Annotated in this window: 42 protein-coding genes and 1 rRNA gene (1 of these 43 only partly in view); 32 read left to right on the forward strand and 11 right to left on the reverse strand. The window is 49.8% G+C overall.

Annotated features, from left to right (window positions below; all coding sequences use genetic code 11):
- On the reverse strand, nucleotides 1-992 hold the 5' portion of the coding sequence (locus B1728_RS30920) for a VanW family protein (RefSeq protein WP_256865588.1). The gene continues 565 nt to the left of window position 1, outside the view; 992 of the gene's 1,557 nt are visible here — the first part of the coding sequence; its start codon is at nucleotides 990-992; the stop codon falls past the left edge of the window.
- A 222-nt stretch (nucleotides 993-1,214) separates the two neighbouring features.
- Between B1728_RS30920 and ftsE the strand changes: the two genes are divergently transcribed.
- The 5 genes from ftsE to B1728_RS30945 all read left to right on the forward strand — a co-directional run bounded on the left by ftsE (nucleotide 1,215) and on the right by B1728_RS30945 (nucleotide 7,143).
- Complete coding sequence (ftsE, locus tag B1728_RS30925; protein WP_079914328.1) at nucleotides 1,215-1,901, forward strand: cell division ATP-binding protein FtsE; 687 nt, start codon at nucleotides 1,215-1,217, stop codon at nucleotides 1,899-1,901.
- On the forward strand, nucleotides 1,891-2,808 hold the full coding sequence (gene ftsX / locus B1728_RS30930; RefSeq protein ID WP_079914278.1) for a permease-like cell division protein FtsX: 918 nt from the start codon (nucleotides 1,891-1,893) through the stop codon (nucleotides 2,806-2,808). The genes ftsE and ftsX overlap by 11 nt, the downstream gene beginning before the upstream one ends.
- Before the next feature lie 70 nt (nucleotides 2,809-2,878).
- Entirely contained in the window at nucleotides 2,879-4,159 is a 1,281-nt protein-coding gene (locus B1728_RS30935; protein WP_256865589.1) for a murein hydrolase activator EnvC family protein, read from the forward strand.
- Between the two features lie 86 nt (nucleotides 4,160-4,245).
- A complete protein-coding gene (locus B1728_RS30940) occupies nucleotides 4,246-5,694 on the forward strand; it encodes a S41 family peptidase (RefSeq protein WP_079914279.1) in 1,449 nt (482 codons plus the stop codon).
- A 159-nt stretch (nucleotides 5,695-5,853) separates the two neighbouring features.
- Nucleotides 5,854-7,143, forward strand: a complete 1,290-nt coding sequence (locus tag B1728_RS30945; RefSeq protein ID WP_079914280.1) for a PDZ domain-containing protein — start codon at nucleotides 5,854-5,856, stop codon at nucleotides 7,141-7,143.
- Between the two features lie 100 nt (nucleotides 7,144-7,243).
- Here B1728_RS30945 and B1728_RS30950 read toward each other — a convergent pair whose 3' ends face one another.
- Both B1728_RS30950 and B1728_RS30955 read right to left on the reverse strand, forming a co-directional pair.
- A complete protein-coding gene (locus B1728_RS30950) occupies nucleotides 7,244-8,011 on the reverse strand; it encodes an OmpA/MotB family protein (RefSeq protein WP_079914281.1) in 768 nt (255 codons plus the stop codon).
- Nucleotides 7,995-8,786, reverse strand: a complete 792-nt coding sequence (locus B1728_RS30955; RefSeq protein WP_079914282.1) for a flagellar motor protein — start codon at nucleotides 8,784-8,786, stop codon at nucleotides 7,995-7,997. Before B1728_RS30955 ends, B1728_RS30950 begins: the two co-directional genes overlap by 17 nt.
- Before the next feature lie 263 nt (nucleotides 8,787-9,049).
- On the opposite strand from B1728_RS30955, the gene uvrB reads away from it, so the two are divergent.
- Nucleotides 9,050-11,047 (forward strand): excinuclease ABC subunit UvrB, encoded by a 1,998-nt coding sequence (gene uvrB, locus B1728_RS30960; RefSeq protein ID WP_079914283.1) that lies wholly within the window; start codon nucleotides 9,050-9,052, stop codon nucleotides 11,045-11,047.
- A gap of 146 nt (nucleotides 11,048-11,193) precedes the next feature.
- On the forward strand, nucleotides 11,194-14,076 hold the full coding sequence (gene uvrA, locus B1728_RS30965; protein WP_079914330.1) for an excinuclease ABC subunit UvrA: 2,883 nt from the start codon (nucleotides 11,194-11,196) through the stop codon (nucleotides 14,074-14,076).
- 112 nt (nucleotides 14,077-14,188) lie between these two features.
- Here uvrA and B1728_RS30970 read toward each other — a convergent pair whose 3' ends face one another.
- A complete protein-coding gene (locus B1728_RS30970; RefSeq protein ID WP_079914284.1) occupies nucleotides 14,189-15,799 on the reverse strand; it encodes a nitrite/sulfite reductase in 1,611 nt (536 codons plus the stop codon).
- A gap of 309 nt (nucleotides 15,800-16,108) precedes the next feature.
- Between B1728_RS30970 and B1728_RS30975 the strand changes: the two genes are divergently transcribed.
- Nucleotides 16,109-16,324, forward strand: coding sequence for a hypothetical protein (locus tag B1728_RS30975; RefSeq protein WP_079914285.1), 216 nt, complete (start codon nucleotides 16,109-16,111; stop codon nucleotides 16,322-16,324).
- Between the two features lie 163 nt (nucleotides 16,325-16,487).
- Here B1728_RS30975 and B1728_RS30980 read toward each other — a convergent pair whose 3' ends face one another.
- Complete coding sequence (locus B1728_RS30980) at nucleotides 16,488-17,456, reverse strand: sugar phosphate isomerase/epimerase family protein (protein WP_079914286.1); 969 nt, start codon at nucleotides 17,454-17,456, stop codon at nucleotides 16,488-16,490.
- A 299-nt stretch (nucleotides 17,457-17,755) separates the two neighbouring features.
- Here B1728_RS30980 and B1728_RS30985 point away from each other — a divergent pair, with 299 nt between their 5' ends.
- Both B1728_RS30985 and B1728_RS30990 read left to right on the forward strand, forming a co-directional pair.
- Nucleotides 17,756-18,094, forward strand: coding sequence for a hypothetical protein (locus tag B1728_RS30985; RefSeq protein WP_079914287.1), 339 nt, complete (start codon nucleotides 17,756-17,758; stop codon nucleotides 18,092-18,094).
- Nucleotides 18,091-18,309, forward strand: coding sequence for a hypothetical protein (locus tag B1728_RS30990; RefSeq protein ID WP_079914288.1), 219 nt, complete (start codon nucleotides 18,091-18,093; stop codon nucleotides 18,307-18,309). Before B1728_RS30985 ends, B1728_RS30990 begins: the two co-directional genes overlap by 4 nt.
- 71 nt (nucleotides 18,310-18,380) lie before the next feature.
- On the opposite strand, the gene B1728_RS30995 is transcribed toward B1728_RS30990, so the two are convergent.
- The 6 genes from B1728_RS30995 to B1728_RS31020 form a co-directional block, all read right to left on the reverse strand.
- Nucleotides 18,381-19,532: an MBOAT family O-acyltransferase gene (locus B1728_RS30995; RefSeq protein WP_079914289.1), complete on the reverse strand. Its 1,152-nt coding sequence runs from the start codon at nucleotides 19,530-19,532 to the stop codon at nucleotides 18,381-18,383.
- A 132-nt stretch (nucleotides 19,533-19,664) separates the two neighbouring features.
- The gene (locus B1728_RS31000) at nucleotides 19,665-20,633 is read right to left on the reverse strand and encodes an SGNH/GDSL hydrolase family protein (RefSeq protein ID WP_079914331.1); all 969 of its coding nucleotides are present in this window, start codon (nucleotides 20,631-20,633) and stop codon (nucleotides 19,665-19,667) included.
- Between the two features lie 21 nt (nucleotides 20,634-20,654).
- Nucleotides 20,655-21,851, reverse strand: coding sequence for a class-II aminoacyl-tRNA synthetase family protein (locus B1728_RS31005; RefSeq protein ID WP_079914290.1), 1,197 nt, complete (start codon nucleotides 21,849-21,851; stop codon nucleotides 20,655-20,657).
- A 6-nt stretch (nucleotides 21,852-21,857) separates the two neighbouring features.
- The gene (locus tag B1728_RS31010) at nucleotides 21,858-22,109 is read right to left on the reverse strand and encodes an acyl carrier protein (protein WP_079914291.1); all 252 of its coding nucleotides are present in this window, start codon (nucleotides 22,107-22,109) and stop codon (nucleotides 21,858-21,860) included.
- A 142-nt stretch (nucleotides 22,110-22,251) separates the two neighbouring features.
- On the reverse strand, nucleotides 22,252-25,503 hold the full coding sequence (locus B1728_RS31015) for an FG-GAP repeat domain-containing protein (protein ID WP_079914292.1): 3,252 nt from the start codon (nucleotides 25,501-25,503) through the stop codon (nucleotides 22,252-22,254).
- A 12-nt stretch (nucleotides 25,504-25,515) separates the two neighbouring features.
- Nucleotides 25,516-25,728, reverse strand: coding sequence for a hypothetical protein (locus tag B1728_RS31020; RefSeq protein ID WP_079914293.1), 213 nt, complete (start codon nucleotides 25,726-25,728; stop codon nucleotides 25,516-25,518).
- 188 nt (nucleotides 25,729-25,916) lie between these two features.
- On the opposite strand from B1728_RS31020, the gene B1728_RS31025 reads away from it, so the two are divergent.
- From B1728_RS31025 to B1728_RS31130, 22 genes are all read left to right on the forward strand, one after another.
- Nucleotides 25,917-28,412: a U32 family peptidase gene (locus B1728_RS31025; protein WP_079914294.1), complete on the forward strand. Its 2,496-nt coding sequence runs from the start codon at nucleotides 25,917-25,919 to the stop codon at nucleotides 28,410-28,412.
- Between the two features lie 170 nt (nucleotides 28,413-28,582).
- Nucleotides 28,583-28,915, forward strand: a complete 333-nt coding sequence (locus tag B1728_RS31030) for a PadR family transcriptional regulator (RefSeq protein ID WP_079914295.1) — start codon at nucleotides 28,583-28,585, stop codon at nucleotides 28,913-28,915.
- On the forward strand, nucleotides 28,912-30,225 hold the full coding sequence (locus B1728_RS31035; RefSeq protein ID WP_179136272.1) for an FtsW/RodA/SpoVE family cell cycle protein: 1,314 nt from the start codon (nucleotides 28,912-28,914) through the stop codon (nucleotides 30,223-30,225). The genes B1728_RS31030 and B1728_RS31035 overlap by 4 nt, the downstream gene beginning before the upstream one ends.
- 253 nt (nucleotides 30,226-30,478) lie before the next feature.
- Nucleotides 30,479-33,685, forward strand: a complete 3,207-nt coding sequence (locus B1728_RS31040) for an S-layer homology domain-containing protein (protein ID WP_079914297.1) — start codon at nucleotides 30,479-30,481, stop codon at nucleotides 33,683-33,685.
- A 95-nt stretch (nucleotides 33,686-33,780) separates the two neighbouring features.
- A complete protein-coding gene (locus tag B1728_RS31045; protein WP_079914298.1) occupies nucleotides 33,781-34,443 on the forward strand; it encodes a tetratricopeptide repeat protein in 663 nt (220 codons plus the stop codon).
- A gap of 197 nt (nucleotides 34,444-34,640) precedes the next feature.
- Nucleotides 34,641-36,392 carry an AfsR/SARP family transcriptional regulator gene (locus B1728_RS31050; protein WP_079914299.1) on the forward strand — a complete coding sequence of 584 codons (1,752 nt, stop codon included), beginning with the start codon at nucleotides 34,641-34,643 and terminating at the stop codon, nucleotides 36,390-36,392.
- Nucleotides 36,393-36,428: 36 nt separating this feature from the next.
- Entirely contained in the window at nucleotides 36,429-36,788 is a 360-nt protein-coding gene (locus B1728_RS31055; RefSeq protein WP_079914300.1) for an STAS domain-containing protein, read from the forward strand.
- Between the two features lie 339 nt (nucleotides 36,789-37,127).
- Nucleotides 37,128-38,234 (forward strand): ABC transporter ATP-binding protein, encoded by a 1,107-nt coding sequence (locus B1728_RS31060; protein ID WP_079914301.1) that lies wholly within the window; start codon nucleotides 37,128-37,130, stop codon nucleotides 38,232-38,234.
- Nucleotides 38,227-38,940, forward strand: a complete 714-nt coding sequence (locus B1728_RS31065; RefSeq protein ID WP_079914302.1) for an ABC transporter permease subunit — start codon at nucleotides 38,227-38,229, stop codon at nucleotides 38,938-38,940. Before B1728_RS31060 ends, B1728_RS31065 begins: the two co-directional genes overlap by 8 nt.
- A gap of 43 nt (nucleotides 38,941-38,983) precedes the next feature.
- Nucleotides 38,984-40,375: a GldG family protein gene (locus B1728_RS31070; protein ID WP_079914303.1), complete on the forward strand. Its 1,392-nt coding sequence runs from the start codon at nucleotides 38,984-38,986 to the stop codon at nucleotides 40,373-40,375.
- The gene (locus B1728_RS31075) at nucleotides 40,372-41,358 is read left to right on the forward strand and encodes a DUF4340 domain-containing protein (RefSeq protein ID WP_079914304.1); all 987 of its coding nucleotides are present in this window, start codon (nucleotides 40,372-40,374) and stop codon (nucleotides 41,356-41,358) included. The genes B1728_RS31070 and B1728_RS31075 overlap by 4 nt, the downstream gene beginning before the upstream one ends.
- A 138-nt stretch (nucleotides 41,359-41,496) precedes the next feature.
- A complete protein-coding gene (locus B1728_RS31080) occupies nucleotides 41,497-41,739 on the forward strand; it encodes a hypothetical protein (RefSeq protein ID WP_079914305.1) in 243 nt (80 codons plus the stop codon).
- A gap of 23 nt (nucleotides 41,740-41,762) precedes the next feature.
- Entirely contained in the window at nucleotides 41,763-42,734 is a 972-nt protein-coding gene (locus B1728_RS31085; RefSeq protein ID WP_079914306.1) for a spore coat protein, read from the forward strand.
- Nucleotides 42,735-42,972: 238 nt separating this feature from the next.
- Nucleotides 42,973-43,680, forward strand: a complete 708-nt coding sequence (locus tag B1728_RS31090; protein WP_079914307.1) for a response regulator transcription factor — start codon at nucleotides 42,973-42,975, stop codon at nucleotides 43,678-43,680.
- The gene (locus B1728_RS31095; RefSeq protein WP_079914308.1) at nucleotides 43,677-44,750 is read left to right on the forward strand and encodes a sensor histidine kinase; all 1,074 of its coding nucleotides are present in this window, start codon (nucleotides 43,677-43,679) and stop codon (nucleotides 44,748-44,750) included. The genes B1728_RS31090 and B1728_RS31095 overlap by 4 nt, the downstream gene beginning before the upstream one ends.
- Before the next feature lie 123 nt (nucleotides 44,751-44,873).
- Nucleotides 44,874-45,653: an ABC transporter ATP-binding protein gene (locus B1728_RS31100; protein WP_079914309.1), complete on the forward strand. Its 780-nt coding sequence runs from the start codon at nucleotides 44,874-44,876 to the stop codon at nucleotides 45,651-45,653.
- On the forward strand, nucleotides 45,628-47,568 hold the full coding sequence (locus B1728_RS31105) for an ABC transporter permease (RefSeq protein ID WP_079914310.1): 1,941 nt from the start codon (nucleotides 45,628-45,630) through the stop codon (nucleotides 47,566-47,568). The genes B1728_RS31100 and B1728_RS31105 overlap by 26 nt, the downstream gene beginning before the upstream one ends.
- A gap of 174 nt (nucleotides 47,569-47,742) precedes the next feature.
- Nucleotides 47,743-48,456 carry a heptaprenylglyceryl phosphate synthase gene (gene pcrB / locus B1728_RS31110; RefSeq protein ID WP_079914311.1) on the forward strand — a complete coding sequence of 238 codons (714 nt, stop codon included), beginning with the start codon at nucleotides 47,743-47,745 and terminating at the stop codon, nucleotides 48,454-48,456.
- A 16-nt stretch (nucleotides 48,457-48,472) separates the two neighbouring features.
- Entirely contained in the window at nucleotides 48,473-50,815 is a 2,343-nt protein-coding gene (gene pcrA, locus B1728_RS31115) for a DNA helicase PcrA (protein ID WP_079914312.1), read from the forward strand.
- 51 nt (nucleotides 50,816-50,866) lie between these two features.
- Entirely contained in the window at nucleotides 50,867-52,885 is a 2,019-nt protein-coding gene (ligA, locus tag B1728_RS31120) for an NAD-dependent DNA ligase LigA (RefSeq protein ID WP_079914313.1), read from the forward strand.
- Between the two features lie 67 nt (nucleotides 52,886-52,952).
- On the forward strand, nucleotides 52,953-53,957 hold the full coding sequence (locus B1728_RS31125; RefSeq protein ID WP_079914314.1) for a DUF1835 domain-containing protein: 1,005 nt from the start codon (nucleotides 52,953-52,955) through the stop codon (nucleotides 53,955-53,957).
- A gap of 269 nt (nucleotides 53,958-54,226) precedes the next feature.
- Nucleotides 54,227-54,298: ribosomal RNA gene (locus B1728_RS31130) — 16S ribosomal RNA — on the forward strand; the annotation flags it as partial.

A 54,298-nucleotide genomic window follows, 5' to 3' on the forward strand; every position in this document is an offset into this window, starting at 1 on the left:
ACCAGCTTGCCGTTGAGAATGACGGGTGCTTCCTTGAAGCCGAATTTGGCTTCGGTTTGGGCGATATAGGTTGCGTAATCGAAGGTTTCCCCGGGCTTTAATAACACATCTTGGATAGATTGGGCTGTAGAGCGTATATTGTGAATCCGCCCTTCGCCGTTTTGCGGGTATGTTGTTGTAAACTCGCTGATTTTACGCTCAATTCCTTGCGCTTGGAGCATGCTGATGGTGACGGCAGGCTCCTGATTTACCAAAGGGAGTACGACAAGAAACGGCGTTTTCCCCGCAGGCACTACCACAGGCGCTGCCTCCTCCTGAACCCGCTGGACCGCTCCTTCTCCGGAGTGATTTTCCCCCGGGTAGTCCGCAAAGCGCCGCCCATCCTTTCCCACTGTCCAACCGATGGTTCCCATGGAAGGAAGAATTCGCTGCAGCTGCTGAAGCAGCTCCGGTTCATGGATACGCATGACGGCTGTTTCGGGCACATAGCTGATCATGTCGTTCGGACCTACAATTCTTTGAGCATCGACAGGCTGTTTATTGTACAGCTCCGGAAATCCGCGCATAAGTGTGGCATGAAGCTTGGCAGCATCAAAGGTAGGGGCCAGGGGCCACTCTTCATTGCGGATATGCCAGCGATAGGCGGCTCTGTGAAACAAGGAGCCTGTTTTGAGCGGTTGAAGCCGGTCGATCACGTCCTGCAGGGAGAGATCCAATCCGAGCTGATCCAGCATCCAGTCTGCAGGCTGGAGCGGAACACCGGGCTGCTTGCTGACCATCCGGACTGTTTGCTGCAGAAGCAGCTTTTTTTTGCCCTCCAGCTGGCGCTCGAATTCAAGAATCGGTAAACCGCCGACGTCCCAGTTATCTACGGTTAAGCCTGCGGGAAGCGTTCGCTGCGATCCGTACCAGGCCATGGCTGCACAAGCGGCACAGGCAAACAGCAGCAAGCCTACAATCGCCTGCCATATCAACATGCGCTGACGCGTCATCGATTTCGTCTCCTTTGGTTTCATGGTTCCATGACAAGCTCTGCTCGTACATATTGATATATATGCTGTCATTTCGGAAATTTGCCTGTGGGAATATTCGTGTTTTCTACAAAAAATGCCGGGGTAAATGTGAAAATGTGTTGAAAATCTTTTACGCGTAAAGGAATTTACCTGTTTATGTCGAAAGGATATAAGCTAGCTAAAAATTCAGGATGTGATACCGTGATTGAAATGCATGACGTTTGGAAGACGTATCCCGATGGAAGTCAGGCGTTGCGAGGCATCAATGTCAAGGTGGACCGCAATGAGTTCTTGTATGTGGTAGGTCCGTCGGGTGCAGGAAAATCGACATTTATGAAATTGATTTATAGAGAAGAACGGCCTACGAAGGGAAGTATTTTTGTAAACGGATTTAATTTGGAAAAGCTGAAGCAGCGCAAGATTCCGTATGTGCGCCGCAATATCGGTGTTATCTTTCAGGATTTCCGCCTGCTTCCCAAGCTGACTGTGTATGAGAACATTTCCTTTGCAATGGAGGTTATTGAAGCACCCAAAAAGCTGATCCGCCGGCGTGTGCAGGAGGTTCTTGAGCTCGTCAGGCTGAAGGATAAAGCCGGCTCTTTGCCGACGCAATTATCTGGCGGAGAGCAGCAGCGGGTAGCGATCGCCAGGGCTATCGTGAACAACCCTTCGGTCATCATTGCCGATGAGCCTACGGGTAACCTCGACCCCGATACATCCTGGGACATTATGAAGCTGATGGAAGAGATCAATTTTCGTGGTACGACGATCATCATGGCTACACACAACAAAGAAATCGTAAACACGATGCGCAAACGTGTTCTGGCTATTGAACAGGGACAAATTGCCCGTGACGAAGTTAGGGGTGAATACGGCTATGAGGATTAGCACAGTCTTCCGCCACTTACGGGAAGGCGGTAAAAATGTGATCCGCAATGGCTGGATGACGTTCGCTTCGATAAGCTCAATTGCCATTTCGTTATTGATATTAGGTGTATTTTTACTGCTGACGCTGAATGTGAATTATCTCGCCCAGCAAATCGAGCAGCAGGTAGAGATTCGCGTTTACCTGGATGTGAACATTACCAAGGAGCAGACGGCATCCCTGCAAACGGAGATTGCCTCTATAGCCAATGTTGCCAACGTTACCTTCATATCGAAGGATGAAGGGCTTAATTACTTGCGGGACAAGCTCGGCGATAGCGGAAAGTCTTTGCTGGAAGGATTTGACGGAGACAATAACCCTCTGAATGATTCTTTTACTGTCGAAGTAGTTGAGCCCCGCCAAGTAGGAACGGTTGCCCAGCAAATCAGCGATCTGAACAACGGAAAAGCCTCCAAACCGATTTATCGTGTCAGCTACGGACAGGGAACGGTAGAAACGATGTTTAAGGTTACCCAAATCGTTCGTAACATCGGACTTGTGCTGGTAGCAGGGCTTGCATTGACGGCGATGTTCCTTATCGCCAATACGATTAAGATTACTATTGTAGCGCGTCGCCGCGAGATTGGCATCATGAAGCTGGTCGGGGCGACGAACTCCTTTATTCGCTGGCCGTTTTTTATCGAGGGAGCTTTACTGGGCATTGTAGGATCCATTATTCCTACCGCCATTTTGTTATATGGTTACTGGGAATTGATGAGCTCGACACAGCTTGATTTGAACTTGCTGATGATTAAGCTGTTGCCTTTTAATCAGATATACTATTCGATGTCGGGTCTGCTGCTTGGAATCGGCGTGTTAATCGGGATCTTTGGCAGCACCTTGTCCGTACGAAAGTTTTTGCGAGTGTAGCATAGATGGTGTAAACAAGCTTAAGCCATATCCGGCTAAGGAATGAATCTAGTTGGGGAGGAAACGAAAGTTGAAGAAGTCCGTTCTATCACTGGTCGTTACCGCGGGGATGGCAAGTACGCTGCTTGTGCCGCAGCTGTCCTTTGCTTTGTCCGAATCGCAAAAGATTCAGCAGCAGCTGGATCAACTGAAGAAGCAGCAAAATTCCACCCAGCAAAAGGCTACCGAAACCCAGCAGGAAATAAGCAAGGTACAGCAGGATAAACAGCAGGTGGAAGCTGAGGTCAAAAGCATCATTAAGCAGATCGAAGATGAGAATTTGAAGCTGAACAAATTGAATGAGCAAATAGCGGATACGAAGGATAAGCTGACAGAGAACAGCAAGCTGCTGGACGAGCTGAAGGCCCAAATCGAGGCCCGCGATGTGCTGCTAAAATCTCGTCTGCGTCTTATGTACATGAACGGTGTCGTATCGTATGCGGACGTTCTGTTTAGCTCTACGAGCTTTGGGGATTTCCTGGACCGCATGAACGCGCTAAGGGCTATTGTGAATCAGGATAAGGAAATATTGCAGGCGAACCAGCGGGACAGGGAAGCCAAAGAAGTGAAGCAAAATCAGATTGAGCAGGAGTTCAAGCAGGTAAGTGATCTATATAGCCAGTCTGCTGCAATCAAAGCTAGCCTGGTGGCTAAGGAGAAAGATAAGGAAGTCAAAATTGCCAGTCTATCCAAAAAGGAAAAAGAGCTTGAAGACATCAGCGAGGATCAGGAGCAGCAGCTTCTTCAATATGCCCGTAAGTCGGCTGCTTTAGCGGAGCAAAAGCGTAAAGCGGCTGCGGCAGAGGCTGCGAAAGCTGCAGCAGATGCGGCGGCCAAGGCGAAGGCAAGTGGAAATAGCGGCAGCAGCGGTGGAGGCGGTTCTACAGCCTCGGCGGCACCAACATCCACCTCCGGGGGCAAATTCGGCTATCCGTTAGCTAAAGTAGCTCCGATGACTTCGGATTTCGGATACCGTTCCGATCCGTTCACCGGCGCCAAGAAATTGCATAAAGGCATTGACTTGGGTGCCCCTAACGGAACGGACATCCTGGCGGCGGCAGAGGGTGAAGTTATTGTCGCTTCTTGGTGGAGCGGTTACGGCAACACGGTAATCATTGACCATGGGAATGGTTACTGGACGCTATATGGACACATTCGTAATGGAGGTACGGTAGTAGAAAAAGGAGACCATGTGAAGCGCGGCCAAAAAATCGCGGAAGTGGGCTCTACAGGAGAATCCACAGGCAACCATCTGCATTTTGAGGTGCGCATTAACGAAGATCCGGTTGATCCGAAACCGTATTTAAAATAAAAACCGCTGTTAATAATTTCTAATAGCTTGTCATATAATACAGAGACGAGTTCACCAAGGTAGGAACAAAGGCGGTGTAAAGGGCAATGACGTTTAAAGGACGTACGGTTTTAGCATTTATTTTGTTGGCTATGTTCGCCAGCAGCATTATGACGCTTACGATTGTAAATCCGTCCATGTTTGCCGGTGCCGGGAAGGAAGGCTCCACGGCTGCGGTGAAATCAGGGTTAACTTCCAAGGACATGAACAAAATAGCAACGACGTATCAGCTGATACAGAACAAATTCCTATCTGAGGTCGATCATGAAAAGGTCGTCAACGGAGCCATTAACGGAATGCTTGCCACATTGGACGATCCCTTTACCGTGTATATGGACCAGAAGGAAGCGAAGCAGTTTGACGAAAGCATCACATCCTCGTTCCAAGGGATTGGCGCTGAGGTATCTACGGAAGACGGCAAAGTAACGATCGTGGCTCCAATCAAGGGCTCTCCGGCGGAAAAGGCGGGCCTGCATGCCAAGGATGTCATTCTGTCGGTGAACGGAGAGAAATTGGACGGGCTGACGCTGAACCAGGCCGTGATGAAAATCCGCGGTCCGAAAGGAACCCAGGCGAAGCTTGAAATCCTGCGTCCGGGTACTCAGGAGCCGATCCAAATGATCGTGGTTCGTGATGACATTGACGTAGAGACGGTCTACGCCGAGATGCTTCAAGGCAATATCGGGAAAATCGAAATTCGCCAGTTCTCCACGAATACAGCCAAACGCTTCAAGGAAGAGCTGCAAAACCTGGAATCCAAAGGAATGAAGGGGCTTGTCATCGACGTTCGTAACGATCCGGGCGGCTTACTGCAGGCTGTAGTGGAGATTGCAGAGCCGTTTATTGCCAAAGGCAAACCGATTGTCAAGATCGAGGATCGTAATGGCAAGCAGGAGGACACACCGTCCCAGGGGGCGGGAAAAAGTTATCCGGTCACCGTTCTGATGAACAAAGGAAGCGCAAGTGCTTCTGAAATATTAGCAGGTGCTCTTCGTGACTCCGCTGGTAGCAAGCTGGTCGGGGAAACCTCCTTCGGAAAAGGGACGGTACAGGTGCCGTTCGAGAAGGAAATGGGCGATGGAAGCAATATTAAGATGACCGTATACAAATGGCTGACGCCGAACGGAACATGGATTCACAAAAAAGGGATTACTCCCGACATTGCTGTTGAACAGCCGGCTTATTTTAAAGTAGCTCCATTGACGAAAAAGGCGACCCTTAAGCCTGATTCGATTGGCGATGACGTGAAGAACCTGCAAATCATGCTGACCGGACTCGGAATGAATCCGGATCGGACCGACGGCTACTTTAGTGAGAAGACCGCTGCAGCTGTAAAAGCATTCCAACGTCTTCATAACTTGCCGGTCACCGGTGAAGTTGACGTAGAAACAGCCAATCAGCTGGAAAAAGCGATCTTGAATGAAATCAAAGATCCGAAGAACGACCTGCAGCTGAAAGCGGCGGTTCAGGAAATCCAATCGGCTATAACCAAATAAGGTCTGTTGGAAAAATGGAATCGTAGAAGGAAAAGCCCCTATAGGCGTCGAATGGTAAAGAAGGTTGGACTCGTCCAGCTTTCTTTCTTTTTTTGAACCCATGAATGATGTACGATAGGCGGTCATGCCTTTATCCTTGTGTAACAAAGGAGCAGCCTAATGAACTTATTAGCGGATTTGGCTTACCAAGGGCTTCACGCCTTGCTGCAATTGCTGTTGCATCCGTTTTATTATGTAGGGATTTTATTTATAGTGCTTCAGTATCGAAGACAGATTCAATTCGAACGCAAGCTGTTTCATACCAAGCTGCATTCATTACTATCGGAAACATGGCGGGCGCTGCTATGGGGATGGATTGGCGGCCTGCTCGCGTCCGTTCTTATGGCCGTTGTTGGAGCAACCATTCAGCCGGAGGCCGTTGTCCTGCTATGGATTATTTCTATGCTGCTGATCTTGTTCCGTGTCCGGTTTCTATGTTGGGCTTATGCGGTCGGGGCTATAGGAATCATTCAAGTGCTGGTCAGCACAATAGGCACTGTATCGGACATAATGCCAGCTTGGCTGCTGGAGCCTTTACGAAGCCTTAACGTGCCGACGCTGCTTGCTCTTGTGGCTGTGCTTCACTTAATTGAAGCTATTCTGGTTCGGTTGCAGGGGGCGAGAACGGCCACGCCGATGTTTTACGAAAGCAAGCGCGGGAAAATTGTCGGCGGTTATCACATGCAGGGATTTTGGCCTGTCGCTTTGTTTTTGCTGGTGCCGCTTCAGGGAGGGAACGTTCATCCATTGCCCTGGACTCCGCTGTTAGGCGGTGAATTATGGAGCGGTGGCTGGACGATTGTCGGTTTCCCCGTCATGATCGGCTTTGCAGAATTAACGATGTCCCGGCTGCCGCAAATGAAGGCCAGGCTGACGTCCAGATTGTTGGCATTGTATGCCTGCCTCGTCCTGCTCCTTGCGATTGCCGTTCATGAATGGCCTGTAGTGACCTTGGCCGCTTCCCTCTTATGCATTGCGCTGCATGAAGGGCTGCTCTTGTTCAGCCGTTGGGACGAAGCCAAGCGCAGTCCGATATTTGTACACGATCAGCGGGGCTTGAAGGTGCTGGCCATACTGCCCGGGAGTCCTGCGGACGAGCTTGGCATTGTGCCAGGCGAAATTCTTCATAAAGTCAATGGAATGCCAATACGAACCAAAAGTGAGCTTCACCAAGCTATGCAAGTGAATTCGGCCTTCTGCAAGCTGGAAGTATTGAACTTGGCGGGGGAGAGCAAATTTTTGAAGCGGGCCATGTTCTCGGGAGAGCATCATCAATTAGGTATTTTATTGGCCCCGGATCAAGATGCAATGTACTATGCCGTAGAGAAGCAGACCCCTATTTTCGCTTATATGAGAAGAAAGCTGGTCGGATTGCTCAGCAAGCCTTCCGATACGACGAAGCCGATGTAACGTATAGAGAATAGTAAATTGAAAAGCTGCCGGGGATATCCCCGACAGCTTTTTTTCGAACCGATATTAATCATTTTACCGATAACCTAGTGGTGTATGATCAGCTTTTACCTCTGAGAACGACAATTTCGACACGGCGGTTTTTGGCGCGGTTCTCGACGGTATCATTGTCGGCGACAGGCCGGGTATCGGCGTAGCCGGTCGAGATGAAGAGCTTCGGATCCAAGCCGTCATTATATACAAAGTAGCGAAGCACCGATAGGGAACGTTCGTTCGACAACCCCCAGTTATCCTTATAGAGCGAACCCGTCGCTAGCGGAAGGTTATCCGTATGCCCCTCAATGCTGATCGTCGTATCCTTCAGAGTAGGGAACAAGCTGGCCAATTGGTTCAATATCGGGTAGGCATCCTTTTTCAAATCGGCCTTTCCAAGATCGAACAGGAACAGATCGTTCAGTGTCACCGCAACTCCTCTTGGGGTATTGGCGGCGGACACTTGGGCCTGCAGATTGTTTTGCTGAATATACTGCTGAACTTGTTCCAGCAAGTTTTGCAGCTGCTTTTCGCGCTGCTCCAGTTCTTCACGTTCTTTCTTATCCTTCTCGTTGTTCTCGGTTTTCTCGCCTTCCTGTGACTTGGCGGTGCTCACGCGGCCGAGAACCCCTTCGCCCTGCGGCAGCACCGTATCCGACTTCTTAAATTCAAAGCTGAGCGCTGAGGCCAGGACCGAATACTTTTCATTATCGATTTTACTCATGGCGTACATGATGATAAAGAAAACCAGAAGAAGCGTGATCAAGTCGGAATAAGTAATTAACCATCGTTCATGGTTCTCGTGGGCTGCGTGCTTTTTATTTCTCCTCGCCACCGGTATCACCTTCGCTTTCCGGTTTCTTCTGCTCTTGGTGTAGGAACGATTTCAATTTTTTCTTGATCAGCTGCGGATTTTCACCGGCTTGCAGCGCCAAAATCCCTTCCAGCATAAGCTCCATTTCGGAAATTTGCTCCTTGCTGCGGACTTTGATCTTTTGGGCAAGCGGCATGTAAATAACGTTAGCGGATGCAACCCCGTACAAGGTAGCGGCAAAAGCGACCGCGATCGCAGGTCCTAATGTGCTTGGCTCGGAAAGGTTGCCCAGAACGTGGATCAGACCCATTACCGTACCGATGATCCCCATCGTTGGCGCAAAACCGCCGGCGGATTCAAAAATTTTGGCCCAGCCTTCGTGATGATGCTCCAAAGCATCCATTTCGAGCTCCAAAATTTGTCTTGTCAATTCAGGATCGGTGCCGTCAACGACCATCATCAAGCCATCGCGCAAAAAGTCGTTGCTGTGCTCCTGCGCACGCTGCTCCAAGGCAAGTACGCCTTCCCGTCTGGCAACTGTAGCCATGTCGACCAGCTCGTCGATGATAGCGCCTGGATCGCGCTTGGTTTCTTTAAATGCCATTTTCAACGCTTTTGGCGTTTCCTTCAACGTTGACATTGGAAAGCTTACTACAACCGCTCCAATGGTTCCGCCGAATACGATCAGCATGGCACTTGGGACTATCAGTGCAGAAATATGTCCTCCATCCCACATGTAACCGCCGATTAGGGCGCCCAAGCCGAATACAATACCTAGAATTGTTGTCAAATCCATTTTTCGTACCACCCCTAGTTCGAGTAAATGAGAATGCTTCTTGTTTTTTAAATCCGTTCTTCGGCTGTGGCTGCAGCATAGAAGTGGAAGACTTATGCGTTTGCAACATAACCTGAAAAAAGGTATAATATATGGGAACAAATATTCCTATAGAGGAAAAAGTCGAACGGAGTCAACCTGCGTCGATGTGACGCATAGTATTTATCGGAAACATCCCGGCAAAAGTTTATAGAGAATGATCTTTTTCAATAGGCGGTGAAGAAATGAACGATGTAGTGATGAGTGACAAGCGCTTTGAGCTGGTATCCGAGTTTTCCCCTCAAGGGGATCAGCCCAAGGCAATAGAGAAGCTTTTAGAAAGTATCCGATCAGGGAAAAAGCATCAGACGCTGCTTGGAGCGACAGGAACGGGGAAGACGTTTACAGCAGCTCAGGTTATTGCACAGCTGAATAGGCCTACACTGTTAATTGCCCACAATAAGACGCTGGCTGCGCAGCTGTGCAGTGAGCTGAAGGAGTTTTTTCCGAATAATGCGGTTGAATATTTTGTAAGCTACTACGATTATTATCAGCCTGAGGCCTACATTCCTTCATCCGATACGTTTATTGAAAAAGACTCGAGTATAAATGATGAGATTGATAAGCTTCGCCACTCCGCTACCAGCGCGCTGTTCGAGCGCCGCGATGTCATTATCGTAGCGAGTGTCTCCTGCATTTACGGTTTGGGTTCTCCAATGGAGTATCGGAACCTGGTGATGTCCCTGCGTGTCGGAATGGAGCGTTCGCGCAATGAGATCTTGCATAGACTGATAGACATCCAATATCAGCGCAACGATATGAATTTTGTTCGCGGCACGTTCCGTGTTCGGGGGGATGTCGTAGAGATTTTCCCGGCTTCACATAGCGAGCATGCCGTTCGTGTGGAGCTCTTCGGCGATGAAATCGAACGGATTACGGAGATTGATGTCCTGACCGGCGAAATTCTGGGCGAGCGGGATCATATCGCTATTTTCCCGGCATCCCACTTCGTAACCCACGAGGATACGATGAAGCGGGCGCTTGTCGATATAGAGCGTGAGCTGGAGGAACGGCTGGAGGAGCTTCGCGGTCAAGGCAAGCTGCTGGAGGCCCAGCGGCTCGAGCAGCGGACGCGATACGACATCGAGATGATGCAGGAGATGGGCTTCTGCTCGGGCATCGAGAACTATTCAGGCCCCCTCACGTTCCGCGAGCGCGGAGCTACGCCTTATACCCTGTTCGATTACTTCCCTGACGATATGCTGATTGTCGTGGACGAGTCGCACGTGACGCTTCCGCAAATTCGCGGGATGTATAATGGAGACAGGGCGCGTAAGGAAGTGCTGGTAGAGCACGGCTTCCGTCTGCCTTCGGCTTTGGATAACCGTCCGCTGCGCTTCGAGGAGTTCGAGAAGAAGATCACCCAAGCGCTGTATATATCGGCTACTCCAGGACCTTACGAGCTGGAGCATTGTCCGGAAATGGTGGAGCAAATCATTCGTCCGACCGGCTTGATCGATCCCGAGATCGAGGTTCGTCCGACCAAAGGACAGATCGATGATCTGCTTGGGGAGATTCAGGACCGGATTCGCAAGGATGAGCGGGTGCTCGTTACCACATTAACGAAGAAGATGGCCGAGGATTTGACGGATTACTTTAAGGAAATCGGCATTAAGGTACGTTACCTGCATTCGGACATCAAGACGCTGGAGCGGATGCAAATTCTGCGCGAGCTGAGGCTCGGTGTATTTCATGTGCTGGTAGGCATCAACCTGCTGAGAGAAGGGCTCGACCTGCCGGAGGTATCCCTGGTCGCTATTCTGGATGCAGACAAGGAAGGCTTCCTTCGTGCAGAGCGGTCGTTGATCCAGACGATCGGGCGGGCGGCGAGAAACGCTAACGGCCGGGTTATCATGTACGGGGATAAAATAACCGACTCTATGGATAAAGCGATACGCGAGACGAATCGCCGTCGTGAAATCCAGATGGCCTATAACAAGCAGCACGGGATTACGCCGCAGACGATTCAGAAGAAGGTCCGCGACGTTATTGAAGCGGTCAAGGTTGCTGAGACCAAGGCGGATTATTTGACCGATGTGAAGCAGGCCAAGATGTCGAAGAAGGACCGCATGTCTTTAATCGAACGGTTGGAGCAAGAGATGAAGGAAGCGGCCAAAAACCTGCAGTTTGAGCGCGCCGCCGAGCTTCGCGATGCCGTTATGGAGTTAAAGGCAGAGCTTTAATGGGTATAATGATGAAATAATGATTCATGCATTGAATTTGTAGTGAATAGATTAGAGATTCGGAAATGGCGGATTCTCCATCAAAGCGAGTACGGAAAGTAGAACAGCTGTCAGCTCCGTTGAATATGAAGGATGGTGGAAGGCAAGTGGCCAGAGATAATATTGTGATTAAGGGCGCAAGAGCGCACAACCTGAAAAATATCGATGTAACGATTCCCCGTGACAAATTTGTAGTATTAACGGGGCTCAGCGGCTCCGGGAAATCATCTCTTGCGTTCGATACGATCTATGCGGAAGGACAGCGCAGATATGTGGAATCCCTATCTGCTTATGCAAGGCAGTTTCTGGGCCAGATGGATAAGCCGGATGTGGACTCGATCGAAGGATTATCACCTGCGATATCGATCGATCAAAAAACAACCAGCCGGAATCCTCGTTCGACCGTAGGTACGGTAACGGAAATCTACGATTATCTCCGGCTGCTGTTCGCCCGGATCGGGCGTCCGCATTGTCCGATTCATAAGATTGAGATTACTTCGCAGACCGTGGAGCAAATGGTCGACCGGATTATGGAGTACCCGGAACGTACCCGGCTGCAAATATTGGCTCCGATTATTTCCGGGCGCAAGGGCGAGCATACGAAGCTGCTGGCGGACATTCAAAAGCAAGGCTTCGTTCGCGTGCGCGTCAACGGAGAAGTCATGGATCTATCGGATAAAATTGAGCTCGATAAAAATAAAAAGTCCAACATAGAAGTCGTTGTGGACCGTATCGTCGTCAAGGCGGATGTGCAGGCTCGCTTGGCGGACTCTCTTGAAACGGCATTAAAGCTGGGAAGCGGCCGCGTCATTGTCGATATATTGGAGCAGGAGGAGCTGTTGTTCAGCCAAAACCTGGCTTGTCCTGAATGCGGGTTCAGCATAGAGGAGCTCGCTCCAAGAATGTTCTCCTTCAACAGCCCATTCGGTGCTTGTCCTGACTGTGACGGACTGGGCAGTAAGATGATAGTAGATCCGGATTTATTGGTTCCGGACCCGAAATTGACGATTGAGGACGGCGCCTTTGAGGCTTGGGCGGGAAGCACCTCGAATTATTACCCTCAATTTCTGGCCGCGGTATGCGATCATTACGGTATTCCGAGAAACGTGCCTGTAAGCGAGCTTACGGCAGAGCAAATGAAAAAGCTTCTTTACGGTACAGGCGGAGAGAAGGTTCGTTTCCGGTACGAGAATGATATGGGCCATAAAAAAGAAGCTATGGTCGCTTTCGAAGGGATTATTCCGAATTTGGAGCGCCGTTATCGCGATACGTTCTCGGATGGGATTCGTGAGCATATCGAGACCTATATGAGCTCCAAGCCTTGCAGCAAGTGTAAAGGACAGCGGCTGAAGCCGGAGACTTTGGCTGTCACGATTAACGGCAAAAATATCGCTCACGTGACCTCTCTATCGATTGGAGATTCACAAGAATGGTTCGAGTCCCTGCAGCTGAATGACAGGGAGTTTCAGATCGCTCACCTGATCTTAAAGGAAATCAAGGCACGGCTTGGATTCCTGGTCAACGTAGGGCTGGACTATTTGACGATGCATCGCGCCGCCGGTACGCTCTCCGGTGGGGAAGCGCAGCGCATACGCTTGGCTACCCAGATCGGCTCAAGCTTAATGGGCGTTCTGTACATTCTGGATGAGCCCAGCATCGGACTCCACCAGCGTGATAACGATCGATTAATTAAGACGCTGGAGCATATGCGTAATTTGGGCAACACCTTGATCGTTGTAGAGCATGATGAGGATACGATGATGGCCGCTGATTATATTATCGATATTGGACCGGGAGCGGGGATTCACGGAGGCAACGTAGTTTCCCAAGGCACTCCGAAGGAGATCATGGAGGATCCCCATTCATTGACGGGCCAATATTTAAGCGGCAAGAAGTTTATTCCTGTCAGCGCCGAGCGTCGTAAGCCTAATGGCAAATGGCTCGAAATCAAAGGTGCCAAGGAAAACAATCTGCGCAACGTCAATGTCAAATTTCCATTAGGCGTGTTCACCTGCGTCACCGGTGTATCTGGATCCGGCAAAAGTACGCTGATCAATGAGCTGCTGTATAAAACATTGGCCAAGGAGCTGAACGGAGCCAAGGTACGTCCCGGTGAATACCGTGAATTTGTAGGTCTGGAGCATGTCGATAAAGTCATCGACATCGATCAGTCGCCTATCGGGCGAACTCCACGATCCAACCCGGCTACGTATACCGGCGTGTTCGATGATATTCGCGACGTTTACTCCGCGACCAATGAAGCCAAGGTACGCGGCTACAAGAAGGGCCGTTTCAGCTTCAACGTCAAAGGCGGACGCTGTGAGGCTTGCCGAGGAGATGGCATTATCAAGATTGAAATGCATTTCCTGCCTGACGTGTATGTACCATGCGAAGTTTGCAAGGGCAAGCGATACAACCGTGAAACGCTCGAAGTGCATTACAAAGGGAAAAATATCTCGGAAGTGCTGGATATGACCATCGAGGATGCATGTGAGTTTTTTAAAAACATTCCGCGTATCCACCGCAAGCTGCAAACCCTTCTAGATGTAGGCTTAGGCTATATGAACCTGGGGCAACCAGCGACAACCTTATCCGGCGGCGAGGCGCAGCGCGTGAAGCTGGCAGCCGAGCTGTACCGTAGAAGTACCGGCAAGACGATATATATACTGGATGAGCCTACCACAGGGCTCCATATCCATGATATCGACCGACTGCTTAAGGTACTGCATCGATTGGTAGAGAGCGGCGAAACGGTCCTCGTGATCGAGCATAACCTGGATGTTATCAAAACCGCGGATTATTTGATCGATCTCGGTCCGGAAGGCGGAAGCAAAGGCGGTACCATCGTAGCTACCGGAACACCGGAAGAAGTGGTGAAGGTGGAAGGCTCCTATACCGGCCGTTACTTGAAGCCAATTCTGGAGAGAGATAGAGCTAGATCCGAAGATTACGCTCAACGTATCAAACAGATGGAAGACGCTGCTGTATAATAAATTTCGACATCGTCCCGACTTGGACAAGTTAGGGGCGATGTTGTGCACATAGCCGATAAAATGCCAAAAAGCTTGGTTCCTCACAGGAGGACAAGCTTTTTTCAATACATTAAGAAGCAAGAATCGAAGTCAATTTGTCTTGGAAGGCACCGATGCCTAAACGGTGAACAAATTGATGGAAGGTTTCATCTTCACTGCGATTTTCTTTGTAATACAGAATCAGCTGTTCCAGGACAGGGCCAACATTGTCACCTTTGACGCGGCCTTTCAACACTTGGTTGAATTGAGCGCCTGGGCCCAGAATACCGCCTACTGCGATATCGAACGCATCGACCATTCCTTCAGGAGTCTTAACAAGCGCGCCTTGCAGGCCGATATCGGCGATGTGCTTTTGACCGCATGCATTCGGGCAGCCGATGAAATGGATTCGGATTTCCTCATCCAGCTCTACGTTAGCATCCAAATATTCAGCGACGAGTACTGCTCTTTTCTTTGTTTCTACAACGGCCAGGTTGCAGAACTCGTTGCCGGTACAGGATACGGTACGGCTCAAGAAATGCTTAGGATTCGGAGTCAGGCGTTCCATGATTTTTTCTGCCAAAGCAGCTTCAACCTTCTCCGTAGGGATGCCGGACAAAATAATATTCTGGGAAACCGTTGTACGGATGGTTTTGTCTCCATACTCGTCTGCAATGCGAGCCAGCTCAGTAAGCTCCGCATCATCCAGGCGTCCTACGGGTACGCTTAGGCCGATGTAGTTCAAGCCTTCTTGCTTTTGCGGATGCACGCCATCAAAATAAGCAGCCTTCCAGCCCACAACCTTATCTTCACCGAGAGCTGGCATATCACCGATCAGCTTGATAAGCTCCTCCTTGAACTTCTCGGCACCCCAGTCTGCCACAAGGAATTTCAGGCGGGCATGGTGGCGTTTTTCACGGTAGCCATGATCACGGTAAATGGTAGTTACGCCGATTGCGACCTTCAAAACCTCTTCCGGTCTCACGAACAGGTCGAGCTTCTTAGCCAAATGAGGCTTAGCCGACAATCCGCCGCCGACCCATACGTGGAAGCCGACAACTTCTTGCCCGTCGATCACCTTGGTAGCTGGCGTAAACGCCAAACATTGGATTTCAGCATGACCGGAGTTATAAATATTAGAAGAAATGGACATTTTATATTTACGCGGCAAGTTAGAGAAATCACGGTTCAATAAGAAGAAATCATTGACTTCGTTGACCAGCTGCGTTGTATCCATAAGCTCATCTTTATCGATACCGGCGAGAGGGTTGCCTACGACGGTACGAGGGCAGTCTCCACAAGCTTCATAAGAGTACAAGCCTACGGATTCCAGACGTTTGAAGATGTCAGGTATATTCTCGATGCGAAGCCAGTGAAACTGTATAGCTTGTCTGGTTGTAACATCCACAAGACCGCGGCCGTAATCTTTGGCTATAGAAGCCAACACCCGGGCTTGGTCCGAGGTCATGATCCCTGAGTTGATACGCACACGCATCATGAAATGACCGTCTTTCGGTTTTTGCTCATACACACCGGCCCACTTGAAGCGATTCATATCGTCTTCGGTGATAGCGTCGTAGCCTTCGTGAGCGTATTTCTCAATAATGGTACGGATGACATCGAGGCCGTCTTTTTCCAGCTTTTGCAGTTCAACCTTGTTAAGCTTGGAAGGGTCAGCCGCCCAAATTGCTTCATAAGCCATGTTGTTTATGCTCCTCCTTTAAAGCGTAAATCCGATGAAAATAGTATGAAAAGATCAACCTAATAGTAACATTTTTAAGAGGATACGTAAATCGCAATAGAGGAGCTATATATAAGGTTTTCTTATAAATAATGTCTGGTATCGTTATAACAGCAGTTGGTTAGTATAAGGAAATATGAGGAGTCTAAAGGCTGCCAATACAGGAAATGTTGACAAACTTGTTACACTTCCTATTTATGGCTTGCACTTCAAGACGACTCAAGATAAGATAGAAAATAAGCATTTTTGTACATTGAAGGAGGTCTCTCGATGTTTTTGGCTGAAGAGGCAGCGCAAGCAGCGAGTAAATTCACCGGTTTTGACCCATTCGTAATTTTGTTTACTATAGTTATTGCGATCGGCGTTCTGCGGTTATTGGGTGCTGCTAAGAAAAATCCTTTTGCCATCGGCTTCAGTTTGATCAGCTTGATCGTGTTTCTGATCATGGACGTCGTTATGGTCATGAATTGGATGGACAAATTGTAATACGGAACGGGACCTAAGTATCAATAATAATGCTGCGGCTTTATGAAAGCGGCAGCTATCTGCATGTGCAGATGTATAACTCAAGCTTGTAGGACGTTCTAACAGGTAAAGAAGCCCTGGATCTCATGGAGACCAGGGCTTTTCGCTTGCCATAACGGGCTGGTTATACCCACCACATTTCGCCTAGCGGCTCTCTAATCAATACTTGCTGCAGGTTTTGCACGGCTTTGGTGAAGCCCTCTTCCACAGACATCAATCCATCCTCATGCTCAATGCTGACCACATAATCGTAACCAACCAGACGTAAAGTGCTAATGATGTCTGCCCAGGTTTTGAGATCATGGCCGAAGCCGACGCTGCGGAACTGCCAAGCGCGATCAAGCATCGCCGTATAAGGCTGCATGTCGGTCAAACCGTGTTTATTGACATTAATCGGGTCAATGGTCGTATCCTTGGCATGGAAATGATGGATAGCTCCTGCACGGCCAAGAATTTGAATCGCTTGCACCGGATCGATACCTTGCCACCACATATGGCTCGGATCCAGATTGGCGCCGATGACATCGCCAGCGGCTTCACGAAGACGCAGCAGAGTAGCCGGAGTGTGAACGGAGAATCCGCCGTGAAGCTCCAGACCGATTTTTACATTGCGATCGGCAGCATATTTCCCTGTCTCGGTCCAGTAAGGAATGACTTTATTAGTCCACTGCCAATCCAAAATTTCCTGATAATCCGGAGGCCAAGGGGCTACAGGCCAGTTCGGGTATTTGGCATTCTCATGATCACCCGGGCAGCCGGAGAATGTATTGACGACAGGCACTTCCAGCTTCTCGGCAAGCTGAATGGTTTTTAGAATCAATTCCTGATGTTCTTGGGAAATGGCTTTTTGCGGGTGAAGCGGATTGGCATGGCAGCTTAGAGCGCTTATAAAGAGCCCGCGGGATTCAATCGCTTGTTTGAACGCTTTCAACTTGCTTTCGTCAGCAAGAAGCACGTCCGGATCGCAATGCGCATTGCCCGGGTAACCGCCTGTACCCAATTCCACTGCATCCAAGCCTTTAGATGCTATAAAGTCCAATGCTTCTTCGAAAGGTTTTTGTCCAAAAAGTACTGTAAAAACGCCTAATTTCATTTGACACCTCCGAAAAAATAGAAAATGTACGCGTGTACGCGATCATTTCGATTATAGCATTGTTTGGCTTCCGCTCCTAGTGCAACTTATGGACAAGTCAAGATATGTGGAAATCAATAGGAAAAAAATAAACTTCGACAGTTTGTCTCGACAGCATTCCCATTTCTTTGCAGGAAGTATCCAGTACAATAATGAAGGCGCCAATTTACTGAGGAAAAGAGGTGTATAGTAAAGCCGAGCAGCGGCGGTGTCGGTCGATCGCGGATGTCAAAACTTTTTGAAGAGAGGGCGGATCAAATATGTATAACAAAGATACCCAAATCGTTGAAACGGTTTCTGGCCAATGGCTTCGTTTCCCTAATCACTTTAAAAAGTCCACATGCTTGGTTGAATTATCCAATCAAATTTCCCTTAATATCGATATCAAGTCGGGCAACGTACACATTCATAAGAAGGACCATAACCAAGTATACCAGCACATCGGCGATGTGTTTATTTCGGCGTCAAGCAATAATCAAATTCAATGTCATGTTTTCCAAACGGCCAATAGTGAAATGATGGATTCGGTATTCTCCGGTCTGCTGCAGACGGGTAACGGGCAAAGCGAGGAAACGCTAGAGAAGGAGGAATCAGCTTGAGAATCCGGTTTCAGGACAAAGAAATTCCGGTTACGTTCGTCTCAAGTGATCATAAAATGATTCCGCAGTTAATTTATGCATTGAAAGCAAAAGGGGATGAGAAGCAGGGCGGTTCCATTGATGTAGAATCCTTGGAACGAATTGAAGTCATTGGAACGGAAGCGTACTTATATTCCAAAGCCAATCCGGGAAAATGCTATCTGGCCCTGTATTAAGCAAAAGAAAAGAGTCTGACGTTCCTAATGAGAGAACGAAAGACTCTTTTTAAAGTTAGGTTTGTCCGGCCTTAGAAAGGCCAATGGAACAAGCCCCGGTAAATCTTCAAGACGGTTTCCAGGTTACCGCTATAGACGATTACGGAAAGCGTTACAATGGCCTGGGTCAAGGCACAACGGTATAGGAAATAGGCTCGGGACACCTTTTTCTTGTTGACCGTCGATTTGCCCAGCAAGGTTTCCAGAGCGATGACGATACCATGGTAAAGACCGTAGAAAAAATAAATCCAGCCGAAGCCATGCCACAGGCCGATCAGGACCATAATGAGAATCGACAATGCTGCTCCGGTCCATTTGGTAGGGGCTTTTCGCGTGAAAAACATAAAAATATGATCGCGGAACCAGTCGCCGAGTGTTGCGTGCCAATTGCGCCAAAATTGGGTGAGTGTAGGCGATTGAAACGGCTTCTTGAAGTTTTCCGGGATGGTGTAGCCCATAAGCCGGCCAAATCCGATCGCAATGTCGGAATATCCTGAAAAGTCGAAAAATAGCGTAATATAGAACCAAATCATCAGAAAGACGGATTGGTGCGTATACAGCTCCTGATTCTGTACATGATGGAACACATCCGTCATCCAGGTGACGACAACCAGCTTTTTGAACAAGCCGAGAATGATCCGCTTAATCCCTTCCTCCACTTGACTGGAGCTGACCTGATAAGGCTTTTTGGCATCGGCCATAAAGTCACGAAACTTCAGGATCGGCCCGGATGTAAAAGTAGGGACGAACAAGATGTAGTTGGCATAGTCGATCACGGCTGCCCGGGCATCTTTGCCGAAGAAGTAAGCAAAATAATGAGCATCAATGACCTTAAGCACGTTATAGATCAATGTCAGTGCAATGATGGCGTCATAAAGCGGGCTTTCGGTCGGCTCCATGCCGAGAAGCCTCATTCCGGAAACAGCTCCTACATTCAGTACGATGAGCAGGATGAACCAGAACAGTCTCCACTTTTTGACATGGCACAGCCATAAAAAGGCCAAATAGTTCAGCGCGGTATAGATGATATAAAAGAGAAAGAGCTTCTTGCTGAACAGGAGCAAGAAACAAAGATTGAACGCCAGCAGCAAGATTCGCTTGTTGTGCGGCCACCAACGGGTGAGGGCCAGAACGATGATCATTCCGATGAGCGCCATGACCGCGTTCATGTTCATAAAAAACATAGGTTTACTCCTTCGGTCCTTCTAGTAAAGAACCCCGTTCCGTAAATACTCCGTTTTAAAATCCTTCGTAAATAAAAATACCTTTGCCGGTAAAATAGATCAATACCATGATCAGCATTGCCGTATAAACAATCACTTCGATGATTTTGCGAGCGAAAGGAGCCATGCGTCAACCTCCTTCGTAAATACCGGCGCGCCTTCCTGACGGCTTAAGTGAACGAGATCGTGAAAGAGCGACTTGTCGTACTTTTGCAGCAAATCCAATACAGGGACGTTATAGGAGGCTAGCCGCTGATTCACATCCGCCTGCAATCCTGGCATATAACGCGGCAGCTCGTAAGCTTTATTCCACGGCATCCAGACCACACGAAGCTTCAGATGATGCTCTTGGGCGTAGGCGAGTATCCAATCCAGCGCCGCAAGATTCTCCTTATAATCATTGCGGGACATCCAGCCGAAGCGTTGGTCGTATTCGCCCCATTTTTTCTTCAGCTCTTCGTCGGTTTTGTGCCCGAAGTAAAGCTCTTTATCAATCCAACGCGGCTGATAAGCCAAAGGATGCTCCTTACTCAGCTTAAGCGTCTCCGGAAAAGCGGCGCAGCTCTTTATAGCAGAAGCATCCTGCTTGAGAAGCCCCTGATATAACCCGCAGGAGACCTCGGTACCCGTATCCCGGAAATAATCGCGGTAAGCGTACACATAAGGCTGGTACCAAAGCTTAAACCATGGATAAGTGGGGTCGGTTTCCAGGCTGTCGATCATGGTATGGACGTCTATACCGATGACCAGCTCGTCTTCAACATGGAAAAGCTGCCGTTCCAAAATTGCTTTCAGATCGGTCAGCTTGCCGTAGGAGAGTCCCATCTCTATTAATTTGGCGTTCGACTTTTCCTCTATATACGCACCGGTTACAGCCGAATTGCCGAAGAATGCAGGACCGTGATCCTGCCATTGATGGTGGTATAACGTCTTGGTAAAGTCGTTTTTATAAAATCGGCGCGACGTCACCATCGGATCCCACAGGCTGATGAGAAGATCCGACAGGACGAAGACGACGATCAGCAGCAGCACAAAGCTGTTTTTGCGAAAAAAAGCGCTCAGTTTCATAAGGAACCTACATCTTTACAACGATTTTTGCTGCCAAGCATGGTACTGCTCACGGAAAGCGGCAGGCCAATTCGATTCTTCCAATCCGTATTGAGCCAAGAACGCAAATGCCCAACGCTCGATGCCGAAGCCGACGCAGCCGGTGACTGCATTGCGTTTGCCCATCTTGATGTTAAATGCCGTACCGAACGTATTGCTGTGGAAATTGATGGAGCTGCAGGCGATCGATTTGTTAACATAAGGAACCGTCAACCGAAGCTCATATTTCATTTCCTGATTCCGCTGGAAGGATGCCTTGGTTTGGAAATCATTCGTGAAGAACGGGTCGTTAGCGATTTCCAGCATGCTGTCTACATTCCATTCAACGGCCAGCTCTTTGATATATTCGATTGAACGAAGCCGGTTTTCTTTGACGAACTCCGGTTTCCCTACGAAAATAATCTCGCGCATGCTGAAATCGAGCAAGCGGCCGAAATCGCTATGATTGCGCGATTCAAAACGGTGGCATTTGGAGATAGCCGAGACGATAAGCCCGTCGCCCTCAAGCGTTTCGTTCTGAAGGCCTTCGTAGCAGTGGTAGCACGTCGATGGGTTCATCGTAAACTTCGGCTTCGGCATGGTCTGGTTAAGATCCAACGGAGCATCCTGCTTCCAGCCTCCGGCATCGCGAATAGATTGGGAGAAGGATTCAATAATCTCGAGATCCTCGCGCAGATGCGTAAGAAAGTGGATATGCTCCGGGAAGGAGGTGAAGTGATTTGTTTTGTTCAAAGTATCGGCATGAATGACGGCCGGATACGATTCCTCCTTGACTCCCTCGAATCGATTGGCGACCTTGGTTACGAAGGAATAGTCGAAGAAACGCATCAGACTTGAGAACGGCTCACGGAAAATAAATAAGCCCGGCTCAAGCACTTTAATGATTTTACGGTCTACGAGCTCGGAAATAATGTCGCCTTCATAAGGGGTATTGACTTTATGCTCGAATAAAATATTTTCTTTAAAGCCAAAATCACCCTGCGAGAAACGGGTAATTAAACGGCGTACGTGCGCTTCAATCGCCTCGTTGCCCTTGGCCGATTCATGAGTGATATAGATCTTGTTATCATCAATCCGTATATCGCGGATTTGCTCGTCGATGAAGGCGGCGGCATATTTCAATTGTCCGTGCTGGCTAGAAGCCAATCCCTCTAGGGATACGACGCATTCCATAATCAATTACCTCGCAGTCTTGGTCTGAATGAAATCGGCGATTTCTCGCACTGTATTCATAGAATAAAGCATCAGGTCCTGATTCGTCACTTGGATCCCATAGGTTTTCTCGATATGAGCAATCAACGCGGTAGCTCCGATAGAATCAATATAGCCGTAGTCGAACAAGTGGACATCTACGGTAAAATCGTCATCGTCCTCTTCAATTTCATAGCGGTTGCGGATGTGCTCTTCGAGCTGCTGAAGCAAGTCTTGCATGAAAAGTCCTCCTTTGGAAGTCATCTATGGTTAAATTCGGTATGACGAAAATTTGGCGGGTAACGCGAGAAATTCCCGCTAGAGCTTGTGCTTGCGGGAATCTTTCGGTCACGAGGCTTCCGTTTCAACGGGCCAAGCCTTCTTAATAACGGATCGTTATTGTTGCCGGCGCTCCGAAGTGAGTCACGGTATACGTCCCGTCCTCCGCTTTATGGTCGATCTGGAGCTGATCTCCTTCGATCGTAAGCGGCTTCGAGCTTTGCAGCTGAATCTGCTGCATGCCGTCCGACTGCCATTCCAGCTTCCACTGGCCTTGCTGCTTGTCCAGCTTATAGGGCACATTGGAACGGAGCAAATGCAGCCGGCCGTCGTCGCTCGAACCGAACCAGACCTTGGTAGCCTGCGGAACGCCTAAATACAGCTTCTGGTTAAGCGTAGTGAACACGTCGGCATCGGTAGAAACCGGGCGGTCTTCGTAAGCCAAGCCGCGTTCAATGACGACGCCAAGCGTCCCTTTGTATTCGGCAGCCTGGACGGGGACATGGTCCGTTGACGGCTTGATCCGTATCGACGGCTCCGTATGGATGCCGATCATCCGTTTCAAATGATCCGCGATGACCTCGATCCACGGCCGGTATACCGTCGTTTGAGTCGTTAAGGTATTAAGGACCGAGCGGGCCAATTGCGGCTCTTTCATAAAGTTATAGCCGTACTGATTGCGGATCTGGTCCAAATATTTGACGAATTCGAGCAAGCCTCCCGGTCCGGCTACGCCATTCGGGAATTTGTATTCAATGTGCTCGAAATAATCGATCGGCAGATCAAGCTGAATATAGGACTGGAACAGATCCTCGGTGGAATACTGCCCAAGTCGAAGCACTGGCGCCGGTGTGCCGAGCAGCATCGGCGGATTCGAAGGCTCGGATGAGCCCTGGTCCGTCATTAGGAATGGCATCCCCCAATTGTATTGAACACCCAAACGGGGTTCATTCGGAATATTGGACGGACGGAAACCGAAGTTGTACCAAATCCCCGCGCCGCGCTCGTTGTTCAAAGTCTGCGTACGATCTGGATTGTTGATGCGCCAGGTATGCTGGTTCGTGCCTGGCATGTTCCACGGAATGTCCAAGGTTTTGAACGATTTTTGCTGGAGGGCAATTTCCTCCTTCTCCTGCTCGTCGCTCGTAAAGTTATGGACAAAGATGTGCGGGTACAGGTCCAGGTAATGATCCTTGTTATATTGAATAAAGGCTTTCAGCTGCTCCGCATAAGGGAACTTGGGATCATCGACGGTAATCGGCATGCCGAATTCCAGCTGGCCTACGATAAGATCGTCTTTACCGTCATGATTCAAGTCATACCACAGCGGCACCGAATTGTGACCGCCTACGAGAGCATGATTGCCGAGCTGGTTCACGGTAGCGCCCTCGACTACGCCGGAAGGCTTCCAAGTACCGTCAGCCTGCTGCAAATAAATGCGCAGGTCGCCTTCGACGTTGCCGACCACGAGGTCGGGCCGACCGTCGCCGTTCATGTCACGGATCGACGGCGCGGCGAATCGGGCAGGCAGCTTGAACAGCAGGCTGCCTTCGTCGAAGGCGACGGGCTCCCCGGCTGTGCCGGAGCCCGAGCCGCCGCGGCCCGCGGTGCGGTGGCCGCGATAGAGCGTCACACCGCCGTCCGCATCCCCGACCACGAGGTCGGGAACGCCGTCGGCGGTGACGTCACCCAGAGCCGGAGCCACAGGCGCCGCGGCTCGGATGGGCTTGCCGCCCGCCAATAGCGGGGCGGGCTCCGCAAAGGCGCCGCCGGCTTCGCCATAGGCGACGGCGAGCGTGCCGTCGGACAGCCCGAGTACGAGGTCGGGCTGTCCGTCGCCGTTGAGATCGTACGCCGCAACGCTCGCGTACGCATCGGTCTTGAGCGGCTGACCGTTCTTCAGCCGCAGCGGCTCGCGCTTGCCGAAGGCATCGGGCGCGGTCGTGCCGCCGGGCAGGAGCTGCCCGGCATAGGCATCCGGCTGCGTCCCGGTGTTGCGGTAAGCGGAGACGGTGCCGTCAGCCGAGCCGACAATCAGGTCCGGCTTGCCGTCGCCGTTCCAATCGGCGAGAGCAGGATAAGCGCGGAAGGGCTTGTCGATCGGATCGCCGAGCGAGCGGTAGTCCGGATACAGCGCGAGCTGAATCGGCTTGCCGTCGCCCATGATGCGGGTTCCGCTCGAATAGAACGAGTTCGGCGTCTCCCCGACGAAGGCGGGCTTCTCGTTCGTCCCCGTATTCAAGTGTACGGCCAGCGATTCCTGCCACCGCCCCCAATGAAATGAGGAGCGGACGAGTGTGAAGGACGGCACCTGATTGTACTTCTTCAGGAGCTCGGCCCATTGAATGCCTTCGCCGTCGCGAATCGCCTCGATAGCTTCAAAGTGATTTTGATGCGACATGGCGGGCCGGCCATAAGGTCCGAGCACTTTTTTGATGCTGTAGCCGAGCGTTTCCTTGGATACGAAAGCCACATATTCGCTCCGGAACAGCGCGCTTCCCGCACTGAAGGTAAAGTGAAAATAGGGCTCGAGCGGCAGCTGCCCGCGGTCATAATATAACGCGCCTGCGGTCGGCTTCTTGGCTTGATTCGTTTGTTCCGCCAGCTTAGCGAAGCCCAGGCTGGGGTCCATACCGCTGCTCATATCATAGCCGGTAATATAGAATCGGTTCGGCAGGAGAGCGCTGCTGAAAAAGACAGTCCCTTTTCCGTACCGGTTCAAGGCGTACAGCGCCGTATCATGCAAGGATACGACGGGCTCTGCCGTCGAAGGGATCAAGCCTTTGCCCCACGAAAACCTCTGCAGGTCCGACACTCCATCATGATTGATGTAATTGTCCATGAACTGCCGGAACAGCTGCTGCATTGCCTGCAAATTCAGCTCGACATTCGGATAGGAGAACGTCTCCGCTCCGGCCGGGGCTGTTTTTGCCGTGCTTGCGGCAAGAGCTTTGGGCGGTGTCAGCTCAACGAGCTCCTTCGCGCCTATAAAGGCCAACGGAAAATCCGCGGCCAATCCATTTTCAAGGAACAGATGCCCTCCCTGCGATACATAGCTTTGAAGCAGCTCGCGCTGCTTGTCTGTTATCGCTTCATGAAGGGAAGGATCCAAATATACGGCTTCATAGCTTTTCAGCTGGTTGAGCGAAAGCTGCTCCAGACTGCGCCGTTCCAATTGCAAATTGGCGATTAACGACTGCTTCAATTGGCCATAGGCAGCCGAGTCATAGCTGTCCCCATTCGATACATAGAGCATGTGAACGGACAGCTCCTTGTCGGAGACGGCCAACCACGCTGCGAGGATAAGCAGGATGCCGATAACGGTGCCTGCGATCCGGGCTTTTGTTAACTTCATGAAATCCCTCAATTATATCTCTGGTTGGACTACCTTGCAATTATAGCATGGATGGCGGGCTTTGTTAACTTTTGTCGGCAGTTCCAGCATGGTGTCACAAAGGGGGAGAGTTGGGGTGCGGCGTGCTTTTGGATTGGCGTTGCCTGCTGAAAAACTGGGAATGGTCCATCCGATAGGGGAGGCGACGAACAGCTGCTTGTCAGCCTGCGCTGCTTGCTTTTTCATCAGCCTCTCCCGGTCATTGGGCAGATTCCGGCTCGCTGCTTGCTCAATCTGTCACTCGTGCGGCGGCCAGGCCGTTTCCTCTGCCATTTGCTGGTTTCATTAGCTTTCGGGCCTCCTTTTCTGGTACACTATATAGTTGAAGTGATAAAATCAGACGCGGAATCAGCATTCGGAGGAATGAACATTATATGACGGTAAAAAAATCAGATATTGAGCTGTTGGCGCCTGCCGGAGATTGGGATTGTTTGCGTGCGGCTGTCGCTAATGGGGCGGACGCGGTATTTTTCGGTGTGGAGAAATTTAATGCCCGAGCAAGAGCTAACAATTTTGTTACGGATGAGCTGCCGGACATTATGTCCTTTTTGCATTTGTACGGGGTCAAAGGCTTTTTGACGTTTAATATTCTTGTATTTGAGGACGAGCTGGAGGATGCCAAAAAGCTGATCGAAGCCTGTGTCGACGCGGGTGTCGATGCCGTCATCGTTCAGGACTTGGGCTTGGTCAAGATGATCCGCGATATTTCCCCGGATTTCCCGATTCATGGCTCTACTCAAATGACGATAACCTCGCCGGAGGCGGTCGAGTTCACTAAGCCGTTCGATATTGAACGGGTCGTATTGGGGCGGGAAAACAATCTGAAGCAAATCAAACAGATCGGGGATCAAGCGAAGCTGCCGATGGAGGTTTTCGTCCACGGGGCCTTGTGCGTTTCTTATTCGGGCCAGTGCCTGACCTCGGAGATGTGGGGCGGACGCTCGGCGAACCGCGGGGAATGCGCGCAAGCCTGTCGTTTGCCGTACGATCTGATGGTTGATGGGGAACAGAAGCCGATGGGCGATATTGCTTATCTTCTATCTCCCAAGGACCTGGCGGCGCTCGAGCTTGTACCGGAATTGATTGAAGCGGGAGTAACCTCCTTCAAGATTGAAGGGCGGCTAAAAAGCCCCGAATATGTAGCGAACGTAGTAAGCAAATACCGTAAGGCGATCGACCGTTACTTCGAGAACGGAAATGCCAAGCCGACCAAGGAGGAGCTGCGGGAGCTGGAGCAAAGCTTCTCGCGCGGCTTCACCTACGGCTTCCTGAAGGGAACGAACAACAAGCAGCTGGTAGAAGGAACTTATCCGAAGAGCCGCGGCGTATACTTGGGACGGGTGAAGCAAATTTTGCGTGACGGTGTCGTATGCGAGCTCGAGGCGCCTGTAAAACGCGGGGACGGTATCTGCTTCGATGCCGGAGATCCGACCAAAAAAGAAGAAGGCGGGCGCGTCTATGACATTCGCCGCAAGGGCGTGAAGCTGGAGGGCGAAGCCGCCGGCGGGCTGATTGAGATCATTCCGGGACGGAACGACGTGAATTTGGGCCGCGTGCATGTAGGAGATCGGATTTGGAAAACGAATGATCCGCATTTGGACAAACGTCTCCGTCAATCCTTCGAGACTGACAAGCCTTACCGTACGTTCCCTGTATCGGTTCAAGTGACTGGCACTCTCGGCGGGTTGCTGAAGAGCCAATGGACCGATGAGCTGACCGGCCATACCGTAACTATTGAGTCCGAGCTGCCGCTCGTACAAGCGGAGAAACGCCCGATGGACGCGGCTTTATTCGAAGAGCAGTTCGGCCGTCTTGGCGGTACGATCTTCGAGCTCGCTCGACTGGACGTACAGCTGGATGGTGCGCTGATCGTGCCTATGCGCGAGCTTAACAGCATGCGCCGCCGGGCCGTGGAGCAGCTGGAATCACTGCGCCAGCAGCCGCGCCGGTATGTGAAGCGGCCGGTCGAGGTGATGTCCGATGCTCCGGTCAAGCCGGAAATTCGTCAAGCCCCTCGCTTGACGGCCTTGTGCCGCAACCTGGAGCAGGTGCGCGCCGCACTGCGGACCGATGTCGATATGATCTATGCCGATTTTGAATTTATCAAGCAGTTCCCTGCTGCAGTCGAGGCGGCCCGGGCTGCCGGGAAGCGCATTGCGCTCGCCACGCCGCGGATTCATATGCCGGGTGAAACGGGGTATTTCAAGAACATCACCAATTTGCAGCCTGATGCCGTATTGGTGCGCAATACCGGTGCTGTTTACTATTATATGAAGCAGCGCATGGAGCATCCGAATGAGAAACATCCGGAGCTGATCGGAGACTTTTCTTTGAACATTGCCAACCATAAAACAGCTGCCTTGTTCCTGGAAGCGGGATTACACCGTGTGACTCCGTCGTATGACTTGAATATTCAGCAAATGGTGGACTTGCTTCAGGTAGCGGATACCTCCAAGCTGGAGGTCGTTATTCATCAGCATATGCCTATGTTCCATACGGAGCACTGCGTCTACTGCACGTTCCTGAGTGAAGGAACCGACTATACGAACTGCGGCCGTCCTTGTGAGGAGCATCGTGTATCTCTGCAGGACCGTGTCGGAATGTCCCATCCGGTAAGGGTAGACGAAGGCTGCCGGAACACCGTGTACAACGCTATCGAGCAATCCGGTGCTGAATATATTCGCAACTTCCTTGACATGGGCGTCTCCACCTTCCGGGTAGAGTTTTTGGAGGAAACACCGGAGAAGGTATTGGAGGTCATTGATTTGTATCAGCGTGCTCTGCAAGGCTCCATTAGCGGAACACAGGTATGGAAGACACTCAAGGCGACGAACCAGCTCGGCGTAACCCGCGGGCAGCTGGTGAAATAATATTCACAAAACAGTCGGTATACTAGGGAGTTTCCCTGGTTACCGGCTTTTTTTGCTTGGATTGAACAAAGAGTCTATTTTTGCTATTATATACCTAGATTTACTATGCATAGGTTAGCTATGTATAGAAGAAAGATGCTTAGACTATTGCAGGAGGTGCCTTTCATACCATGAGTGTCAACAAAGAATTGCTGAAGGGAAGCACGGGAACCTTAATCCTCACCTTGCTGGACAGGCAGGACCGGTACGGCTACGAATTGATCAAGGAGCTGGAACGCAGCTCGGACGGAACGTTTACGCTGAAGGAAGGAACCCTGTATCCGATTCTTCACGGGATGGAGGCGGAGCAGTGGGTAGAGGCTTATTGGCACGAAGCGGAAGGACGTAAGCGGAAATACTACAAAATCACTGAAAGCGGGAGAAAGCAGCTTAAGGAGAAGAAGCAGGAATGGCGATTGTTCCGCAATGCGGTCGATCGTGTATTAGGGGAGGGGCAAGGATGATCAACAAGGACAACCATCCAATTATCGACGATTATTTGGACTCGGTTATTCGGCTTGTTAAAGCGAGAGAGCTTCACAAGGACATCCGGCGGGAAATAGCGGACCACCTGGAGGAGCTAGTCTGCTTGAAGCGGGAGGAAGGCAGCAGTGAGGAGGAAGCGGCCCGTTGGGCGGTTAGACAGATGGGAGAGCCGTCGGTCGTCGGGTCAGAGCTCAATAAGGTACATAAACCGCGCATTCCTTGGGGATTGATCGGCTGGGTGGCAGTGTGGCTTATCTTTTCGTTTGTTGCCATGTACGCCGTTGAATTAAGCTATGCCGGCATGGAAAGGCGTTCTTATTTCCCCTATTTATTGAGAAAAGTAGAGTTCACCGCAATCGGACTTATTCCCATGATTTTACTGTTGTTCTTCGATTATCGCCGAATGCTGAAGCATTCTTGGGTCATGTACAAAGGCACGGCACTGATTACGCTAATTACCGTTCTGTCTGGAACGCAGGTAAACGGGACAAGAGCTTACATTTCGTTGGGGCTCATTCAATTAGATTGGATATCCATCAGTATCTATTTATTTATCATTTCGGCTGCGGGGATACTATGCAACTCGGATTCGAGCCGACGTTCCGGATGGAAGCAGCATCTTCTGCTCATGGTTGTGCCGACTTATCTATATTTGCTTAGCCCATCTCTGTCCTCCATTATTTTGTATGTATGCTCCTATTTGATTTTATTATATTTTGTAACGAAAAGCTGGCGTGTTGTTCTGACCCCTGTATTGTTATTTGGAGCTTTTATGGCTGTCGTTCTATGGGTATCTGAATATAGGCTGCATCGATTCATCGCCTTTTTGAATCCGCATTCGGACCCCAATGGTACTGGATATATTTACATGCAAATTAGTCAGGCTTTACGCTCCGCAGGCTGGTGGGGATATGGTTTGGGTGCAGTATACACAAGGCTTCCGGAAATTCATACAGATAATCTATTCACTTATTTGATATATAGCTTTGGTTGGTTGGGGGGCATGGCGGTTATTGTGTGTGCCGTATTGTTTGCGGTCCAAATGCTTCAAGCGTTTGCTAACGTTAGAGATCGCTATGGAAAAATACTCATCGGAGGGCTTGGGGGGTTACTTGTCCTCCAATTTATTTGGAATATTGGGATGGCGGCGGGTGTCCTTCCAATAGTGGGTGGGATTTCCCTTCCTTTTTTAAGCTACGGCGGCAGTCATCTGCTTGCGGAGATGACGGCTATGGGGATTATGTTTAGTGTTTACCGGCGTAAGGATATGATTCGAACTCGTGCATAAAAGATAGAGCGAAACGGCGGCCAGACGGATATGGGCTGCGTTTCGTTCTTTTTTTATGTATTCCTTCAATTAGGGTCACAACCTGACAAAAAAATTTGTGGTCTATAAGAAAAAAGACCTAAAATAGCGAATTTTGTAAGATATTTGTAAGGGATCATATAGTACACTTGATCCAAGTGCTATTGCCAGAATCTGTAATGGGGGATGTCGGCAGGCACAATCGTTCATTGACAATTTTATAGGAGGAGAAACCATGTTTGACAAACAAGGACGCAGTAAGATGAGCGCTCTTCTTGTGGTTGCGATGCTGTTTAGCATGCTGATGCCTGCTATGGCTTTCGGTGCGACGGCTGCGCAGCTCAAGGATACGGCTGATTCTTACGCCCAAAAGGAAATTCAATCGTTAGTCGATTCTGGTATCATCTCTGGCTACGAGGACGGCACGTTCCAGCCTCGCAAAGCGATGACTCGCGCAGAATTGGCGAAAATTATCGTTCTTTCACTTGGACTTAAAGAAAACCCAGATAAAGCCGCAGCCTTCACGGATGTGGACAAAAACAGCTGGTACAGAGGGTTTGTAGGCGCTCTGGTAGAGTCCGGTATTACCCAAGGCACATCGGACACTACATTTGCTCCGGATGCCAAAGTGACTCGCGAAGAGCTTGTCGTATTTTTCATACGGGCTATGAAGCTGGAGGAAACCGCTAAGAAGCTGACAACGGATGCGAAACTGTCTGATTTGAAGGAAGTTTCCAGCTGGGCACAGGCACATGTTTCTTTAGCTTTCAAAGTAGGCTTCGTTAACGGTCTGGAGGACAAGGACGGCTCTTTGAAATTTGCTCCAAAGGATAATGCAGAGCGTCAAGCGTTGGCACGTCTTGCTTACGAGTTCAAAACGAACAAAGACAAGTATGTCGCCAAAGCGAATGAGCTTGCAGCTTCCAAGGGTGTAGAAGGACCTATCAGCTCTATTTCCGTTGTAAACAATGTAACGGTTGAAGTTACGTTCAACGAAGAAATCAGCGCTCCGAACAAAACCGACTTCACCTTTGATAACGGCTTGACGGTTACCGCTGCAGAGATGAAAAAAGACAGCAAGAAAATCGTTGTGTTGACCACTGGCGTTCAAACAGCAGGTACGGTGTACAAGCTGAGCTACAAGGGTAAAGACACAGGCAAAACCATTACCGGTGCAAGCACAGCTGTTGGCGGCGGTGGTGGAGGCGGCGGCAGCTCCTCTAGACATAATAGCGGAACTACGCCTGGTCAATTATTGAATCTTGGCGGAACCTATACGAATCTGACACTCACGCAATCGGGAGAATTTGGCCCGGCTGACGGTTTCACTACAACGATTACCGGTACGTTGACTATCAACCCTGGCGAGAACGGCGAAGTGAAGCTGAAAAACATTTCGGCTGCGAATATCGAAGTTCTTTCCGGCAGCGATCAGTCGGTGAAGTTCTCTAAATCCAAAATTACTTCCTTGAAAGTCAATGCACCAAACCAAGGCAAAAAAGTAAGACTTGAAACCTTGGAAGGTACTAGCGTTGTAACGACCAGCGTATATTCTCAAGCTATTTTGGAAGGTACAGCTGGTACTTTTGGCAATATCACAGTAGGTCCTGAAGCCACAGGTAAAACCGTAGCATTGAAAGGTACAATCGGCAATGTGAAGGTTACAGCAGCTAATGCGGATATTCAGCTTCTTCCTACTGCGGCAGGTGGAGCTACAACTGTAAATGGCTTGGAAATTGCAGCTAATGCAAAAGTAACTACTGATGCGAAAGCGACATTGAAGTCCATCACAATCACTGCTCCAAAAGCATCCGTAGAGTTGAACGGTGCGGGTGCGGTTCAATCCGTGACTGTCTCCCAAGCTGCTGAAGGTGCTATCTTAACGGTAGGAGCTTCATCCAACATTCAAAGCATTGAAGTTAATGCAAACGTAACTTTGACAGGTGACGCTGCTGCAATTAGCGGAATCGAAATCAAAGTGGCCGAAGGCGTAACAGTAAGCTTCTCCGATGCGATTAAAGACGGATTGAAGAAAGCTGCTATCGATGCTATTGCGACTATCAAAGATTTCCAAGAATATAGCTTGGAGCAAGAACAGCTGATCCATGCAGTTGGTATCGCTGTTAACAATGCTTTGACAGCAGGCGTTGCAGAGGCAGATATTACTGGTTATGACAAATACGTTGCAGCGAACAAGCTGATTCAAACGCTGAAAGCTGAGATTTTGAATCAATTGGATGCTGAGAAAGCAAATCTTGATTGGTTGCAACAGGATATTCGTACAAGCCTTGAGCTGCCAGTATTGGGAATTTACGATTCTGTAATCGCTTGGTCATCTTCCGATTCTCATGTCCTTTCTATAGAAGCGATGGAAGGAACAACTCAATTCGTCCTGGGTCGTGTTGTTCGTCCAGAAGCGGGACAACCTGATGCGGTTGTAACTTTGACTGCAACCATTACCAAAAATGGTTTGACTGTAACGAGAGAATTTACGCTTACCATCAAAGCTCAAACCAACTTGCCTGAAGTTCTTGATGTTTCCGCGGCATACTTTGCAAACGAAGGAATTTATATCAAAGGTATCATTGAAAATGCTACGGACGTTAAGATCACTCTAGTATCCCCGGATGGCGTGGGATCCGATTTCCGTGTGGGTACAGGCGTTGAATTGACAGGCAATTATTTTAGATTCGTACATAGCGGCAATCTGGCTAATGGCGAATGGACGTACAAAGTAACGGCAATTTCCGGATCTGCGGTATCTGCTGCAGTAACGGGTACAGTAACGGTAGGATCTGGACCTGTTGAAGAGCAAGTAGCAGCTCCTACAGCAAGTATCCCTTCCGGACAGGTTGATGCTGGTACACAAGTTAAACTAGCTACAGCAACAGTGGGCGCTTCTGTATACTACACCTTGAATGGAACTGTGCCTACGACTGCAAGCAGCTTGTATGCAGCTCCAATTGCTATTAATGCGGATCTCAACATTAATGCGGTTGCTTATAAAGACGGCAAGTACAGCAGTGTTTCCTCTTTCCGTTACACAGTTGCTCCTTCTAATTCCGTAAGCTCTGTAGTTTATGCAGTTTATTCTACTGACTTATTCGCCAATGGTTCTGTTACAGGATCTGTATACGGCCCGTATGAAAAAGCTGGAGCAAATGAATTTAAGATCCCAACTGATGCAAAAACAGACTATTTCATCGTCAAATTTAGCGATTCTATCGAATCAGACTCTTTTAATGGTAGGCTTCAAGTTACCAATGTGAAAGTTAATGGACAAAGCGTTGAGGCCTCCGTATACGAGAGCGTATACCTGGTATTCCCGACTGAAAACTTAACCGTAACGAACAACGTATACAGAATTACCAGCTTAGAGAAGATCGATACTAGCAACGAGATTCATCCTATCGATCCAATTGATCTTAAACTAACTCAATAAAGAGTGTGATTTCATTCGGGTCAACCTTCGGGTTGACTCTTTTTTCATCTTTCTCGCCATTCATGTAAATAAACGTAACCGATATAGGGGGCAACATGAATCAAAACAAGCTGGCATTGATCCTTATCCCTATCCTTGTTATTGCAGCCGCTTGGTTTATTTACCCCACTCTGACCAAGCCGAACGAACCTGTACACGCCGATGCGCAGGATTATGCGGAAGCCCTGTCCTTGATTCAACAAGGGAAGCTCGATGCAGCCAGAAAGAAGCTGGAAACGGGAATGTCGAAGGAACCCGCGGAGGGAAAATATGATTTTGCCCTTGGCAATATCGATCGATTGCAGTCCAACATGGATCAGGCACTCGTCCACTATGCAAAGGCCGTTCAGAAGACTCCCCAACTGAAGGAAGCCTACAACAATATGACGGCTGTTTATATGCTGCAGCAAAAGAATGACGATGCTTTAACTACGGTGAATGACGGGCTGAAGCAGGATCCAAAGGACAAGGAGCTGCTATTTAAAAAGGGTCAGCTGTTATATTTAAAGGCGAACTACGCGCAGGCTATCGAGGTGCTTCAACCCTTGGTTCATGACGCAGAGTATGTTGAGGCGAATCGTTTTATAGCCCTTTCCTATGTCAAGCAAAATGAACGTGCCCAAGCATTGCAGGCTTTGAAAGCTTATTTACAGAAGTCTCCCCAAGGAAGTCAAGGTCGTACCGAGCTGGAACAGCTTCTTGCCGATTTGGAAAAGTAAAAGAGAGGGGTACCTCTCTTTTTTTCGCATAGGAAAAGGGGAAAAGGTACTTTTCTTTGAAGTGATAAACTTCGCGTAAAACAAGGCCCATCTTCAAGAAAGTTTTTCTCATAGATCAAGAAGGAATAACAGTATGGCTGTCGAATTGATCTTACAAGTCCTAAGAACTATTTTTTATTTGATGAGAGTGATTATATATGGACCATAGACCTATATTCAATGTGAGCCCAGAGGATTACACCCATATCATTTTGCGAATGGAACGCAGTGTATTGAATGGAGATTCAGTGGATAGGAACGTATTGGAGCAAATTCCAGTTCGTTTGCTTCAAAACTCCCCCTTACTATTAGAGCAGCAGGCCGCAAGCTATTTTCATGAAGGAAACTTAACGGAAGCAAGGGCCGCGGCAAGCATGGCCGTGAGAGGCTTTGCCCAGCAAACCCATGCACACAGGCTGAATTCGGCACTCTCCCTTCTCTGTATGATAAATGTAAGGCTGGGTGAGCTTCGGGATGCCGAAACGATCCTTGTCTTTTTGAAGGAGCAGTGGGATCGACAGCCGGATGAGCTTGACGGGAGAGCGTGTATGGCTTTGGCTAAGGGAGCCTATTTGATCGGAGATCCAGCCAGAGAGAAAGAGTTCGGACTAGCTGCGAAGGAACGGTTTATTCGGCATGGGCAGCTCGGGGAAGCAATACAGGCCTGTCTGGACATAGCAGCCGCTCGAACGGTGCCCCTTTCCGATCAGGAGATGGCTTCTATTCATTTGTTTGCAGAGCAGCAGGCAAGGCTGGACGGTCGATGGGAGCCGAATCATCAGGTTCTGCGAAGTATGGATTGTATAAGGCAGGGGGATTGGGAGTCGGCCGTTCGATGGCTGCAGCAAGTGGATTCGCATGCTTTATCCTACGAACACCGGGCCGGCTGCATATTGAATGAATGCAGAGCTTCTCTTTTCAAAGGTATTTCACTCTCTGAGCAGGAGCGGGAAAGGATTCAGGGCATTGTAAAACAGTATGGAAGCGATTTATTCATCCGTTTTGAAGCGTACGGCTTGCTATATCAAAGTGCGAAAATGGATCGACAACACCATCTTGTAAATGAATATTGGCACTGCCTTAGAGCGGCCGCCGATATCACGAGGTACCCATGGCATCAACAATGGATACAACAGCAAGAGAAGCATCAGGAGTCGTCAAGCGCCTTGAGCTGGAAAGTCCAGCTGTTCGGCAAGCTGAGGTTCGTACAAGGCTCACATGAAAGACAGGATCTGGATTGGAAAAGGAAAAAGGCGGTGGAGCTGCTGGTCTATTTATTGATGCAGCCCCAGTTTTCGGCTACCAAAGAGCGGATGATGGAAGACTTGTTCGGATCGATGTATGTGGACAAAATGGCCAATCAGCTGTACGTCATCGTCCATCAACTGAAGCAGACCTTGAAAAAGGAGCTGGGCTTCGAGCAGGCGGTTATTTTAAAGGATGGGCTCGTACGGCTGCAAGAGCATTTGGTCAAAGAAACGGATGTGGAACTGTATGAGGCTCTGCTGCGTGAAGCAGACCAGGGGTGGGACCTCTTTCGCTCCAAAGCCATTGATCTGTATAAACAGGCTGCTGCCATGTACAGGGAATTTGCTCCGGAAATCCGTTATGCCGACTGGTCGGAGCGATACAGGACTTCTCTCCAGGATAAGCAGGCGGCAGCGCTGAAGCGATTGGCAAGAGAAGCCAGAGATCACTCTCAGTACGATCTATCGGAAGCCTACTATAAGAACTGGATCGCACTATGCCCTACCCAGGAGGAAGCTTATCAGGGCCTTATTGAGCTCTATGTGGTGAATTCCAGGAAGCAGGAAGCATTAATCTATTATCGCAAGTGGGAGAAAATATGCATGGAGGAATTCGGTGTCGATCCGAGCCCGGATATGAACACATCCTTCTCATCTTCATGAGTCATGGCACACCAAAATGGGGGGGGCTGAAACGGGATGAGCTTAAGAATAAGAACAGAGGGATCGGCGCTGATTATTGACTTCGCGGGAGCGGTGGATCAGCATGCGGAGGAACGATATCTTCGTCATCGTGATTGGCGTCAAGGATTGGGTGACGGAAGACGCACGCTCATTTTGAACTTTAGCGAAATGAGCTTCATACACAGCACCGGAATCACGATGTTAGTCCGCCTGGCGCAGTACGGCGAAGAAGGGCAGTATCAGACCTTTGCATATGGCCTGTCGGAGCAGTATCATAAGCTTTTCCGCCTCATTGGACTGACTCAGCATATGATGATTTATCCGGATGAATATACGCTGATGCGAAGATTGAAATCACTGGAGGACATTTCGTAGCTTCAAACTTCAACGGTTGATTTTACAATACGGTTCGTCAGAGAGGCTGCCTTTTATCTAAGCCGGCCGAAGAAAATTCTACTCATACCCGTCTTGGACGTATCCTAATGGATAGGTCTTTTTTTGCATTGTAGCTCCTATAGGACAGTGGCAAGAACTTATGTGGTGCAAAATACCATATGCTCGTTCACAATTTAGACACATTTTTTTAAGCTAATTTTCAGATTGGTTTAAGCTGCTTTTATTGTTTTATTTGTATATTGTTGGGGGTTAAGCAGTTGTCATAATGGAAATGGCTTAAGTAGGCGCATATTTCGTTTCGAATGGAGGGTTTCATGCGTGCTTGAGGTAAAGCAGGTAAGTAAGCTGTACGAGAATCAAAGAGGGGTCCACAACATTGATTTTTCCATGAGCCGTGGCGAGATCGTTGGTTTTTTGGGACCGAACGGCGCAGGAAAAACGACTACGATGCGGATGATCACCGGCTATTTGAATCCTACGATGGGATCCATTGCGATCGACGGGTTATCTATGGCCAATCATCCGAAGAAGGCCAGACAAAAGATCGGATATTTACCTGAAACACCTCCGTTATATCCGGAAATGACGGTGGAAGCCTATTTGAAGTTCATTGCCGATTTGCGCGGGATTCCCGGAAGAGAACAGAAAAAGCGCGTCGGAGAAGTTATTGAACGGCTTGGGCTGCAGGGCCGTGAACGGCAGATTATTCGCGGGCTGTCCAAAGGGTACAAGCAGCGGATGGGATTGGCGCAGGCCATTCTGCACAGTCCGGATTTGCTAGTGCTGGACGAGCCGACTTCGGGCCTGGACCCGAAGCAGATTATTGAGATTCGCCAGCTGATTCGAGAGCTGGGCGAGAACCATACGGTGCTGCTGAGTACGCACATTTTGCCGGAAATTAATGCGCTGTGCAACCGCGTATTGATTATTAACCAAGGCCGCATCGTGATGGACGGCCATCCCGATCAGCTGGCTCAATCGATGGGCGAGCGGTTCGAAGTCTCGCTCGAGGTCAAAGGGCCGCGCCAGGCCATACTGGCCGAGCTGCGCGGCATGTCCGCCATCGCCAGCGTGCAGCCGCTGGCGGAAGAACCCGCGGCCGCTGCACCGGCCGCGGAGACCACAGCTGCGCCCGAGCCGGCCGCGGGCGCAGAAGCCACGCAGGCTGAGCCTACGGCCGCGCCTGCGCCTGCATCCACGGTCGAGCCGACCGTGAAAGTGCTTGTGTCCGCGAAGGATAACGCGGACATTCGCGAAGAGATCTTCTACCGCATGGCGGAGCTGCGCTATCCGATCCTGTCGATGAAGAAAGAAAGCTTGAGTCTCGAGGACATCTTCCTCAAGCTGACAACCAATGAAGCGACGGAAGCTTCCGACAACGAGTCGGCCGCGGCACAAGAGGAGGAGGTGACCCCGAATGCGTAGAACTTGGGCGATTTGCAGGAAGGAGCTGCAAATGTATTTTTACTCGCCGACCTCCTATGCGGCGTTTGCCTTCTTTTTCTTAATTGTAGGGTACATGTTCAGCTCGAACTTTTTATACTCCATGATGATCGACGTGCGTATGGTGACCAGCCCGGTCAGCTTCCTATATTTGCTCGTGATTCCTTTCTTGACGATGCGTCTTGTCTCCGACGAGCTTCGGCATGGCACCGATGAGCTGCTGCTCACTTCACCGGCCAGCATTACAGAAATTATTCTCGGCAAATATTTGGCCGCCGTCGTCGTTCAATTGCTTCTGGTCGTAGGATGCTTGCTGTATCCTCTCATTATGAGCTCGTACGGTAAGATCGATCAGCCTGTCATGTGGCTTTCGTTCTTAAGCATGTTTCTGCTCGGAGCGGCCATGATGGCGGTTGGCTTGTTTGCATCCACGCTTTCCTCCCACCAAATGCTTTCCGGCTTGGCGGGTATCGGAATGCTGCTTGTGCTTTGGACGATCGATTGGCTGGGGGATACCGTTGCTACGGGACGGGCCAAAGAATATCTCAGTCTTTTCTCTATCGTCACCAGAGGCAGCAACTTGCAAAAGGGTGTGTTGAATTTTGCAGACATTCTCTTTTACGTGACGCTGGCCATTGTGTTTATTGTGTTGAGCATACAGGTGCTTGAAAGAAAACGTTGGAGATAACCGGCTTTGCCTGAAGGCGCAAGGCGAGAAGGGGGAAAGGCAATTGAATAAGTGGATTCGCGGAACGAATGCGGTCGTGTTATCGCTTGCGGTAATCGGCATCTTCATCGTCCTGACGATTTTTCTTAACTCTACGAAGTCGCTGCAGGTCGATTTAACGCAAAATAAACAATACACTTTATCCGACCAGACGATCAACACGTTAAAATCACTCGACAAAGATGTTCATATTATTGCGTTTACCAGCTCGCAAACGAATTTGACTATGAATCGTGAAGTCGTCGATATGGTGCAGGAATATAAAAAACGCAGCAGTAAAATCGTATTTGACCAGTATGATATGGAGAAGAACCCGGAAATAGCCAATCAGTATCAAGGGATTGATCCTTCCGGCGTCTTGGTCGTCGAGAGCGGCACCCAGAAGAAGATGGTCAATTATTACGACATGTTCCAGGGCTCGGGACAATCCCAGTTTGATTACCAGTTCAGCGGGGAGCAGAAGCTGACACAAGCCTTGGTGAATTTGAACGTCAAGGACAAAATAACGGTGTATTTCTTGTCCGGGCACAATGAAACGCCGCTAAACCAAATGACCTTGCTGCAAAGCTCGTTAGAGAACGAGAACTATACAGTGAAGGACCTGAACCTGCTTCGCGAGGGTAAAATTCCGGATGATGCGCAGGCGCTGTTCATCATCGGCGCTCAAAACGATCTGAGCGACAAGGAAGCCGAGGTTATCAAGGAATATCTAAAAGGCAACGGCAAGCTGTACATGACGCTTGGCTTTACGGAAAACATGGTGACGTCATGGAAAAATCTGGATTCGATCATGGCCCAATATGGCATTACGGACCAGCATGCCGTAGCCGTAGATTCGAAGCAAAGCCGATTGGTATCTCCGCTCACGATTATTCCTGAGTACGGGTATCATGAAATCACCAACAAGCTGCAGGATAATAACCTGCTCATGCAAATGGGGCTGGCCGTTTCCTTGAATGCAGACCCTGCGGCTGCTGATTACAAGGCGACCAGCATTTTGAAGACGACCGACTCTGCCTACGGCGAGACGGATTTATCCGGGCTGGTTAAAGGAAAAACCAGCAAAGACGACAAGGATATCAAAGGGCCTCTGAATTTGGGTTATGTCGTTGAGACCAAAGACAGCAAGCCTAAGGCCGTTATATTAGGCAGCTTCACGTCCTTAAGGGATGACTTCTTCCAGCAGCAGGGCAATCGCGACTTTGCCTTGAACAGCGTAGGCTGGCTGCAGGAGCAAAAAGAACAAGTGACGATTCGTCCGCGTGAAAATCAACAGCAGCCTGCGATGATTACCGGAGGTCAAGCATTAACCATTTTCTACGGCACTGTATTAGTGTTCCCGTTACTCTTCCTCATCGTGGGCGGCACGATTTGGTGGAGGAGGAGAAAAGGATGAAGAGGCTCATTCCGACGATCATACTGGTACTCATTTGCATAGGCGGTTTCTGGTATGCATCCAGCAAGGACTTTTTCAAGGAGAAGCAGGAGCCTGCTGCATCGCTTGCCAAGGTCAATCAGCAGGATGTAGCGAGCTACACGATCAAAACGGGAGATACCGAGATCGAAATGCAGCAGAAAGACGGTAAATGGACTATGACCAAGCCGTCGGCACAACCCTTGAACGAATACAGCGCCAAAGGCTGGATTGATTCCTTTAACGGGCTAACCAAAGAGTCGACTATTGACGCGGAAGGGAAAGAGCTGACCAAGTATGGATTGGATAAGCCGCAGCAGCAGTTTTCGGTGAAGCTGAACAACGGCACCGTCCAAACGCTTAGCGTGGGCAACGCGATGCTCGTTCCGGGTTATGATTATGCCATGCTCAGCGGCTCTCCCGAGGTATTTAAAATCAGTGATTCCCAAGTGAAGTCGCTTGCCAAGACCCAGCTGGATTTGATGGAGAAAAGCCCGATCCGGCTGGAGTATGAGCAGGTAAGAGGCATCACCGTGGAATGGAAGGGACAGAAGTGGACGCTGACGAAGGCGGACACGGATAAAAAATCCTACGAAGCGAATTGGAAGCTGGGCGATAAAGAATTGAAAGGCTCTGATGCCAGCTCTTATCTGGATAAAGTTCAGTTCTTGTCGACCGAACAGCTTGCCAAACCGGCGGATCAGGTGAAGATGGATGCACCGGAGCTTCGGCTGGAGGTTAAATACGCCGATGCGTCCAATAAAGAGACTACGGTAGTCTACTTGGGCAAGGTGGATAAGGATAACCTGTGGCTTACCCAGCAAGGCGGCCAATGGGCGTACTCCCTGCCTGTAACCTCGATCGAGGAGCTGGCGGATAAGTATAAGCAGCCTCCTCAACCGCCTGAACAACCGGCGCAGTCGCCATCGCCATCACCATCGGCAGAACCGTCGCAATCCCAATAATCAAGGCTTGGCTTATCGCCCCCTCTTGTTATTACAGGAGGAGGGCGATTTTTTTATCCCAACTTTGGAAAGATCCTGCACATAGTTTTCCACATCTTGGGCAACCTAGACTTGTCAAAACGAAAGGAGGACAAATCGATGTTTACTCAGCAAGGGCAGCAACAGCAGCAAGGTATGAACACGGTCAGCTCCAAGGAATTGGCGTACATAACCGACAGCTTGAAAAACGAAGATTTACTGGCTAAATTGGCCGTCCACGGATTGGCGGACTGTCAGTCTCCGCAGCTGAAGCAGAAGCTGGCGCAGATTGCCCAGGATCGTCTGCATCATTCCGATCAATTGCTTAGAACACTGCAGCAGCAAACGCAAATGACTCACTAAATGACGCAGGAGGTGCACATCTGATGTATCAACAGCAAAATTATATGAATCAACCGACCCATCAGCATACGCCGCTTCAAGAGCAGGATTGGGGCAACCTGGTTTTGTCCGAGCTGAAGCGTACGGCTCGTGAATACACGACGGCCGCTTTGGAAGCAACCCACCCGGCGGTCCGCCAAACGTTCCAAAGCTTGTCCCAAAGAACAATGCAGGAGCAGGCAGAATTATATCAGGTTTTATCCCAATTGAACGGATATGGTTCTGTACAATTGGCGAATCAGCAGGAGGTTTATCAAGAGATTCAGCAGCAGGTTCAGAAGGTTGAGCAGCTGCAATCCATCGTTCAACGTTCGATCCAGAGCGCCAATATGAATGCAGGCGTCATGTACCAGCAGCAGCCGATGTATAGCGCGAACCCTCAATTTCAGCAGCAGCCGTCTTTTTCCGGTTATGAAGCAGGCGGTTATGCGGGAATGGGTTCGGGGGCTTACCAACAGCCATCTTCTCAAACACAAGGGTATGGACAAGGGGGCTTCGGTTCCGCTTACGGCTCGTCCGTCGGCAGCTCGATACACAGCCAGGGCGCGGGCTTCGGCAGCACCGCGGGAAGCGGGATGACCGGCATGAGCCAGAATCAAAATCCGATTACGCAAAGCATCGCCAATGAGTATACCGGCTCGGCTTACAAAACAACGTCGGCAGGTACAGCTACTGGCACGTCCACGCAGTCTCTGGGCGGGTCCTCTACTGCCAAGTATGGCAGTGGTAATGAGTCTTACTCGGCTGTAACGGCATCCGATTCCCGAGGCGGTAACAGCTACAACTGGACGGATGATAACGCTGGTGCAGCAAGCAGCAATGCGGCACAAACAGCAAGTAATCGTGGCGGCAACAGCTTTGACTGGCACGATTCCGACGATCAGTCCAGCACCTCCTCTTCCTTGTCTGCTTCTCATGATAAATCGTCATCCTTCGGCAGCGGAAAGTTCATGTAATACTCCCGAGGGTATCATAAGGCCCCTGCATATATTGCAGGGGTTTTCTATAGTTTTGTGCTCTCCCCAACACCGGAATTTGCTTCGAAGCCTATTGGAATATATTCGCAATAGTTCAAGCTCTATAGGTTTTCAACAACAATGCCCCCTCCGCGGGGTTCTTTCGTTCGCTGCAACCCATGGAAAGAAGTATAATGAAACTGGTTGAAAAAAATGCTTTATTAGTGGGGTGTGTTCCTTGTATCGGATTCTTATTGTGGAGGATGACGATAAAATCGCATCGATTTTGCAATCGTATATGGAGCGGTATGGCTATTCGCCGCAGAGAGCGACTGATTTTCGGGATATCAAGCAGCAATTTATGACACATAAGCCGGATCTGGTATTGCTGGACATTAACCTGCCGCATTATGACGGGTTTTATTGGTGCCGGCAAATCCGGAACGTGTCGAATGTGCCTATTATATTTTTATCCGCACGCGTCGGGGAGATGGATCAGGTGATGGCTATCGAGAATGGCGGTGACGATTATATTACGAAGCCGTTCCATTTGGATGTGGTCATTGCCAAGGTAAAAAGCGTGCTGAGAAGAACCTACGGAGAATATGCGGGAGCGAACCCAATGCCGAGGGATACTATGAATGTAGCGGGTTTGATTCTGGATACCTCCAAAAACACGATGGAGTGGAACGGAGTCAAAATGGACTTGTCGCGTAACGAGTTTTTATTGATGAATTGTCTGGCGAGACATGCGGATCGAATCGTGACGCGCGAAACTTTGCTGGAGGCGTTATGGGACGATATTGATTTCGTGGACGATAACACTTTAACTGTGAACGTAACACGTGTGCGCAAAAAGCTGGAGGAGCTCGGCATAGTCAAAGCCATAGAAACGGTACGCGGGCAGGGCTACCGGCTTAATACATCCTGGGGGAGTACGAAGTGAGAGGAATAGACTTTATATCGGACAGGCTAGGCTATATCATCATTTATTTGGTGAATATTGCCCTTGCCCTATGCGTCGTTGAATTGGCTCTGCAACCACAGGGGGTATCGCTCCAAACGGACAATATCGTATATATTATTATTTTATCGTTAGCGGGTGTATGTGCTTATTTGCTTATTGATTACGTACGGCAAAGGGAGTACTTTCTCCGGCTGTCTGGGATTCGCAAGCACCATGAGCCTATGGAGCGTATCAGCGGCTTGCCAGTAGGTGTGAAAAAGGAACAAATGATTATGATGGAGCTGATGCATGAGCTGTACAGCGGGTGCGAGGAGCGGTTGGCGCAATACAGAAAGCAGCAGGAGCAGCATGATGTGTTTATTCGACAGTGGGTTCATCAGATGAAAACACCTGTATCCGTCATCGATCTTCTGACACAGAAGACAGAATCCTCGGAAGAGCATGTTCCGCTGAATGTGCTGCAAAGCATCCAGGAGGAGAACGACCGTTTGGCGCATGGGCTTGATATGATGCTGCAGACCGCGCGTCTGGAGAAGTTCGAGCTGGATGTGCATGTGAAACAAGTCAACCTGGAGCAAACGATCCGAAGTGTCATCAATGAACATAAGAGGGCCTGCATTCGACGCGGAGTATATCCCAAGTTGACGGTCGAAGCTGATGTCCGGTTTGTAGAAACCGATGAGAAGTGGATCGCGGTGATCATTAGGCAAATTGTCACCAATGCCATTAAATATGCCAAGAGAACGGCCGATCCGGCAGACAAGCAGCTTGAGATCAAGCTGTCCAAGGGCAAGGACGGGGTCTGCGCGTCTTTTAGCGACACGGGAATCGGTATCCCGGAGCAGGATTTGCCTCGCGTCTTCGAGCCTTTTTTCACCGGAGAGAATGGCCGGAAGGTAGGGGAGTCGACCGGCATGGGCCTTTATTTGGTCAAGGAGCTTTGCCGCAAGCTTGGACATCGCGTACAGATCGCCTCCATCGAAGGGGAGGGAACGACGGTTACTCTGCATTTTCCGCCTTCTTCGGTGCTTCATGACATTCTTACATGATAGAAAGGTGACAACATTGTAAGAAAGCCGCCTGTTTTGTAAGGTGAATCGATAGCAGCCAGGGCCCTCCTTTTTTTATACTAGAGGCAGTTACGTAAAGAGTGATCGTAAGGAGGCCAGTACATGGCAGTATTAAGAACGGAGAATTTATGCAAAACCTATGGGTCCAAAAACGGCAATGCCTTCTATAGAGCGCTGGATCAAGTACAGCTTGAGGTTCAGGAGGGGGAGTTCGTCGGTGTCATGGGGCCTTCAGGCAGCGGCAAGACGACGCTTCTTAATCTTCTCGCTACCATAGATAAGCCTACTTCAGGACATATCGAAATCAATGGAACGAACCCTAGTAAGCTGAATAATAAGCAGCTCGCTTTATTTCGTCGCAGGCAGCTCGGATTTATATTCCAGGACTTTAATCTGCTGGAGACGCTGAGCATCAAAGAAAACATCATCCTGCCCCTCGTGCTGGAAAATACAAAAGCGGCTGACATCGAGCGGAAGGTTCAGGAAATTGCCGAAACGCTCAACATTACCCATCTGCTGGATAAGCGCACCTATGAGGTGTCCGGGGGGCAGCAGCAGCGAGCCGCCATAGCCCGCGCCATGATCCATCAGCCTGCTCTTCTGCTGGCGGACGAGCTTACGGGGAACCTCGATTCGAAGGCTGCCAAGGATGTCATGGAGTCGCTCAAGGAAATGAATGAGGAGCGGGGGGCTACCATTCTTATGGTGACTCACGATCCTTTTGCCGCGAGCTATTGCAAGCGAATCCTTTTTATAAAGGACGGCAGGCTGTTCAATGAAATTCGCAGAGGCTCCAGCAGGCAGGCCTTCTTCCAGCAAATCCTGGATGCCCTAAGCTATTTGGGAGGGAACTTCGATGACTTTTCGACAGCTCGCTCTTAAAAATATTCAGGGCAATTGGCATCGATACATCGCTTTTTTCCTGAGCAGCACGTTTTCCGTCATGATCTTTTACATCTATGCCTCCTTTATCTTTCACCCCGACGTGGTGAACGGAACGATTCAGGCGGCTGCCAAGGTAAGACAGGGAATGGTGGGCTGCGAATTTCTGATCGTGATTTTCTCGTTTTTCTTCGTGCTGTACGCCAGCTTTGCTTTTTTGAAGACGCGCAAGAAGGAGATCGGCCTGCTGACCCTGTTCGGCATGACCCGATCCCAAATTAATAGGCTGGTGCTGTATGAGAATGTCGCCATCGCCATCCTATCCATCGTTGTCGGCTGCGGTCTCGGCACCCTGTTCTCCAAGCTGTTTTTTATGGCTTTAGCCGAGCTCTTGCAAGTGGATAACCCAATACGGTTTCTTATCGTTCCGAAGGCGTTATTTATTACAGCGATCGGTTTTCTGGTATTGTTTTTCGCCATTACGCTAATTACATTGGTCGGCATGAGCAGGAATCAGGTCATTGAGCTGTTAAAGGCGTCCAAGCAGCCCAAAACGATGCCGGTCTCATCCAAATGGCTTGTCCTTTTGTCGGCGGCTTGTCTTATCACAGGGTATTACTTTGCTTATACTACAACTCCAAACAACCTGGTCGTTGTGATGCTGCCTGTTATCTTTCTTGTGGTGGTGGGCACGTATTTTCTATTTACCCAAGCGAGCGTGGCGATCTTGAAACGGCTGCAGCGGCTGCCTCATATTTACTATCGTAACATCCAATTGATTACGATCTCGCAGCTTGTCTTCAAAATGAAGGATAATGCCAGAATCCTGTTTACGGTATCTATTTTAAGCGCGGTTATTTTATCGGCGTCCGGGTCGGTATACATGTTTTATCAAGGCGCTCGGGGGCAGATCCTGGACCATTTTCCCCAAACGATCGGTTATGTGGCTAAAGGCTCTGACATTCCTGCTTCTTTGGAGCCTGAGCGGGTGAAAGAAGTTATGTCCCGTCAAGGGATACAAGTGGATCATCAGATTCAAACGGCGGGCATTCTTACCTCTATACAAATCAAGGCCTTTCATAACAGGGAGATCAAAGCCCTCCTCTTGCCGTATGACCTTTATAACGACTTGGCAAGGCAGAATCAGAGACAAGGCGGTGGCAAGACCAGCATCAGCGTTGAACCGGGTCATGCGCTGATCATCAATCCTTACTCCGAATCCGAGGTGGTCCTCTTTGGAAAAGGCGATTTATTGTCGACGACAGCGGCAGGGTCTGAACTAACGCTGCGAATGGACGGCCAGCTGGACGGTGCTATCTTGAACCCTATATTGGAAGCAACCTATATCGTTCTGCTTAACGATAAGCAATTTCAATCCATACTTAGTTCAACGCCGGAGGAGCGAAAAGCCTCTTATATCGGTTACGAGCTGAAGGACTGGGAAAACGCAAACGGGGCCATCAAGGAGCTGGAAGACAGTCTGACTGCCGAGCAGAAAAAGCGGTTCGCCAATCGGACGGAAGCCTTCTGGGGCATGAAGCAGTTCAGTTCCTTAACGCTGTTCATCGGGATGTTTGTCAGCGTATTATTCTTTATGGCGTCCGGAAGCATGCTGTATTTCAAGCTGTTTACGGAGCTGCAGGAGGATCAGGCTCAGTACAAGGCATTAACCCGGATCGGCGTCTCCATGCAGGAAATACGCAAAATTACGAATATCCAAATCGGGCTCATCTTCTTTATCCCTGTAGTGGTCGGTAGCATCCAAGCCGGGTTTGCTTATAAAGCGCTAAGTAATCTCGTCAGTATTTCCGTTTGGAAATACGGATTGGCGATTATGCTGATTTACGCGGTGATGCAGCTGTTTTACTTCCTGCTGACACGACAGGCCTATATGAAACAAATGAAGCATGAATAGAAAAATGGACTAGGAACAAGTGTTCCTGGTCTTTTTCTTTTTAAGCTGGCGAAATGTTGGGGAAAATTGGATAAAAACGGATTTGACACGGTATTCCCGGTAGCATAGACTAGCTGTAGAGAAGGTTGAAATAGTACGTTTTGAAAGCGCCAAATCAAGAACGGAGGCCGTGCATTGCATTCGGATTTTAAGCAGTGGAGTCATATGTTTAAGCTGGACCCGGACCGGGAAATATCGGATGAATGGCTGGAAAAGGTATGTCTTTCGGGAACCGATGCCATTATGGTTGGAGGCTCTACAGGGGTTACCTTTGACAATACAGTAGATCTTTTATCGCGGATTAGAAGATACGAGGTGCCTTGTGTACTGGAGGTATCCGATCTGGATGCCATTGTGCCGGGCTTTGACAGTTTTTTTATTCCCATGGTATTGAATGCGGGGAATCCTCAATGGATCGTAGGACATCACCAGAGAGCGCTTCGTGAATACGGAGCTCTATTGGACTGGAGCCAAGTGGCGACGGAAGGATACGTGATATTGAACGAGCAGTCCGCGGCAGCGCAGATAACAGAAGCGAATACGGAGCTGGACATCAAGGATGTCGAGGCCTATGCCAGAATGGCGGACCGCTTGCTGCATTGTCCGGTTTTTTATATGGAATACAGCGGTGTGTTTGGCAATATGGAATGGGTTGCTCGAGTGAAGGGGCTCTTGAAGGACGCGAGATTGTTTTACGGTGGCGGTATTGATAGTCCGGAGAAGGCTTATCAAGCGGCCGCGGCAGCGCATACCGTTATTGTGGGCAATGTCGTCTATGATCAGCCGGAGCAGGCTTTGGCCACCGTACAAGCGGTAAGAGAGGCAAAGGCCGCAAGCAATATGCAGTGAAAGGAATTGAAGTACAATGAACGATACGTTTGACATATTTGCATCCATACAAACCTTGAACCCTCAGCAAAAGAAGGCCGTAGAAACCGTAGACGGCCCATTGTTGATTATGGCGGGAGCGGGCAGCGGTAAAACCCGCGTGTTGACGCACCGGATCGCCTATTTGATAGCCACGAGAAAAGCAGCCCCTTGGAGCATACTGGCCATCACCTTTACGAATAAAGCGGCCAGAGAGATGCAGGAGCGCGTAGGCAAGCTGGTGGGCCCCGGCGGCCAGGACATCTGGGTATCTACGTTTCACTCTATGTGCGTAAGAATTCTTCGCAAGGACATATCGCGCATCGGGTTTTCTTCCAGCTTTACTATTCTGGATTCCGGCGATCAGCTGTCCGTTGTCAAGAACTGCATGAAGGAGCTTAACATCGACTCCAAGAAATTCGAGCCGAAAGCGGTTCAGGCTGCCATCAGTACGGCCAAGAACGAGCTGAAGACGCCGGAAATGCTCGAGAACCTGATCGGGGACTATTTTGACGGCATTGTGGCCAGGGTGTACAAGCTCTACCAGAAAAAGCTGAAGATGAACAACTCTTTGGACTTTGACGACCTGATTATGACCACGATTCAATTGTTCAAGGAAGTTCCGGAAGTGCTGGAGTTTTACCAGAACAAATTCCAATATATCCATGTAGACGAATATCAGGATACGAACCGCGCTCAATATATGCTGTGCCTCATGCTTGCAGACAAGCATAAACGCATTTGTGTCGTCGGGGATAGCGATCAGTCGATCTATCGTTGGCGGGGTGCGGATATCAGCAATATCCTGAACTTTGAGAAGGATTACCCCAACGCGACGACCATATTGCTGGAGCAAAATTACCGGTCGACCTCGAATATCTTGAATGCCGCGAACAAGGTTATTTCCAACAATGCCGGACGCAAGGCCAAGAACCTGTGGACCGATAAGGGCGAGGGCAATAAAATTCGCTTCTACCAAGCGGATTCGGAGCATGAAGAAGGGTACTTTATCACCAATGAAATTAATAAAAATGTAAAAAACGGTAAACGATACGACCAGCATGCGATCTTGTACCGTACGAACGCCCAGTCCCGGGTTATAGAGGAAATATTGATCAAATCGGATATTCCTTATCAGATCGTTGGCGGCATCAAGTTCTATGACCGTAAAGAGATCAAGGATATTCTTGCTTACTTGCGGCTTATTTCCAATACGGATGACGATGTAAGCTTTATGAGGATTGTCAATGTACCCAAGCGCGGGATCGGTGATACGACGGTCGATCGCTTAATGGAGGCGGCAGGCAGACGAGGCATTTCGATGTTCGCGATGCTTGAAGAGATCGATGGTCTGGAAATCAGCGGCAAAGCGAAGAACGCGCTGAGTGATTTCCGCGAGATGATCGACAATCTGAATCGAATGGTCGAATATTTATCTGTCACCGAGCTGACGGAAAAAATGCTGGAGCTCACGGAATACCGGCTGGAGCTGCAGCGTGAGAAAACGATCGAGTCGACGGCCCGGCTTGAAAATATAGATGAGTTCCTGTCCGTTACGATGGAATTTGAAAAGCGCAATGAGGATAAATCGCTCGTTTCCTTCTTGACCGATTTGGCGCTTATTGCCGATATCGACTCGATGAACGATGCCGCGGAGGATGCGGCCGATGCCAATAATTCGGTCGTTCTCATGACGATGCATAGCGCAAAGGGACTGGAATTCCCTATCGTGTTTATCATCGGGATGGAGGAGGGCGTGTTCCCTCACAGCCGCGCTTCTAATGATAATGAGGAGCTTGAGGAGGAGCGGCGGCTTGCCTACGTCGGTATTACCCGCGCGGAACAAGAGCTGTTCCTGACCTGCGCCAGAATGCGGACGCTCTTCGGCCGTACGAACATGAACCCTCCATCCCGGTTCTTGAGCGAGATTCCGGAGGAGCTGCTAGAGGCAGCTTCGCCTGGAGGGACGATAGGCGGCGGCCGGGCGGTCAGCTCCTGGGGGAGCCGGGAGGGCCGTTACGGCAACGGAGGCAGCTTCGGCTCCGCCGGGGCTGGAAGCACCTCTACGGCGGTGCCGAGCAAAGCGGCCGGCTTCCGGCCTACCGTGGGAGGCGCCGCTTCATCCGCTGCACGGCCTGCGGCAACCGCCAGCGGTGGCGCAGCCAAGCAGGTAGGCGACTACAAAATGGGCGATAAAGTCTCCCATGGCAAATGGGGAACCGGCGTTGTTGTCGCAATCAAGGGTGCCGGCGATGATACAGAGCTGCAGATCGCCTTTCCGGCGCCAGTCGGAGTCAAACGGCTGCTTGCCAAGTTTGCGCCGATTACCAAGGAAAGCTGAAGTTAGAATGCCCGGGAACGGATTCTATTTGGAGAGGAAGGTTTTCTTTATATGACGGATGCTCTGCAGGCCATGAAAGCCCTCATCGAAGAAATTAACCATCATAATTATTTGTATTACACGAAGGATGAACCAAGCATCAGCGATGCGGAGTACGATAAATTGTACGACCGTCTGGTCGCTATGGAGCGGGAGACGGGAATTACACTGCCCGACTCCCCAACCCAGAGGGTCGGAGACCAGCTCTTGAAAGGTTTCGATGAGCATAAGCACAGATCAAGGCTGTGGAGCTTGGATAAGGCCCAGAATCTAGACGATTTGATGGCGTGGCATACTCGTGCTTCCAAGCTTGTTAACGACTACAACAGCCGCAATCCGGAGAATCCGCTTCCGCCGCTTTCCTTTGTCGTGGAGTTAAAGTTTGACGGGCTGACCCTCAACCTGACTTATGAGAACGGGGCTCTGGTCCAGGCGGCTACGCGCGGGAACGGAGTGGTCGGCGAGGGCATATTGGCTCAGGTTAAGACAATCCGGTCCATTCCGCTGACCATTCCTTACAATGAAGGCGTCATTGAAATTCAGGGCGAAGGCATCATGAACCTGTCCGTGCTGGAGGAGTACAACAAAACCGCGGCAGAGCCGCTTAAAAACGCCCGTAACGCGGCTGCAGGGGCGCTTAGAAACCTGAACCCTAAAGTAACGGCGGAACGGAAGCTGAACGCTTATTTTTATAATGTTGGCTATACGGACGGCCTGGCCTTTGAGGACCATCGGGAGATGGTAGATTTCCTGCGGGACAACCGTTTCCGGGTGAGCCCGTTCGTCAAATTTTTCGATTCCATCGAAGCGGTCGTGCAGGAGCTGGAAAGCATCCTATCGATGCGCAATACCTTCGACTTTTTGATCGACGGGCTCGTCGTCAAAATCAACGATATGCGCACGCGGGAAGTGCTCGGCTACACCGATAAATTTCCGCGTTGGGCCGTCGCCTATAAATTCGAGGCGGAAGAGGCAGTTACCACGCTTTTGTCCGTATCCTGGGAAGTGGGCCGAACGGGCAAAATTACCCCTGTAGCCAAGGTCGAGCCTGTCGACATAGCAGGGGTTACAGTACAGAACTGTACGTTGAACAACATCGGCGATATCGAGCGGAAGAACTTGAAGCATGCTCTCGGGAGCCATGTGCTGATTCGCCGTTCCAATGACGTGATTCCGGAAATTCTCGGAAAGGCGACAGACGAACAGGACGGCGAAGAAATTGTCTATCCGGAGCACTGCCCTTCCTGCGGGTCCGTACTCGAACTAAAGGGCGCTCATTTGTTCTGCTTGAACCGTTTGGAGTGTAGGCCTCAGCTGATCGGCCGCATTACCCATTTTGCATCCCGTGACGCTATGGATATCGAGACGTTCAGCATCATGACGGCAGAGCAGCTGTATCAGGAGCTGGATGTTCGCGACCCTGCCGATTTATATGACTTGACCTTCGATGATTTAATCAAGCTGGACCGGTTCGGGGAGAAAAAGGCGAACAAGCTGCTCGCCGCTTTTGAGAAGAGCAAGCAGTGCGACTTGGCGTCGTTCTTGTTTGCGCTGGGCATTCCTAATACGGGCAAGACGACGACCAAGGTGCTGGCCGACCATTACCGAAGCCTTCAAAAGCTTATGGAGGCTACGACGGAAGAGCTCGTTACCCTGCAGGACATCGGGGAGATTGTGGCCGAGAGCATTGTCGGTTTCTTCCGCGATCCTGTCATGCAGCGAAGCATTGAGCGTCTGCTCCAAGCAGGGGTGAACCCCGTTAGTGAAGAAGCACCGGCGGTGGTTAATACGGATAATCCGTTTTTCGGCAAAACGGTCGTTCTGACCGGCACGTTGTCCGTCATGAGCCGTGATGAAGCCGGCAAAAAGCTGGAGGCTATGGGGGCTAAGATTAACGGAAGTGTATCCAAAAAGACCGATATTGTCATTGCGGGTGAAAGTGCCGGAAGCAAGCTAACCAAAGCGCAAGAACTCGGCATTCGTATTATTGACGATGAGCAGGAGCTTCTGCAGCTGCTGGGAATGGCATAAGTTTATTTGAGGGGGAGGCGGAACGCCTCCTCTTTGGTTGTAAATCAGGCGAGGAGGGATCAAAGGGATGCTTCATATTGTGAATGGAGACAGCTTTGGATCAACCCTGAAAGAAAGCGGCATAGCGGGAGAGGTTCTTGTATGGCGGGAATCGTTATACGAAGGGCCTCTTTCGGTTACCTTTACAGATCATGAGACAAGAGAAGCGAGGTCGAACTATTTCGACGCAAGAGGGGTTCCTGCCAATGTCTTTCGCTCCTATACGGATGATCAGGAAAGTAAGCTCCGAGATTGCTTTCGTTATAAGGACATTGTGCTTTGGTTTGAGCACGATTTGTTCGATCAGACCATGCTGATCTATTTGCTTCAATGGTTTCACAAGCATGAGTTCCTTCTGGCTAATACGGATCTTTACCTTGTTTGTATAGATTCATTTCCCGATGTGCACCCTTTTAGAGGGCTCGGGCAGCTTACCCCGCAGCAGACCAGGCAGCTGGACGGAACCTGGGTACCGGTATCCAAAGAACAGCTGGAGCTTGCAGGCCGGGCCTGGAACGCTTATGCATCCTGTGATCCTCGCGATCTAATGAAGCTCTTGAAGGAAGATACATCAGCGCTGCCTTTTTTGGGTAGTTCAATGAAGTGTCACCTTGAACGCTTTCCATCGGTCTTTAACGGTCTGAGCCGTGTAGAGCAATCTACCTTGGAAGGACTGAGCTCCGGATTGGAACGGCTGCCGGATTTGTTTCGCCATATATCGGAATCAATCCCCTCCTACGGGCTGGGAGATGTACAGTACTGGGGCTATGTAAAGGGTCTGTACTTAATACCGGAGCCTCTCATTGAAGTGATAGGTCCGCCCTTGCCGGGCTACATGAGCGAAGGGCCAATCGACTTCGGGCAATGGACGGTCAGAATGAATCCTTTGGGCGAACAAGTGATGTCAGGACAAGCGGATTTCGTGGAACGAAACGAAGTGAACCGATGGGTAGGCGGGGTTCATCTTTATGGACAAAGAGGGATTTGGCGTTGGGATTCAGCCAATCAGCAGCTTGGTAAAAATTATTTTTAAAAAATAGTTGCATTACCTATCCCGTTTGTGGTACATTACTTTTTGTCGCCGCTGAGGGCTGCAAGGCCTGAAGAGATGACGCAACAAAAAAAGTTAAAAAAAGATGTTGCAATAAGATGCCGATTATGATAAGATAAATTCTTGTCACGGCAAAATGAGTGACATTGAAAGCTCTTTGAAAACTGAACAAATGATGTTTGAATGCCAGTATAACATTGTATCATTTTGAGCTTAAGACAAGCTCTAATATAAGTCACTTCGGTGACACTTTATTGGAGAGTTTGATCCTGGCTCAGGACGAACGCTGGCGGCGTGCCTAATACATGCAAGTCGAGCGGTCC

The organism is Paenibacillus sp. 32352 (genome assembly GCF_002042965.1).
Classification (GTDB): Bacteria; Bacillota; Bacilli; order Paenibacillales; family NBRC-103111; genus Paenibacillus_S; species Paenibacillus_S vulneris.

Bases quoted from the DNA above. Each gene is read 5' to 3' on its own strand.
- B1728_RS31005 (WP_079914290.1), bottom strand. From the start codon at position 21,851: ATGGAATGCGTCGTATCCCTAGAGGGATTGGCTTCTAGCCAGCACGGA.
- ligA (WP_079914313.1), top strand. From the start codon at position 50,867: ATGACGGATGCTCTGCAGGCCATGAAAGCCCTCATCGAAGAAATTAAC.
- B1728_RS31040 (WP_079914297.1), top strand. From the start codon at position 30,479: ATGTTTGACAAACAAGGACGCAGTAAGATGAGCGCTCTTCTTGTGGTT.
- B1728_RS30955 (WP_079914282.1), bottom strand. From the start codon at position 8,786: ATGGATTTGACAACAATTCTAGGTATTGTATTCGGCTTGGGCGCCCTA.
- B1728_RS30985 (WP_079914287.1), top strand. From the start codon at position 17,756: ATGTATAACAAAGATACCCAAATCGTTGAAACGGTTTCTGGCCAATGG.
- B1728_RS31045 (WP_079914298.1), top strand. From the start codon at position 33,781: ATGAATCAAAACAAGCTGGCATTGATCCTTATCCCTATCCTTGTTATT.
- B1728_RS31025 (WP_079914294.1), top strand. From the start codon at position 25,917: ATGACGGTAAAAAAATCAGATATTGAGCTGTTGGCGCCTGCCGGAGAT.
- B1728_RS31030 (WP_079914295.1), top strand. From the start codon at position 28,583: ATGAGTGTCAACAAAGAATTGCTGAAGGGAAGCACGGGAACCTTAATC.
- B1728_RS31015 (WP_079914292.1), bottom strand. From the start codon at position 25,503: ATGAAGTTAACAAAAGCCCGGATCGCAGGCACCGTTATCGGCATCCTG.
- B1728_RS31105 (WP_079914310.1), top strand. From the start codon at position 45,628: ATGACTTTTCGACAGCTCGCTCTTAAAAATATTCAGGGCAATTGGCAT.
- pcrA (WP_079914312.1), top strand. From the start codon at position 48,473: ATGAACGATACGTTTGACATATTTGCATCCATACAAACCTTGAACCCT.
- B1728_RS30995 (WP_079914289.1), bottom strand. From the start codon at position 19,532: ATGTTTTTTATGAACATGAACGCGGTCATGGCGCTCATCGGAATGATC.
- B1728_RS31050 (WP_079914299.1), top strand. From the start codon at position 34,641: ATGGACCATAGACCTATATTCAATGTGAGCCCAGAGGATTACACCCAT.
- B1728_RS30975 (WP_079914285.1), top strand. From the start codon at position 16,109: ATGTTTTTGGCTGAAGAGGCAGCGCAAGCAGCGAGTAAATTCACCGGT.
- B1728_RS30945 (WP_079914280.1), top strand. From the start codon at position 5,854: ATGAACTTATTAGCGGATTTGGCTTACCAAGGGCTTCACGCCTTGCTG.
- B1728_RS30940 (WP_079914279.1), top strand. From the start codon at position 4,246: ATGACGTTTAAAGGACGTACGGTTTTAGCATTTATTTTGTTGGCTATG.
- B1728_RS31100 (WP_079914309.1), top strand. From the start codon at position 44,874: ATGGCAGTATTAAGAACGGAGAATTTATGCAAAACCTATGGGTCCAAA.
- ftsX (WP_079914278.1), top strand. From the start codon at position 1,891: ATGAGGATTAGCACAGTCTTCCGCCACTTACGGGAAGGCGGTAAAAAT.
- B1728_RS30970 (WP_079914284.1), bottom strand. From the start codon at position 15,799: ATGGCTTATGAAGCAATTTGGGCGGCTGACCCTTCCAAGCTTAACAAG.
- uvrB (WP_079914283.1), top strand. From the start codon at position 9,050: ATGAACGATGTAGTGATGAGTGACAAGCGCTTTGAGCTGGTATCCGAG.
- B1728_RS31035 (WP_179136272.1), top strand. From the start codon at position 28,912: ATGATCAACAAGGACAACCATCCAATTATCGACGATTATTTGGACTCG.
- B1728_RS31010 (WP_079914291.1), bottom strand. From the start codon at position 22,109: ATGCAAGACTTGCTTCAGCAGCTCGAAGAGCACATCCGCAACCGCTAT.
- B1728_RS31065 (WP_079914302.1), top strand. From the start codon at position 38,227: ATGCGTAGAACTTGGGCGATTTGCAGGAAGGAGCTGCAAATGTATTTT.
- B1728_RS31020 (WP_079914293.1), bottom strand. From the start codon at position 25,728: ATGAAAAAGCAAGCAGCGCAGGCTGACAAGCAGCTGTTCGTCGCCTCC.
- B1728_RS31055 (WP_079914300.1), top strand. From the start codon at position 36,429: ATGAGCTTAAGAATAAGAACAGAGGGATCGGCGCTGATTATTGACTTC.
- B1728_RS31085 (WP_079914306.1), top strand. From the start codon at position 41,763: ATGTATCAACAGCAAAATTATATGAATCAACCGACCCATCAGCATACG.
- B1728_RS30980 (WP_079914286.1), bottom strand. From the start codon at position 17,456: ATGAAATTAGGCGTTTTTACAGTACTTTTTGGACAAAAACCTTTCGAA.
- B1728_RS31125 (WP_079914314.1), top strand. From the start codon at position 52,953: ATGCTTCATATTGTGAATGGAGACAGCTTTGGATCAACCCTGAAAGAA.
- B1728_RS31075 (WP_079914304.1), top strand. From the start codon at position 40,372: ATGAAGAGGCTCATTCCGACGATCATACTGGTACTCATTTGCATAGGC.
- B1728_RS31080 (WP_079914305.1), top strand. From the start codon at position 41,497: ATGTTTACTCAGCAAGGGCAGCAACAGCAGCAAGGTATGAACACGGTC.